Source organism: Bradyrhizobium sp. WYCCWR15520, assembly GCF_056174665.1.
In genome coordinates this window covers 111,951-168,897 of record NZ_JBWBWM010000005.1, presented here as the reverse complement: position 1 = coordinate 168,897, position 56,947 = coordinate 111,951, and the positions used below count along the sequence as shown (strand labels likewise).

General features: G+C 61.2%; 52 protein-coding genes (2 of these 52 only partly in view). 30 read left to right on the top strand and 22 right to left on the bottom strand.

The genetic code is table 11. The features are described from left to right. Window positions 1–211, top strand: the 3' portion of a protein-coding gene (locus tag AC0QUY_RS07545; RefSeq protein ID WP_161851943.1) for a flavin reductase family protein. Its footprint begins 443 nt before the window's first position; the window shows 211 of its 654 coding nt (coding positions 444–654); its start codon lies off the left edge, out of view; the stop codon is at window positions 209–211. Here AC0QUY_RS07545 and AC0QUY_RS07540 read toward each other — a convergent pair. Together AC0QUY_RS07540 and AC0QUY_RS07535 are read right to left on the bottom strand one after the other, a co-directional pair. Further along, the gene (locus AC0QUY_RS07540) at window positions 208–1,401 is read right to left on the bottom strand and encodes a multidrug effflux MFS transporter (protein ID WP_475386362.1); all 1,194 of its coding nucleotides are present in this window, start codon (window positions 1,399–1,401) and stop codon (window positions 208–210) included. The two genes, AC0QUY_RS07545 and AC0QUY_RS07540, sit on opposite strands and share 4 nt — an antisense overlap. Window positions 1,402–1,525: 124 nt before the next feature. After that, entirely contained in the window at window positions 1,526–2,725 is a 1,200-nt protein-coding gene (locus AC0QUY_RS07535) for an acetyl-CoA C-acyltransferase (RefSeq protein ID WP_475386361.1), read from the bottom strand. A 172-nt stretch (window positions 2,726–2,897) separates the two neighbouring features. Here AC0QUY_RS07535 and AC0QUY_RS07530 point away from each other — a divergent pair, with 172 nt between their 5' ends. The 4 genes from AC0QUY_RS07530 to AC0QUY_RS07515 all read left to right on the top strand — a co-directional run bounded on the left by AC0QUY_RS07530 (window position 2,898) and on the right by AC0QUY_RS07515 (window position 7,478). Beyond that, entirely contained in the window at window positions 2,898–3,521 is a 624-nt protein-coding gene (locus tag AC0QUY_RS07530) for a TetR/AcrR family transcriptional regulator (RefSeq protein ID WP_475386360.1), read from the top strand. Between the two features lie 16 nt (window positions 3,522–3,537). Next, window positions 3,538–5,859 carry a molybdopterin-dependent oxidoreductase gene (locus AC0QUY_RS07525; protein WP_475386359.1) on the top strand — a complete coding sequence of 774 codons (2,322 nt, stop codon included), beginning with the start codon at window positions 3,538–3,540 and terminating at the stop codon, window positions 5,857–5,859. Between the two features lie 17 nt (window positions 5,860–5,876). After that, window positions 5,877–6,581 carry an SDR family NAD(P)-dependent oxidoreductase gene (locus AC0QUY_RS07520; RefSeq protein ID WP_475386358.1) on the top strand — a complete coding sequence of 235 codons (705 nt, stop codon included), beginning with the start codon at window positions 5,877–5,879 and terminating at the stop codon, window positions 6,579–6,581. 75 nt (window positions 6,582–6,656) lie between these two features. Continuing rightward, the gene (locus AC0QUY_RS07515; protein WP_475386357.1) at window positions 6,657–7,478 is read left to right on the top strand and encodes an enoyl-CoA hydratase-related protein; all 822 of its coding nucleotides are present in this window, start codon (window positions 6,657–6,659) and stop codon (window positions 7,476–7,478) included. 15 nt (window positions 7,479–7,493) lie between these two features. On the opposite strand, the gene AC0QUY_RS07510 is transcribed toward AC0QUY_RS07515, so the two are convergent. Further along, window positions 7,494–8,144 carry a TetR/AcrR family transcriptional regulator gene (locus AC0QUY_RS07510; RefSeq protein ID WP_475386356.1) on the bottom strand — a complete coding sequence of 217 codons (651 nt, stop codon included), beginning with the start codon at window positions 8,142–8,144 and terminating at the stop codon, window positions 7,494–7,496. Window positions 8,145–8,374: 230 nt separating this feature from the next. Here AC0QUY_RS07510 and AC0QUY_RS07505 point away from each other — a divergent pair, with 230 nt between their 5' ends. From AC0QUY_RS07505 to AC0QUY_RS07495, 3 genes are all read left to right on the top strand, one after another. After that, window positions 8,375–9,238: an alpha/beta fold hydrolase gene (locus AC0QUY_RS07505; protein ID WP_475386457.1), complete on the top strand. Its 864-nt coding sequence runs from the start codon at window positions 8,375–8,377 to the stop codon at window positions 9,236–9,238. Window positions 9,239–9,271: 33 nt separating this feature from the next. Continuing rightward, window positions 9,272–10,273, top strand: a complete 1,002-nt coding sequence (locus tag AC0QUY_RS07500; RefSeq protein WP_475386355.1) for an NADP-dependent oxidoreductase — start codon at window positions 9,272–9,274, stop codon at window positions 10,271–10,273. A gap of 76 nt (window positions 10,274–10,349) precedes the next feature. After that, window positions 10,350–11,129 carry an SDR family oxidoreductase gene (locus AC0QUY_RS07495; protein ID WP_475386354.1) on the top strand — a complete coding sequence of 260 codons (780 nt, stop codon included), beginning with the start codon at window positions 10,350–10,352 and terminating at the stop codon, window positions 11,127–11,129. A 133-nt stretch (window positions 11,130–11,262) separates the two neighbouring features. Here AC0QUY_RS07495 and AC0QUY_RS07490 read toward each other — a convergent pair whose 3' ends face one another. From AC0QUY_RS07490 to acuI, 4 genes are all read right to left on the bottom strand, one after another. Then, window positions 11,263–11,496, bottom strand: coding sequence for a winged helix-turn-helix transcriptional regulator (locus AC0QUY_RS07490; protein ID WP_475386353.1), 234 nt, complete (start codon window positions 11,494–11,496; stop codon window positions 11,263–11,265). A 372-nt stretch (window positions 11,497–11,868) separates the two neighbouring features. After that, a complete protein-coding gene (locus tag AC0QUY_RS07485; protein ID WP_475386352.1) occupies window positions 11,869–12,978 on the bottom strand; it encodes an enoyl-CoA hydratase/isomerase family protein in 1,110 nt (369 codons plus the stop codon). A 74-nt stretch (window positions 12,979–13,052) separates the two neighbouring features. Next, window positions 13,053–13,487, bottom strand: coding sequence for a DUF2147 domain-containing protein (locus AC0QUY_RS07480; RefSeq protein ID WP_475386351.1), 435 nt, complete (start codon window positions 13,485–13,487; stop codon window positions 13,053–13,055). A 101-nt stretch (window positions 13,488–13,588) separates the two neighbouring features. Then, on the bottom strand, window positions 13,589–14,575 hold the full coding sequence (gene acuI / locus AC0QUY_RS07475; RefSeq protein ID WP_475386350.1) for an acrylyl-CoA reductase (NADPH): 987 nt from the start codon (window positions 14,573–14,575) through the stop codon (window positions 13,589–13,591). Window positions 14,576–15,099: 524 nt separating this feature from the next. On the opposite strand from acuI, the gene AC0QUY_RS07470 reads away from it, so the two are divergent. From AC0QUY_RS07470 to AC0QUY_RS07430, 9 genes are all read left to right on the top strand, one after another. Next, entirely contained in the window at window positions 15,100–15,444 is a 345-nt protein-coding gene (locus AC0QUY_RS07470) for a winged helix-turn-helix transcriptional regulator (protein ID WP_475386349.1), read from the top strand. Between the two features lie 416 nt (window positions 15,445–15,860). Continuing rightward, window positions 15,861–17,456 carry a class I adenylate-forming enzyme family protein gene (locus tag AC0QUY_RS07465; RefSeq protein ID WP_475386348.1) on the top strand — a complete coding sequence of 532 codons (1,596 nt, stop codon included), beginning with the start codon at window positions 15,861–15,863 and terminating at the stop codon, window positions 17,454–17,456. Window positions 17,457–17,568: 112 nt separating this feature from the next. After that, the gene (locus tag AC0QUY_RS07460) at window positions 17,569–18,768 is read left to right on the top strand and encodes an ABC transporter substrate-binding protein (RefSeq protein WP_161851956.1); all 1,200 of its coding nucleotides are present in this window, start codon (window positions 17,569–17,571) and stop codon (window positions 18,766–18,768) included. A gap of 70 nt (window positions 18,769–18,838) precedes the next feature. Continuing rightward, window positions 18,839–19,939 carry an NADH:flavin oxidoreductase gene (locus AC0QUY_RS07455; protein WP_161851957.1) on the top strand — a complete coding sequence of 367 codons (1,101 nt, stop codon included), beginning with the start codon at window positions 18,839–18,841 and terminating at the stop codon, window positions 19,937–19,939. Window positions 19,940–20,126: 187 nt separating this feature from the next. Next, window positions 20,127–20,918, top strand: coding sequence for a crotonase/enoyl-CoA hydratase family protein (locus AC0QUY_RS07450; protein ID WP_161851958.1), 792 nt, complete (start codon window positions 20,127–20,129; stop codon window positions 20,916–20,918). A gap of 65 nt (window positions 20,919–20,983) precedes the next feature. Continuing rightward, window positions 20,984–21,775, top strand: coding sequence for an SDR family oxidoreductase (locus tag AC0QUY_RS07445; RefSeq protein ID WP_161851959.1), 792 nt, complete (start codon window positions 20,984–20,986; stop codon window positions 21,773–21,775). A gap of 501 nt (window positions 21,776–22,276) precedes the next feature. Further along, window positions 22,277–23,074 (top strand): enoyl-CoA hydratase/isomerase family protein, encoded by a 798-nt coding sequence (locus tag AC0QUY_RS07440; protein ID WP_161851960.1) that lies wholly within the window; start codon window positions 22,277–22,279, stop codon window positions 23,072–23,074. Between the two features lie 13 nt (window positions 23,075–23,087). Further along, on the top strand, window positions 23,088–24,341 hold the full coding sequence (locus AC0QUY_RS07435) for a CaiB/BaiF CoA transferase family protein (protein ID WP_475386347.1): 1,254 nt from the start codon (window positions 23,088–23,090) through the stop codon (window positions 24,339–24,341). A gap of 123 nt (window positions 24,342–24,464) precedes the next feature. Beyond that, window positions 24,465–24,965, top strand: a complete 501-nt coding sequence (locus AC0QUY_RS07430; protein ID WP_475386346.1) for a winged helix-turn-helix transcriptional regulator — start codon at window positions 24,465–24,467, stop codon at window positions 24,963–24,965. Here AC0QUY_RS07430 and AC0QUY_RS07425 read toward each other — a convergent pair. Genes AC0QUY_RS07425 through AC0QUY_RS07410 form a run of 4 tightly spaced genes read right to left on the bottom strand, consistent with a single transcriptional unit; the run spans window position 24,945 to window position 29,083 of the window. After that, a complete protein-coding gene (locus AC0QUY_RS07425) occupies window positions 24,945–25,799 on the bottom strand; it encodes an FAD binding domain-containing protein (RefSeq protein WP_475386345.1) in 855 nt (284 codons plus the stop codon). The genes AC0QUY_RS07430 and AC0QUY_RS07425 overlap by 21 nt on opposite strands. Then, window positions 25,796–28,168: a xanthine dehydrogenase family protein molybdopterin-binding subunit gene (locus tag AC0QUY_RS07420; RefSeq protein ID WP_475386344.1), complete on the bottom strand. Its 2,373-nt coding sequence runs from the start codon at window positions 28,166–28,168 to the stop codon at window positions 25,796–25,798. The genes AC0QUY_RS07425 and AC0QUY_RS07420 overlap by 4 nt, the downstream gene beginning before the upstream one ends. Continuing rightward, complete coding sequence (locus AC0QUY_RS07415; protein ID WP_475386343.1) at window positions 28,165–28,656, bottom strand: (2Fe-2S)-binding protein; 492 nt, start codon at window positions 28,654–28,656, stop codon at window positions 28,165–28,167. Before AC0QUY_RS07415 ends, AC0QUY_RS07420 begins: the two co-directional genes overlap by 4 nt. 40 nt (window positions 28,657–28,696) lie before the next feature. After that, entirely contained in the window at window positions 28,697–29,083 is a 387-nt protein-coding gene (locus AC0QUY_RS07410; protein WP_475386342.1) for a hypothetical protein, read from the bottom strand. Between the two features lie 166 nt (window positions 29,084–29,249). Here AC0QUY_RS07410 and AC0QUY_RS07405 point away from each other — a divergent pair, with 166 nt between their 5' ends. Further along, window positions 29,250–29,699 carry a winged helix-turn-helix transcriptional regulator gene (locus AC0QUY_RS07405; protein WP_475386341.1) on the top strand — a complete coding sequence of 150 codons (450 nt, stop codon included), beginning with the start codon at window positions 29,250–29,252 and terminating at the stop codon, window positions 29,697–29,699. A gap of 361 nt (window positions 29,700–30,060) precedes the next feature. Next, on the top strand, window positions 30,061–30,387 hold the full coding sequence (grxD, locus tag AC0QUY_RS07400) for a Grx4 family monothiol glutaredoxin (RefSeq protein WP_161851968.1): 327 nt from the start codon (window positions 30,061–30,063) through the stop codon (window positions 30,385–30,387). A 137-nt stretch (window positions 30,388–30,524) separates the two neighbouring features. Here grxD and AC0QUY_RS07395 read toward each other — a convergent pair whose 3' ends face one another. The 5 genes from AC0QUY_RS07395 to AC0QUY_RS07375 all read right to left on the bottom strand — a co-directional run bounded on the left by AC0QUY_RS07395 (window position 30,525) and on the right by AC0QUY_RS07375 (window position 37,859). Then, window positions 30,525–30,737: a hypothetical protein gene (locus AC0QUY_RS07395; protein ID WP_475386340.1), complete on the bottom strand. Its 213-nt coding sequence runs from the start codon at window positions 30,735–30,737 to the stop codon at window positions 30,525–30,527. 15 nt (window positions 30,738–30,752) lie between these two features. Further along, the gene (locus AC0QUY_RS07390; RefSeq protein ID WP_475386339.1) at window positions 30,753–32,177 is read right to left on the bottom strand and encodes a sensor histidine kinase; all 1,425 of its coding nucleotides are present in this window, start codon (window positions 32,175–32,177) and stop codon (window positions 30,753–30,755) included. A 77-nt stretch (window positions 32,178–32,254) separates the two neighbouring features. Further along, the gene (locus tag AC0QUY_RS07385; RefSeq protein WP_475386338.1) at window positions 32,255–32,974 is read right to left on the bottom strand and encodes a response regulator; all 720 of its coding nucleotides are present in this window, start codon (window positions 32,972–32,974) and stop codon (window positions 32,255–32,257) included. Window positions 32,975–33,978: 1,004 nt separating this feature from the next. Next, window positions 33,979–34,986 (bottom strand): hypothetical protein, encoded by a 1,008-nt coding sequence (locus AC0QUY_RS07380; protein ID WP_475386337.1) that lies wholly within the window; start codon window positions 34,984–34,986, stop codon window positions 33,979–33,981. A gap of 11 nt (window positions 34,987–34,997) precedes the next feature. After that, window positions 34,998–37,859, bottom strand: a complete 2,862-nt coding sequence (locus tag AC0QUY_RS07375) for a penicillin-binding protein 1A (RefSeq protein ID WP_475386336.1) — start codon at window positions 37,857–37,859, stop codon at window positions 34,998–35,000. Window positions 37,860–38,260: 401 nt separating this feature from the next. On the opposite strand from AC0QUY_RS07375, the gene AC0QUY_RS07370 reads away from it, so the two are divergent. From AC0QUY_RS07370 to AC0QUY_RS07360, 3 genes are all read left to right on the top strand, one after another. Then, on the top strand, window positions 38,261–38,827 hold the full coding sequence (locus AC0QUY_RS07370) for a hypothetical protein (protein WP_475386335.1): 567 nt from the start codon (window positions 38,261–38,263) through the stop codon (window positions 38,825–38,827). A 163-nt stretch (window positions 38,828–38,990) separates the two neighbouring features. Next, window positions 38,991–41,777: a UPF0182 family membrane protein gene (locus AC0QUY_RS07365; RefSeq protein WP_475386456.1), complete on the top strand. Its 2,787-nt coding sequence runs from the start codon at window positions 38,991–38,993 to the stop codon at window positions 41,775–41,777. A gap of 552 nt (window positions 41,778–42,329) precedes the next feature. Further along, window positions 42,330–42,746, top strand: coding sequence for a hypothetical protein (locus AC0QUY_RS07360; RefSeq protein ID WP_475386334.1), 417 nt, complete (start codon window positions 42,330–42,332; stop codon window positions 42,744–42,746). 734 nt (window positions 42,747–43,480) lie between these two features. On the opposite strand, the gene AC0QUY_RS07355 is transcribed toward AC0QUY_RS07360, so the two are convergent. The 5 genes from AC0QUY_RS07355 to AC0QUY_RS07335 form a co-directional block, all read right to left on the bottom strand. Further along, window positions 43,481–44,344 carry a hypothetical protein gene (locus AC0QUY_RS07355; protein WP_475386333.1) on the bottom strand — a complete coding sequence of 288 codons (864 nt, stop codon included), beginning with the start codon at window positions 44,342–44,344 and terminating at the stop codon, window positions 43,481–43,483. Between the two features lie 734 nt (window positions 44,345–45,078). Then, a complete protein-coding gene (locus tag AC0QUY_RS07350; RefSeq protein ID WP_161851976.1) occupies window positions 45,079–45,345 on the bottom strand; it encodes an HGGxSTG domain-containing protein in 267 nt (88 codons plus the stop codon). After that, window positions 45,342–46,004, bottom strand: a complete 663-nt coding sequence (locus AC0QUY_RS07345; RefSeq protein ID WP_475386455.1) for a hypothetical protein — start codon at window positions 46,002–46,004, stop codon at window positions 45,342–45,344. Before AC0QUY_RS07345 ends, AC0QUY_RS07350 begins: the two co-directional genes overlap by 4 nt. 296 nt (window positions 46,005–46,300) lie before the next feature. Next, entirely contained in the window at window positions 46,301–47,209 is a 909-nt protein-coding gene (locus tag AC0QUY_RS07340) for a PaaI family thioesterase (protein ID WP_475386332.1), read from the bottom strand. A gap of 105 nt (window positions 47,210–47,314) precedes the next feature. After that, entirely contained in the window at window positions 47,315–47,503 is a 189-nt protein-coding gene (locus AC0QUY_RS07335; RefSeq protein WP_475386331.1) for a hypothetical protein, read from the bottom strand. Between the two features lie 501 nt (window positions 47,504–48,004). Between AC0QUY_RS07335 and AC0QUY_RS07330 the strand changes: the two genes are divergently transcribed. Then, complete coding sequence (locus AC0QUY_RS07330; protein ID WP_475386330.1) at window positions 48,005–49,495, top strand: amidohydrolase family protein; 1,491 nt, start codon at window positions 48,005–48,007, stop codon at window positions 49,493–49,495. A gap of 17 nt (window positions 49,496–49,512) precedes the next feature. Beyond that, a complete protein-coding gene (locus tag AC0QUY_RS07325) occupies window positions 49,513–50,445 on the top strand; it encodes a CobW family GTP-binding protein (RefSeq protein ID WP_475386329.1) in 933 nt (310 codons plus the stop codon). Between the two features lie 55 nt (window positions 50,446–50,500). On the opposite strand, the gene AC0QUY_RS07320 is transcribed toward AC0QUY_RS07325, so the two are convergent. Continuing rightward, window positions 50,501–51,280, bottom strand: a complete 780-nt coding sequence (locus AC0QUY_RS07320) for a DNA-binding transcriptional regulator (RefSeq protein WP_475386328.1) — start codon at window positions 51,278–51,280, stop codon at window positions 50,501–50,503. Between the two features lie 135 nt (window positions 51,281–51,415). Between AC0QUY_RS07320 and AC0QUY_RS07315 the strand changes: the two genes are divergently transcribed. The 6 genes in view from AC0QUY_RS07315 to AC0QUY_RS07290 are tightly spaced (at most 56 nt apart) and all read left to right on the top strand, a layout consistent with a single transcriptional unit that may run on beyond the window. Next, a complete protein-coding gene (locus tag AC0QUY_RS07315; RefSeq protein WP_475386327.1) occupies window positions 51,416–52,234 on the top strand; it encodes an HpcH/HpaI aldolase family protein in 819 nt (272 codons plus the stop codon). Then, window positions 52,218–53,150 carry a cupin domain-containing protein gene (locus tag AC0QUY_RS07310; RefSeq protein WP_475386326.1) on the top strand — a complete coding sequence of 311 codons (933 nt, stop codon included), beginning with the start codon at window positions 52,218–52,220 and terminating at the stop codon, window positions 53,148–53,150. The genes AC0QUY_RS07315 and AC0QUY_RS07310 overlap by 17 nt, the downstream gene beginning before the upstream one ends. Before the next feature lie 27 nt (window positions 53,151–53,177). Beyond that, a complete protein-coding gene (locus tag AC0QUY_RS07305; protein WP_475386325.1) occupies window positions 53,178–54,149 on the top strand; it encodes a DUF6282 family protein in 972 nt (323 codons plus the stop codon). Between the two features lie 56 nt (window positions 54,150–54,205). Then, window positions 54,206–55,291, top strand: a complete 1,086-nt coding sequence (locus AC0QUY_RS07300; RefSeq protein ID WP_475386324.1) for an alpha/beta hydrolase — start codon at window positions 54,206–54,208, stop codon at window positions 55,289–55,291. Between the two features lie 43 nt (window positions 55,292–55,334). Beyond that, the gene (locus AC0QUY_RS07295; RefSeq protein ID WP_475386323.1) at window positions 55,335–56,306 is read left to right on the top strand and encodes a Bug family tripartite tricarboxylate transporter substrate binding protein; all 972 of its coding nucleotides are present in this window, start codon (window positions 55,335–55,337) and stop codon (window positions 56,304–56,306) included. 16 nt (window positions 56,307–56,322) lie between these two features. Next, on the top strand, window positions 56,323–56,947 hold the 5' portion of the coding sequence (locus AC0QUY_RS07290; protein WP_475386322.1) for an SDR family NAD(P)-dependent oxidoreductase. 137 nt of this gene lie beyond the right edge of the window; only the first 625 of its 762 coding nucleotides appear in the window; the start codon lies at window positions 56,323–56,325; its stop codon lies beyond the right edge, outside the window.

Below are 56,947 nucleotides of genomic sequence, written 5' to 3'. Positions count from 1 at the left end.
TGAGAAGGTCGAAGGATGGTTCGTACTCGGCGAGGTCGTCGCAGTATACATCGACAAGTCCTTGATCGAGGACGGCGTCTACAACACTGCACTTGCGCGCCCCATACTGCGCGCCGGCCGTGGTGGAGATTACCTCGAAGTCAGGTCGGAAAACATGTTCGAGATGAAGCGCCCGCCTGGCAGCAGCAAGCCGGAATTCCACGGCACCTAATGGGGAGCAGGTGACCTCAGGCCCCACGCGTACAGGCCAAGTGCGAGCAGTGAAAACGCGCTCAACACGACGCCGAGCGCGAACATTGCTTCATGCGACACCGTGGCTGCAAGCCATACGCCGATTGCGGCGTTCATCATCTGCCAGAAACCCAGCAGCGCCGAGGCGGCGCCGGCCTTCTCCCCGAATGGAGAGAGAGCCCGCGCGGTAGCCAGTGGACTGACAACGCCCATGCCGAGGAGAAATACGCACATCGCGCACAGAAACGGCAAGAAAGTCGGGCTGATCATTGAGATGAGCAGTATCGCAACGCTACTGGCGGCCGTCGCCCACAGTCCTGCCCGGATCGGGCGATCGAGCCCGTAGCGTGGCGCCAGTTTCGTCGCCAGCATACCCGCGGCGAATACGATGAAGACAGTGCCGGCGAAGAAGAGGCCGAGCTCGATCGGCGTGAAGTGCATCGCTTCAATGAACAGGCGCGGTGCAGCCGAAAACATAGAGAATAGCCCGCCGATGATCAGGCTCGCGGTTGCAGCTGGGATAACGAAACGACGATCGCCCATCAGGCCAACATAGGTTCTGGCGATGGCGACCGGATTGAGCGGAGTGCGGATCGAATGGTGGGTTTCGCCGAGGACGATGCCGTAGGCAATGGCGCCAGCTGCGGCAAACGCCGCGACAAGAGCGAATTCGGAGCGCCAGCCAAAACTGTGATCCAGTGCGCCGCCAAGCAGAGGCGAGAATCCGGGCGCTGCGGACATCACGATCATGATTAGCGCCATCGCACGCGCCAGTGCTGGCCCGCTGAACATGTCGCGGGCGATCGCGCGAGACAACACTGACGTCGCGCAAGCGCCAGCAGCCTGGACGATGCGGCCAACCAGGAGATTAGGTAGATCATTTGCCAGACCACACCAGACGCTGCCGCCGATGAACACGGCAAATCCGATCAGGACTGGCCAGCGTCTCCCGTAGCGATCCGAAAGCGGTCCGACCAGGAGTTGGCCTATCCCGAACACCGCAAGAAAGACGGTGATGGCGGATGTGACCGCCGCGCTGGTGACATTCAATGAGATCGCAATTTGTGGCAGCGACGGCAGCAAGATGTTGGTCGCGAGCGTTCCCATGGCGGCCAGGACGGAAAGAACTGCGATCGCCGGGCCGCTGGAGATGGGAACGTCCCTCGGCATGCTTTTGGTCGTTTGGCACTGGCCAGCCATGGGAACTTTCGCTGATAGGGATAGGCAGGTCACAAGGCGGCGAGTGACGCGGTTCGCGCCGCTCGCCGAGCCCTTTCTGGTCGGATCGGCCGCGCTACCTGCGGACGACGCGCTCGATCGCGATGGCGGTGGCTTCACCGCCACCGATGCAAAGGGCTGCAACGCCGCGTTTGAGGTTCTGCGCCTCCAGCGCATGCAGCAGCGTCACGATCAGGCGCGCGCCGGTGGCACCGATCGGATGACCGAGCGCGCAGGCGCCGCCATTGACGTTCAGCTTCTCCCGGGGGATGCCGAGATCCTTCTGTGCGGCCATCGCCACCACGGCAAAGGCTTCGTTGATCTCGAACAGATCGACTTCGCCGACGCTCCAACCGACCTTGTCCAGCAGCTTGCGAATGGCCGGGATCGGCGCGGTGGTGAACCATTGCGGTTCCTGGCTGTGGGTGGCGTGGCCCTTGATCTCGGCCAGCACGGGGAGGCCGTCGCGATCCGCGAGCGAGCGCTTTGCAAGAATGAGCGCCGCAGCGCCATCGGCATTGGCGGAGGAGGCGGCCGGCGTGATGGTGCCGTTGGCGCGGAACGCGGCTTTCAGTCCGGGGATCTTGGCGGGATCGACCTTGAGCGGGTGCTCGTCATTGGCGATGATCCGCGGCCCGGTCTTTTCGGTCAGTGTGATCGGCGCGATCTCGGCTTTGAATGCGCCACCCTCGACCGCCTTGCGGGCGCGGGTCAAAGTCTCCATCGCGTAGGCGTCCTGATCCTTCCGGGTGAATTGATAGGCTTCCGCGGTGGCCTCACCGAAATCGCCCATCGAGCGGCCGGTCTCATAGGCGTCCTCCAGCCCGTCCATCATCATGTGATCGATGATCCGGTCATGGCCGGCGCGGTAACCGCCGCGCGCCTTGGCCAGCAGATAGGGCGCATTGCTCATGCTCTCCATGCCGCCGGACAGCACGATTTCGGCCGAGCCTGCATTGATGATGTCGTGGGCCAGCATGGTCGCCTTCATGCCGGAACCGCAGACCTTGTTGATGGTGGTGGCGCCGGTGGCATCCGGCAGTTTGGCGCCGCGGGCGGCCTGGCGTGCCGGCGCCTGGCCTTGTCCGGCCGGCAAGACGTTGCCCATGAAAACCTCATCGATCCGCTCGGGCGCCAGCTTGGCCCGTTCCAGCGCCGCGCCGATCACGTGGGAGCCGAGCTTGTGGGCGCTGAGAGGCGACAACTCGCCCATGAAGCGGCCGAGCGGCGTGCGGGCGGCGGAAAGGATGACGACGGGGTCGGAAGCGGCGGCCATGGCGAACTCTCCTGTTGATAGATGTTGTTATATGACGATAGTCATATAAGATAGCCCGCATTGCAATGAAATGTTGCCGTGAACTTTCAAGGAAGCGCGGTTCCAGAATTGCTTCGAGGGGATGGGGACGGGTTGTGCAGCCGATCGCCTTAGGACCTTGCACGGAGTGGCAATGCGATACGTAGAAGACCACAGGCGTCAAACCCACGATCGGATCGTTGAAAATGCCTCCTACGGTTTGCGCCAAAAGGGCGCGGAAGGGCTCAGTGTTGTCGACTTGATGAAGCTCGCGGGTCTGACCCACGGCGGCTTCTATAACCATTTCGAGTCGCGTGCCGCGCTTGTCAGGGAGGCGATCGCCTTTGCGATGGACCAAACGACTGGGCGATGGAAAAAACTGGCGAACGGGAAGGCCGATGGGGAACGCTTCGAGGCGTTGGTCGCCGATTATCTTAGTCCCCGGCATCGCGACAATCCTAAACACGGTTGCGCGCTTCCAACCCTGGCCGTCGATGTCGCGCGATCGAGCCCGAGCGAGCAGCAGGCCCTGGCTTCCAAACTGGAGAAGATGATCGATGCCCTTGTCGAGTTGCTTCCCGGTGAGCCACCTCGACAGGCCCGCCAAGTCGCGACAGGCGCTATCGCAGCCATGGTGGGATCGATCGTGCTGTCGCGTGCCGTCGGCGCGGGGAAACTTTCCGACCGCATCCTCGATGCCGGACGCAAGACCGCAGGCGGCCGGACTCGGAAGCCCAAGCGAAGAACCAAAAAGGCGAAGCGCTGCGAAAAATCATAAAATAAGGGAGGTCACTATGACGGCCGGCAAGTGGCTCAAGACAGCCTGCAACCTGTGTTACATAAATTGCGGGATCGAAGTCTTGGTGAATGACGGGCGCCTCGAGAAAGTACGGGGCGACCGTTCGAGCCCGAAATCCCAGGGCTACCTGTGCAACAAGGCGACCCGGATTCCATATTATGCGCATCACCGGGATCGGCTCACGACGCCGCTGCGTCGCCGCGCCGACGGCGGCTTCGATGAAATCGAGTGGGACGTGGCGATCGCAGAAATCGCGGAGCGGCTGCGAGACATCGTCGACAGATATGGCGGCAAGAGTATTGCCCTTTACGGCGGCGGCGGGCAGGGCAACCATGCCGGCGGAGCCTACGCCAGTGGATTGTTGCGCGCGCTGGGTTCGCGCAGCGTCTTCAACGCCCTTTCGCAGGAGAAAACCGGTGACTTCTGGGTCAATGGCCACATGTTCGGCAGCCAGACGTGCCACACCGCCGAGGACGTCCATCATTGCGATCTCTTGCTTGTCATCGGTGCAAATCCCTGGATCGCGCACGGCTTCCCCAATGCGCGCGATCATCTCAATCAGATCCGCAAGGATCCCGCGCGTAAGCTGATCGTCATTGATCCCAGGCGAACCGAAACCGCCGACATGGCGGATCTGCATCTCGCGGTTCGTCCCGGTGCCGACGCGTTTCTCCTTGGCGCGCTGCTGGCCACGCTTGTCCGGTCCGACCGGATCGATCACGCGTTCATTCAGGAGCACACGATCGGCTTCGATGAAGTGAGGCAGGCGCTGTTAAACATCCCCGTTGAAGAATGGGCTGCCGCTGCCGATATCTCGATCGCGGACCTGGAGCGTTGCGCCGCGATGATCGTTGCGGCGAAGGCCATGGTAGTGCGGGTCGAGCTTGGTATTCAGCAAGGCATCAACTCGACACTCAACTCCTACCTCGAAAAGCTTCTGATCATGCTTTCCGGCAATTTCGGCCGTAAAGGCACCAACCAATTGCATAGCTGGCTTCAACCGCTATGGGGTAATTCTCCGAACCAGACATTCGCGCCGACCGGCGACGCGATTATTGGGGGCCTGTTGCCGCCCAACATTTTCCCCGAAGCGGTGCTCAAGGACCATCCCGACCGGTTGCGTTGCGCTTGGATCGACAGTTCAAATCCAGCCAACACGGCCGCAAACACCGGGGCCGTGGAACGCGCGCTGCGCTCGCTCGACCTATGCGTTGTGGTCGACGTTGCGATGACCGAAACCGCACGGCTCGCGCACTACGTTCTTCCGGCGTCCTCACAATTCGAGAAAACTGAGTTTACCCTGTTCAACTTCGAATTTCCGACGAACTATTTTCACGTTCGTGCCGGCGTATTGCCGCCGCTCGCTGGCACCTTGCCGGAGCCCGAGATCTACACGCGGCTTGCCATCGCGCTGGGGCTTCTACCGGGTGACAATGTGCTCGCGCCCCTGCGGGAGGCGGCGCGGCGTTCCCGAGCCGAGTTCGCTATCGCCTTTCGTGCTTTCATCGCGGAAAACCCCGGCGCAGTCGCTGCCCTGGTGCTCTACCATACGCTGGGGCAGACGCTTCCGGACGGCACCGCGGCCGCGGCACCCTTGTGGGGGGCGGCGCTGGCTTGCGCGAAGCGATCGCCGCAAGCGGTGCGACGGGCGATCGGCGCATCGGACGAGGTGGCGGATCACCAGCTCGGCGATCTCCTGTTCGACACTATCGTAGCCGCCCGGCAGGGCACAGCCATTACCCGGCACGACTATGACGAGGTCTGGTCATTGATCAGCCATTCGGATCGCAGGGTTCGGCTGGTGGTCCCGCAGATGCTGGAATGGCTGGCACGGCTCGATCCACGAGCAGCGGGCGCGCCAAAGGAGTTTCCGTTCATGTTGGCAGCCGGTGGCCGCCGCATGTTCAATGCCAACCAGATCTTTCGCGATCCCGCGTGGCGTCGCGAGGATCCGGACGGCGCCATGTTGATCAATTCGAGCGATCTGAGCGAGTTGGGCGCAAAGGATGGTGACTGGATCGCCGTCGAGTCGGTGGTCGGGAGGCTCGTCGTCCGCTGCAAGGTCGATGACGCCATGCGGAATGGCCAGCTGGCGCTGCCGCACGGCTACGGTCAGGCATACCCCACGTCGGACGGCGAACGCCTTGTCAACGGGCCGCGCATCAATCTGCTTACCGAGAGCGGCAACCGCGATCCCATTGCGGGCACGCCCTACCACAAGAATGTCGCGGTTCGTCTGGCCCTGGTACCCGTGCACGAGGCTGCCGCCTATCAGTCGCAGTCCGAGCGAATTCATATGAAAGCAGCCGGACAATAGCTCGAAGGGAGCGATAAATGACCGAGAAACCAATCGCGATCGTGACCGGGGTAGGGCCGGGCACGGGAGCTGCCATCGTCAGGCGGTTCTCTGCGGGCGGATTCCGTATCATAGCGCTTGCCCGCTCAGCGGAGCTCATCAATCGCCTTGCGCAAGAGCTTCGCGATGTGCACGCGGTGACCTGCGACGTCTCAGACGAGAGCCAGGTGCGGACCGTGGTCACTGACGTAAAGCGCCGTTTTGGAGCGGCCGCGGTTCTCATCCACAACGCGGTCGGAGGAGGCTGGGGAAGCTTTCGCGAAATCGATCCGAAGATGCTGAAGGGCAATTTCGAGGTCAATGTGATGGGCTTGTTGTATCTTGCCCGCGAAGTGGCTCCTGACATGATCGAGAGAGGTAAGGGCGCAATCCTGGTGACCGGCAACACGTCTTCGATCCGGGGGAAGGCCAATTTCGCCGGCTTTGCTCCGACAAAGGCGGCGCAGCGTATATTGGCCGAGTCGATCGCGCGTGACATGGGGCCTCTCGGCGTCCACGTCGCCTATGTCCTCATTGACGCTGTGATCGATACGCCCCGGATGCGTGCGCGGATGAGCGACAGACCGGATGAATTCTTCATCAAGCCTGCCGCCATCGCCGACGAACTGTACCATCTCTACGGTCAGGACCGATCGGCATGGTCATTCCTCACGGAACTGCGGCCATTCCGCGAAAATTGGTGACCCTGGCCAGCAAAAGTTAATGCGCCTACGCGTGGCGAAGAGCTCTCCAGACGCAAGACTTGAAAGGTCAAAACCATGACTGATGGGTCAATCTCGATTGATACCGGGACGGACGAACTACTGTGTGCAATCCGGGATCGCGTCGCCGTGATCACCTTGAACCGACCGAAAGCACGAAATTCGCTTTCCGACCATCTCACGCCAGCGCTGCGCCGGATGATCAAGCGCAACGGTGATGATCCGGACGTCGGTGCACTGCTGATTACCGGTGCAGGCAGCGCTTTCTGTTCGGGCGGCGACGTCAAGGGGATGGGCGGCAACTCTGCCGCATCGGCCATGTCATTCAGTGACAAGGTTGCGCGATTGCAGGAACGTCAACGAACCCTGACCGGCGTACTCGTCTCGGTGCGTAAACCAACCATCGCGGCCTTGCCGGGACCGGCTGCTGGCGCTGGGCTTGCGATCGCGCTCGCCTGCGACATTCGTATCGCGGCCGAGTCCACCATCATGACGACTGGTTACGCCAGGATTGCGCTCACGGGCGATTACGGCATTTCGTGGCTGTTGACCCGGCTGGCCGGGACGGCGCGTGCCCGCGAACTGATGTTTTTGTCCGAACGGATCGATGCACGCCGCTGCGAAGCGCTGGGGCTGGTAAATCGCGTGGTGCCTGATGTCAACCTGCAGAGCGAAGCATTCGGGATCGCGAGGACGTTGGCGAACGGTCCGGGGAGTGCGTTTGCCTCCATCAAGGATAATCTCGACCTTGCTTTGTCGGCCGACTTCCTGACGTCATTGGACCACGAGGCCGAGAAGATGGTCCTCGCAGCGAGCACCGCGCAGCATGCCGAAGCCGTGCGGGCCTTTATCGAGAAACGCGCTCCTAATTTCAGGTGAGACCAAGCGCTGAAGTCACCCCTCGGCCGATTTGTTTTCCGGGGATGGTCCGGCAATATCCGCCACCACGGCAGCAATCAGAGATTCCGCCAGAGAGTCATCCGCAATCACCCGAGACAGGATGACAGCCCCAACCATCTCGGAGAGGATGGCAGCGGGATCTCTGCTGCCGGTGGCCCTTGGGGCCGCGGACGACAGCTTCGCAATCTGATCGAGATAGAATTGGATCGCCGTGATGAAGACGGCGCGGAGCGCGGGATCGTCGCGCCGCGCGGCGTCGGCGGCCAACGCCGGCAGAATGCACCCGGAACCTGGATCGTCGCAATGGGCCGCTGACACATAGCGTTCGATGAGTGCGCGAAACGGATCCTCGGGCTGTTGGGCCAGTCCATCCTTCAGCACTGCCTTGGTGTCCGCGATCGCATATTCGCTGGCCTTGACCGCCAGATCATCCTTTGAAGTAAAGTTGCGATAGAAGCCGCCATGAGTCAGCCCGGCGGCTTTCATGATGTCGGCAACACCGACCCCGTCGAAACCGTGCGTGCGCAGCAGGCGCGCCGCGGTCTCGATGATTTGCTCGCGATTCTCCAGCGCCTTTTCACGCGACACCCTCATGGTTTTCTCGCTCCGCAGGTCGCAGGACCCGCGTGCGCCGATCCCGACCACGGCCGCGCCTTCTCAGATTCGGAAAAACTCCACTTGACTTTTGTCATGATGGTCATCATCTATCATGAAAGATGATGGTCGTCATCTAAAAAGTGAGCGGTTTTTGCAGTCGCAATTTGGGTTGGGATAATCAGCACATGTACTGGCGCGCAAAAAGGGATCCGTATCATCCGGCCGATTTTACCTCCCTTCCCGGGATTTTTGGTCCGAGCCGGACAATGGAGAAAGCCATGACTAGTTCTGTCACTAATCTCGGGCGGGGGGTGCGCTACATAGATGCACCCACTCTCTCGATAAATGTCGGCGGCACCCGTTTCGCCTACCGCGACCTCGGTCCACGCAGCGGCGTGCCAATCATTTTTCTCAATCATTGGGGCGCGGTTCTGGACAATTTCGATCCGCGGATTGTCGACGGCCTCGCCAGCAAGCATCGCGTGATCGCGACCAATTACCGGGGGATCGGTGGGTCGGGCGGAACAGCGCCCGTGACGGTCGATGAAATGGCGCGGGATGCGATTGCCCTGATCCGCGCGCTGGGCTTCGAAAAAGTCGATCTGGTCGGCTTTTCCCTCGGCGGATTTGTGGCGCAGGATATCACGCTGAAGGCACCGGAGCTGGTGCGAAAGCTCATTTTGACCGGCACGGGGCCGGCGGGCGGCACAGGTATCGACAAGGTGTGGCCGGTATCCTGGCCTTTGATGATCAAAGGCTTTCTGACGCTGCGGGATCCAAAATTCTACCTGTTTTTCACGTCCACGGCCAATGGCCGCCAAGCGGCGGCAGCCTTCCTGAAACGGCTGAAAGAGCGCAAGGCAGGCCGGGACAAGGGGCCTACGCCCAGCGCTTTCTTGCGGCAAGTCAAGGCGATCACTGCTTGGGGCCGACAGGCGCCTCAAGATCTCGGAAGCATTCGGATCCCGGTGCTGATCGCGAATGGCGACAGCGACATCATGGTGCCGACCGCAAACAGCATCGACATGGCGCGCCGTATCCCGGGCGCAGAACTGGTCATCTACGAAGATGCCGGGCATGGCGGGATTTTTCAGAACCACGCCGTTTTTGTGCCGAAGGCCCTGTCCTTCCTCGGCGCCTGACGCCGCGACATATTTCAGATTGGAGAAGACGCCATGAAGGCATTCGTTGTCGACAAGTACAAAAAGAAGGGCGCTCTGCGTTTGGCCGAAGTACCGGAGCCGGAGGTGCGGGACGACGATGTCCTGGTCCGAGTTCATGCAACTGCCGTGAACCTTCTGGACTCCAAGGTCAGGGACGGAGAATTCAAGCTCATACTGCCGTATCGTCCGCCTTTCGTTCTGGGCCACGATGTTGCCGGGGTCGTCACCAAGGTTGGCGCCAAGGTCCAGCGGTTCAAGGCGGGCGACGAGGTCTATGCACGGCCGCGCGATCATCGGATCGGAACATTCGCGGAATTCATCGCCATCAATCAAGCCGACGTGGCGCCAAAGCCTAAAAACATCAACATGGAACAAGCAGCCTCCATTCCGCTGGTGGGGCTGACGGCCTGGCAGGCCCTGGTGGAGGTGAGCAAGCTGAAGCCCGGCCAGAAGGTCTTCATTCAGGCCGGCTCCGGCGGTGTGGGGAGTTTTGGCATCCAGCTCGCCAAGCACCTCGGTGCGACAGTCGCGACGACGACGAGCGCGAAAAATGTCGAGCTGGTCAAGAGCCTCGGCGCAGATGTGGTCATCGACTACAAGACGCAGGATTTCGAGAAGGTACTGTCGGGCTACGACGTGGTCCTGCACAGCCAGGACGCCAGGACGCTCGAAAAATCCCTGCGTGTGTTGAAAGCGGGTGGCCTCCTCGTCTCGATCTCAGGGCCGCCGGACCCCGAATTCGCCAAGGCAGCAGGGTTGAACCTGTTCCTGAAACTGGTGACGCGCCTGCTGAGCCGTGGTGCGCGCAAGAAAGCCAGAAGCCTTGGCGTGCGCTATTCATTCCTGTTCATGCGTGCGCAGGGGCAGCAGTTGAGCGAAATCACATCCCTGATCGAATACGGCGTGATCCGTCCGGTCGTGGATAAGGTTTTCCCGTTTGAGAAGACCGGCGATGCGCTGGCCTATGTCGAGACCGGGCGCGCAAAGGGCAAGGTCGTCGTTGCAGTGAAATAATAGGTCCCCTAATGACGCGGCCCGAGTTGTGATGCCACGACGCTGACCGGCCGCCAAACGCATCCGAGGAAGCAACATGACTCAACCCAACCGCGACACCCAAACTACCGTACAGGACGTTGCACTCATTGTCGGCGGCGGCCCGGGCATCAGCTCCAGTTGCGCCAGGCTGTTCGCGGAAAACGGCATGCGTGTATGCGTCGCAGCCAGGAATCCTGAAAAAGCAGTCCTTGAGACCCTCGAGAAGACGCATGGCGTGCGTCGATTCGCCTGCGATGCAACCGAACCGGCAGCCGTGGCACAGCTTTTCGAGAATGTCGTTCAAGACGTCGGGACGCCGAGGCTTGTCGTGCATAACATCGACGGCCGGGTTCCCGGCATTTTCCGCAAGAGCGTTATCGAAGCCGATCCCGTGATGGCGCTCGAGACGCTTCGAAACTCGGCGTTCAGCGCGTTTCTGGTGGGTCAACAGGCCGCCCGGCTCATGCTCGGAAACGAACCCGACACCAATGGCGCAAGAGGAACTATTATCTTCACGAACGCCAGCGCGGCGCTCAAAGGCTTCCCATCAAGCGGCGCATTTGCCATGGCATGTCATGCCAAGTCCGGGTTAGCGCAAAGCATGGCAAGAGAACTGATGCCACAGGGGATCCACGTGGCGAATGTGCCGATCGATGCTGCGGTCGGCTGGACTCAGGAGGACGGGACCCGCGCGCACCGGCTGGCGGGAACGACTGTCGACGACAATATGGCTGACCCTGTCCATATCGCGAAAACCTATCTTCAGCTTCATAGGCAGCATCGGTCGACCTGGGCGTTCGAAGTCGTGCTCCGGCCGTGGGTCGAGAAGTGGTGATTAACACTGGCGGCGGCGCGCAACTACGCCTGAGCAAGGCTTTCGAGTTTGCGATGCTCGCCGACGTCCATCACCGTGCAGCCAAGGCGCGCGGGCGTGTCGGCGAACCGAAATGTCGGCCTTGGCTGCGCTTTCAGGTGTGAGCGCACGCGTTTGACGGCCGAACGTCAGGTGTTTGGTGCTGCAGAGCAGTGCCTTCGATCGAATCTCCGTAGTGTTGGCCCCACTTCCGAAGCGAGAGTAGAATGGGGCCGAGGCTCTGACCGAAGGGAGAGATTTCATATTCCACCTTCGGCGGAATCTGCGGATACGCGTGGCGCATGATGACGCCATCGGCCTCCAATTCGCGCAGCTGAAGCGTCAACATTCTCTGCGTGGCGTTTCGGCCACAGGCCGGTCCAGGCGCTGACGACATGGTGAGGTGGCCACTGACCAAGTTCGATCAACGGATTTCGGTTTCCTTGCTGCATGGGGAAAGCGCGACGAGGTACAAGGGTGGTGCCTCTCTCCTGGCACCTCAGCACCGCATGTCTTCGCGTTTAAAGTCCATCAGTTCGTGGTTGCGGCCGTTGAATCTTCCTCACCCATCCGGATCCGTGAGCGGCCGAAAGGGCGCTCAGCGATTAGGGAGTGGAGTTGAAGAGCGGCGTAGACGAGGGGCAGGAATGGTCTTCGAACATGACGTTCATTCCTCAGGGAGAAGGCAGGATCGTCCCGGATGTCCCGCCCTGTCCCGCATTCAGTTCGCCTGGCCCAGATAGTGGCCAAGTCGAAGTTCGAAGTCTTCGCGTCCGTGTTCGCCGACAAGCTTCGCCAATCTCGGGCGGCGGGCCTGGAAGCCGGGCCATGCAAGTGACTGGCTGTATTCCGCATAGGAGGCCAGGAGGTCCGAGTCGGCCGGCAACGTCGCGCGATTGACCTGGGCCTTCGCGCCTGCCAGCGATTGTTTGTCGAAGCCGGACAAGCGGGCCGCCAGCGCCTCCACGAACGGGTCGAGTTCGTTATCCCGTAGCGCACGAGTCACCATCCCAAACCGCTCGGCATCGTCAGCGGCGTAGTCTTGGCTGCTCAGGATGACCTCCAGCGCGCGATCTCGCCCGACGAGCCGCGGTAGCCTTTCGCTCCCGCCCCCGCCAGGCACGATGCCTACTCCCACCTCGGGTTGGCCGAATAGCGCTTTCTCGGCACTCGCGTAGCGCAGGTCGCATGCGAGCGAAAATTCGTTTCCGCCGCCCCGTGTCCTGCCCCGGATGCTGGCAATGCTGATGACCGGTGACTTGCTCAGCCGCAGCACCAGATCGACCCAGGTCGGCAGCGGTGGATCGCTCGGCTCGACTGGGAAATCCCGGGCCTTGCTCAGATCGAAATGATTGATGAAGTACCCTTCGAGCTCGCTCCTGAACACGATGACCTTGACCTCGGGGTCGCGATCCATGTCCTTGACCACCGAATGCAGGGCCGAGACCATCTCTGGCACCACCAGATTGAACGGCGGGTTGGCGATCGTGACCTGCCAGAGCTGCGGGGTGCGCTTGTCCAGCTTGACCAGGGGCGACCGGGGGGGCGTGCCGGCGCCGGTGTTCACCCTGGGCGTCTCTTGAGCGAAAGCGGATGCCGGCAGGGCGGCGGGAAGCGTTGCTGCGAGCGCGGTGGTGGCCGAGGCCGCAGCCGACGCAACGAATTCCCGGCGAGACATGCTCTGATTCGAATCCCGGATCTTCGAATCCAGAAGATTGAGCCCGGAAGCGTGGACCTCGATCAGAACATCGTCATCCCGCAGTGCCGGCTCCGGCATCTCGCCAAGCCGCAGAGCGCTCTTCTTGTGTCGATCGACGATGAATGCCTTCATGATGTTTCCTTTTCCATGGGTTTCTCTGCATCGAGTAGTTTTCCTGCCGAGCTTCGCTCCTTTATTCCTGGCGTTCAAATCTGCGAACGACCCAGCATTGACACGCCAATGTAGCCGCGCATGTTGAGCTTCTCGCCGCCGTCGGTCAGCTGGATTTTGCTGCTGTAGACCTTACCATTGTCCGGATCGAGGATTTTGCCGGCGGTATATTCGGCGCCTTCCTTCTTCAGGCCGCTCAGGATCACCAAGCCGATTACCGGCACATCCTTGAGCGCGCCTTCGCATTTTTCACATTTCGGATTTCGGTCTTCGGACGGCGCGCGGAACACCTTTTCAATCTTGCCCTGCAGGGTGCCATTCGATTCCGTAACGCGGATAAGTGGTCTCGGTTTGCCGCTCACGTCATCGACATTTCTCCATAAGCCGACAGGTGAGGCATTATCCGCCCAGGCCCCGGAGGACATGAGTGCAGCAGCCAAGGTGAGCGCGAGAACGCCTGATTGTTTCAAAGTACACTTTCCGACGCTCCTAGGGGTGGGATTTATTGTTGTCTTGTTGCCGCGTGGTCTGATTTTCATCGAGGTGTCCGCCAACAGCCCGCTCGCAACAATTACGCATTCACGTCGACGACGGTGCGGCCCTGAACCTTCCCCGCGAACATTTGGCGCACGACATCGGGAACCTCCGCAAGGCCGACCACCTGCATCGTTCGGGCGAGCTTGTTCAGGTCCAGGTCGCGAGCCAAACGCGACCATGCCTCGATTCGCGCCTCCTGCCGGGCATTCACCGAGTCGATTCCAGCAAGTGTGACGTTGCGCAGGATGAACGGCAGAACCGTTCCGGGAAGATCGACACCCTGGGCCAGGCCGCAGGCCGTCACCACGCCGCGGTACTGCGTCTGCGCCAATACGTTCACCAGCGTATGACTGCCGACGGAGTCGACTGCTCCCGCCCAACGCTCGCGCGCGATAGGAGCTCCGGGCTCCGAAAGCGTCCGACGATCGATGACATCGGCCGCACCGAGGCTCCGCAGATAATCGGATTCTTCAAGACGTCCAGTTGATGCAACGACGCGATAACCGAGGTCGGCGAGGAGGGCGATCGCGATCGAGCCGACGCCGCCATTAGCGCCGGTTACGAGGATGTCGCCACGCTGCGGTGTGATTCCGCCATGTTCGAGGGCCAGCACCGACAGCATCGCGGTGTAACCGGCCGTGCCGATCGCCATGGCATCCTTCGTGGAAAAGGGAGCAGGGATCTTCACGAGCCACTCGCCTTTGATCCGCGCTTTCTGGGCGTAACCGCCATGGTGGGTCTGGCTCAGTCCCCAGCTGTTGGCGACAACGCGGTCTCCTACGGCGATGCCGGGATAGGAGGATGCCTCGACCGTTCCAGCAAGGTCGATACCGGGAATGAGGGGAAACTGCCGAATGACCTCCGCGCGCCCGCTAATGGCCAGCGCATCCTTGTAGTTCACGGTCGAATAGTCGACGGCGACCGTAACGTCGCCAGGCATGAGATCTTGCTCGTTCATTTCGACCACGCTGGTCGTAATCTTTCCGTCTGTCTTTGCTGCCAGCAGTGCCTTGAACGTCATCGTCATATCCTAGGTCGGTGTTGCGTTGTCCACGGACCTAGGGTCGCGCCTCCTTTTCGCAAGAAGGCACAATTAAAGCGGCTACTATCATTTATGGACGTACCGACGCATGCCAAAGCGCGGAGTCAGGCCTTGGCCGATATGACAGCGGGCCTGACATGACGACGGATCGTCCCGAAGCCTGGGCAGGCTACCGGCCATGCCGAGGCTTATCCCCGTGCAGCCGCTCCGGCGCGCGCCGTCAGTGAGTTCGTTGCCGAAATCACGCCGCTGTCTTGCAGGAGGCTGCGAGCATCTATTGTATTATGATCGTCATGTGATATAAATTCTGACGTCGGTTCAAATGGCATCTACGGCAACATCCAAAGACGTCAACCGAGCGAGTATGACCGGAGTTTAGGGTCCGCCCACCCGAATTTCGTGCCTGCATGCCGCAGAACGCATAATTATTGCAGATGCGACCATTTTTGGAGGTGTCTATGCGTCCAAGACGGTTTGACGCGAAAAGCGGATGCGCGGTCGGGGTGACACTGTCCGTCATTGGCGGCATGTGGAAGCCACTGATCCTGTTCCACCTCTTCGCGGGCAAGAAGCGGTTCATGGAACTATCACGAGCCATCCCTAACGCCACGCAGAGGATATTGACCCTACAATTGCGCGAGCTGGAGGCAGATGGCGTGATCGTGCGCCGTGCCTATCCGCAGATTCCTCCGAAGGTGGAATATGAAATCTCGGCCTTCGGCCAGAGCCTCGAGCCCGTACTGCTTTCGCTTCGGGGTTGGGGCAAGCAATATGGAGGTTCAATTGAAGGCGTCTCTCAGCCACACCACGCGCCTGAAAATCGTCAGCTAAACGCATGCGCCCTGTAAGGGTTGAATGAGTGATCGCGGACCCTGTCCTGCATACACATCGCCTGCGTCGGCCGACGTGAGACGTCTCACGCTCGCGCCACTTCCATCGCCGGCTCGGGTTCTTCCCGTCGAACGCTGACGCGCTTTATCATGAGCGGAAAGCTGTCGCTTCAGGGTGGTACGGCTCTGCCGTTTTCGCAGGCGTGTGCCACAAGCGAGCCTTATCCCACGGATTTATCCGAACGACTTACTCGTGACGTCGAATTCCAAATAGGAATTATGGACGTGCGACGGACGTAGCGTGTCTTTCAAAACGATAGGCGGTCACCCGGCTTGACAGTTCTATTTTAGAACTATTTAATCGAAGGGGCGGGCCTGACCGTTTGTTGGGGGGCCGCGCAGCGCTCCGGAAAGAGGGCGCGAGGGAGGATGGCATGAGGAGCGTGGACGAACTCACTGCGGCCGAATTGCTCGATGGCCTGCCTTCAAGAGTGCACGAGGTCTACGCGCCGTTCGTGCGGGACATCCCGGATCATCCGGCCTTCGTTGAAGGGGGGCGTTCGTGGAGCTACCGGCAATTCTCGGAGGCTGTCGACGCCGTAGCCAAGGATCTTTCCGATTTGGGGATCAGGCCGGGCGATCGCGTGATGATTGCGAGCGAGAACAGCGTGGCCCTGGGGGCGATGCTATTCGCGGCGAGCAAGCTCGCTGCTTGGGGCATTGCGGTTAATCCTCGCCTCTCGGCCAGAGAGATCGACCTGATCGGGACACACAGCGGCGCACGACGCGTACTGTTCAACTCGGCGCTTTCGAAGGAAGCAGCCGATCACGCCAGCCGCGTCGGCGCCAAAATAGACGCTGTTGGACCGTTCGGTGGAATCGGTATTGGTCCACTCAATGCGGATGCGCAAGCGGAGCCCGTCGAGAAGGATGGCGCCCGCCAGGTCGCGGGCCTCCTGTACACCTCGGGCACGACCGGTGCTCCGAAGGGAGTCATGCTGAGCCACCGCAATCTGCTCTTTACCGCAAGGACTTCGGGAATTCTTCGCCAAAGCGGTCCAGCCGACCGCATCTACGGCGTGCTGCCGATGTCCCACATCGTCGGGTATTCGATCCTGCTGATCGCCACGCTGATGCACGGCGGCACATTGTATGTTGTGGCCAAGGCCGATCCCGCCGCGCTGGCCCATGCCATAGCCGAGGAGGGGATTACGAGCCTGTTCGGTGTTCCCGCCACATATCAGCGTCTGCTCGAACACAAGGCGGTCAAGGGCATCCAACGACTCGAGCGAGGCAAGCTGCGGATCATGGCCGTCGCTGGCGCTCCGCTCGACCTCGATCTGAAGAAGCGGATCGAGGACGAATTCGGAATCCCGCTATTGAACAATTACGGCATAACCGAATGTTCGCCGGGCCTATCGGGTGTCCGTTCAGAACACCCTGTCTCGGACGAGTCGGTCGGCCCCTTTCTTCCCGGTATCGAGCATCGGATCGTGGACAGGCAGGGCAAGAACGTTGCGACGGGTGAGGTCGGCGAACTGCACGTCCGAGGCCCCAACGTGATGCTCGGCTACTATCGCGCTCCCGACCTGACGGCGGCGGCGATCGATGACCAGGGATGGTTCAACACAGGGGATCTCGCTCGGGTGAACGGCGAGGGCCATCTCTACATCGCTGGCCGAACCAAAGAACTTATCATCCGCTCCGGCTTCAACGTTTACCCCGCCGAGGTGGAGGCGGTGCTGAACGCACACGACCAGGTCGTCCAATCAGCTGTGGTAGGACGACCGATTGATGGCAACGAGGAGGTCGTCGCGTTCGTGCAGCTTCTCCCCGGCGCCAGCGTCAACGCCGAAGAGCTGAAGTCATACACGGCCCAACAGCTCACTTCGTACAAGCGGCCGACTGAATTGATCCTGCTCGATGCTCTGCCCTCAGCCTCCACCGGCAAGATACTCAAACACAAGCTGCGAGAGATGGCGATCGAACGGGCGGCCGGGAAGGTGTCCGATGCCGCAGCCGCGGGCTGAGTGATGCACTGCAAGGGATGGGCGAAGCCGCACCAGGGGTCGGTGCCGAGGCCGTACGGAAATTCAACGATTGATGAGCGGCGCAACCCGTCGCCGCACAAGGGAGAAGTCGATGTTCAGGAAGTCCATACTAGCAGCCGCGATCGGCGTGACGATTGTCGGCGCGCACGCGCGTGCGGACATGCCCGGCGTCACGAGCGCCGAAGTGAAGGTGGGGGCTACGTTCCCGTTTAGCGGTCCCGCGTCGCCGCTCAGCAATACCGGGAAGGGTCTGATTGCCTACATCAATTCGATCAACGAGCGCGGTGGCATCAACGGCCGCAAGATCAATCTCATCACCTACGACGATGCTTACAGCCCGCCCAAGACGGTGGAGCAGACCAGGAAGCTTGTCGAGAGCGATGAAGTGGCCTTCCTGTTCGGCCCGCTCGGTACTCCCGGTATCGGCGCCACCATCAAGTACGTCAACGCGAAGAAAGTGCCTCATCTATTCGTGGTAAGCGGCGTCACCAAATTCACGAATTTCGCTGAATTTCCGATGACCACCACTGGGTTGCCTAGCTATGATACGGAAGGGCGGATCTACGCGAAATACATCACCCAGGCCCGGCCAGACGCAAAGATAGCGATCCTGTATCAGAACGACGATTTGGGTAAGGACTTCCTCAATGCATTCAAAGGTTATCTGAAAGAGGACTTCGACAAGAAAGTTGTATCGTCCTCCTATGAAGTGACCGAGCCGACGATCGATTCCCACGTGGTGAAGTTGAAATCGTCTGGTGCGGAGGCGTTCCTGGTTGCCGGCACACCGAAGTTCGCGGCTCAGGCCATCAAGAAGGCCGATGAGGTCGGTTGGAAGCCGCTGTTCCTGATCAACTTCGTTTCGAGCTCGGTCTCTTCGACCATCGTCCCCGCGGGACCGGAAAAGGCGGTGGGCATCGTTGCGGCAACGATCACCAAGGATCCGAACGACAAGAAGTGGGCCGACGACCGCGGCATCAAATGGTACCGTGAGCATTTCGCGAAATACCTGCCGGGTGCGGACATTGGTGATGCCAATTATCTGTTCGGTACGCAGCAGGGACAGATCCTTGAGCAGGTGCTCAAGCAGTGCGGTGACGATCTCTCGCGCGAGAACATCGTCAAGCAATCGCGGAGCATACGCGGGCTGTCGCTTCCCACTCTCATACCGGGTGTTACGATCAACACAGGCCCGGAAAGCAGTATGGCGTACACGCAGTTGCAGCTGCAGCGCTGGAACGGTACGACGTGGGAGCAATTCGGTAACGTACTCAGCGCCGATGGAAAGTGAAGTGTGCTTTCTGAAGATGCATGCGGGTGATCTGAGCCCGCAACGCCACTAACTGAATCATGGAGCATGAATGTCCAGCGACGTACTTTTCCGGCCTTTCAAGCTGAAAGGGCTGAACTTGCCGAACCGGGTGGTGATGGCGCCGATGACGCGCTCATTCTCTCCGGGCGGAATTCCGACCGAAGACGTCGCGCGATACTACCGCCGCCGTGCCGAAGGAGCGGTCGGGTTCATCATATCGGAGGGTACGGGCGTGGATCGTCCGGCATCCCTGAACGATCCGAATGTTCCCCGCTTTCATGGCGAGAAGGAGCTGGCAGGGTGGCGGCGTGTGGTCGACGAGGTGCACGCCGCCGGCGGCCTGATGGCGCCGCAGCTATGGCATGTCGGAGCCGTTCGCACGCGCGCCCAGAATTGGTCTCCTCCCGGCGCCTACGACAGTCCGTCCGGCCTGTCGCGACCGGAGAAGAAGTTCGGCGAGCCGATGAGCGAGGAGGACATTGCAGACGCCATTCGCGCTTTCGCCGACGCGGCGCTTGCGGCGAAGCGTCTGGGGTTCGATGCCGTCGAATTGCACGGCGCGCACGGCTATCTGATCGATCAGTTCTTCTGGGAAGGTACCAATCGCCGAGAGGATACGTATGGGGGCAAGGACCTGCCCGGCCGGGCCCGGTTTGCCGCTGATATCGTCCACGCGGTGCGCAAGTCAGTAGGAACGGATTTTCCGATATTGCTCCGGATCAGCCAGTGGAAGCAGCAGGACTTTGAGGTAAAGCTGGCCGACACGCCTCGCGCATTGGAAGCCTGGCTCAAACCTTTGGTCGACGCGGGAATCGACATTCTGCATTGCTCTCAACGGCGCTTCTGGGAGCCGGAGTTTGATGGCTCCGATTTGAATTTCGCCGGATGGGCGAAGAAAGTAACGGGAGTGCCGACGATTTCGGTCGGGTCGGTCGGTCTGACCGGCGAATTCATCGCCGCATACGGCGGCGAGAGTTCCCGTCCGGCGTCCCTCGACGAGTTGATCCGCCGCCTCGATCGCGAAGAGTTCGATCTCGTCGCGGTGGGCCGGGCGCTGCTTCAGGATCCGCAGTGGCTACTGAAGGTGCGTGACGGCCGGACGGAAGAACTGATGGCTTTCGAACGAACTGCGTTCGCTGAACTGAGCTAAGCGAGCGACGAAAGGGTTTCACGGCAGGGCGATCGCCACTGAATAACGGTTATCAGAATGTTTTGTAACCAGTGTTTCGGCGACTGTTCAAAGCTGGCTGGCAAGCAATAATCGGCTGCACGCCAGTCGACGGAGGAAGCCTGCGTGTCGTTGCGCAGTCGCCTGGAAGCCGTTCGGAGACTTGCAAATGAACGAGACGAAAACCCAGGTTGGCCAGATCCGGACCGAGGTGCACGGGCACGTCTTCAAGATCATCATCGACAATGTGGCGAAGAAGAACTCCTTCAGCCCGCAGATGATGGCGCAGATGTCGGATGCGATGACGCTTCTCGACCGAACGGACGATTACTGGGTCGGGGTGCTCTGTGCCGAAGGCCCGGATTTCACGGCCGGGCTGGACATGCCGAAATTCTTCGGACCCAAGGCCGAGAATACCGAGATCAAGCCCGGCAACATCGATGCGTTCGCGCTCAAAAGCCGGTGCCGCAAGCCGATCGTGACGGCAGTGCAGGGGATCTGTTTCACGATCGGTATCGAGATGATGCTGGCTGGCGATATCGTTGTGGCGGCCGATGACGCCCGGTTCTGCCAGATGGAATCCAAGCGCGGGATCGCGCCACTTGGTGGCGCGCACTTCCGGTATTTGACGCGGGCAGGATGGGGAGATGCGATGTATCACCTGTTCTTGTGCGACGAGTTCAACGCAGCGCGGGCTTACAAGATCGGATTTGTCCAGGAGGTCGTTGCTCCTGGCCAACAGATTGCCCGCGCAATGGAGATTGCGGATCTGATCGCCAGGAACGCTCCGATCGGAATTCAGGTAACCAAGGAAGCCGCGCTGAAATACATCGAGGCCGGTGAAAAAGCTGCGATCGATTACATCCCGAAGATCAAGGATCGCGTCTTCAGCAGCGAAGACATGAAAGAAGGTATCCAGTCTTTCGTGGAACGGCGCTCGGCAGTATTCCGCGGGAAATAGAGATCCCGCGAAACGCCCGCGTAACGGCGCAGTAGAACTTCGCCCACCAGCTTGAGGATTTGACTATGGGAAGCATCAAGAAGGCATTCGATCTCACCGGCAAGAATGCCCTTGTTACGGGCGGCTCCCGCGGCCTTGGGCTCCAGATCGCCGAGGCGCTAGGTGAGCAGGGGGCACGTGTCGTGATTTCGTCTCGCAAGGCGCCAGACCTGGAAAATGCCCAGGCGCATCTTGCCGGTCTCGGTATCAAGGCGGAGTGGATCGCAGCGGATAATTCCAGGGACGAAGACGTCAAGCGGCTCACTGACGAAGCGATCAAGAAGCTCGGCCGGGTGGACATTCTGGTGAATAACGCCGGCGCCACCTGGGGCGCGCCGACCGAAGATCACCCGATCGAAGCGTGGGACAAGGTGATGAATCTGAATATCCGCTCGCTGTTCCTGCTCAGCCAACAGGTTGCAAAGCACTCGATGATTCCCAACAAGTATGGCCGCATTATCAACCTTGCTTCGATCGCGGGCCTGTTCGGAAGTTCCGGAGATATGCAGATGGTTGCCTACAATACAAGCAAGGGCGCCGTGGTTAATTTCACGCGGGCCCTGGCGGGTAGTTGGGGACGCTACGGAATTACGGCCAATGCTCTGGCGCCCGGCTTCTTTCCGTCGAGGATGACGAAGGGCACGATCGAGGCTGTCGGGGTCGAAAAGCTCGCCGCCGGCGCGCCGCTCCGCCGCATCGGCGACGAGGACGATCTGAAAGGCGCCGCGGTTCTCTTCGCCAGCGACGCCGGCAAGCACATCACCGGTCAGATCCTTGCCGTCGATGGCGGTCTGACTTCGGTGATATCGTCTTCCTGAGCTTCTCTGTCCAGCCGCTTTCGATTTGGTGGTGATATGCGCCATTTTGCGGAATTCATATATGATGATAATCATCTAAAAGGTGGCTGTTTCTTAGGTCAGCTCGGAGCAAGCAATGCGTTACCCGAAAGACCATGGGCTGCAGACGCGCAGGCGGATCGTCAGATGCGCGACAGGCCGCCGCCGGCGCAATTGCGACTATGGTCGGTTCGATCGTGCTCGCGCGTGCGGCCGGTGACAAGCGGCTGTCTGACGACCTTTTGGAAGCCGGTCGGCAGGCCGTGCGCAATCAGACCGCAAGCACCACGGCGGAATCCTCTCCAGCGGACCGAATCTGAGTTCCTCTTTCCGAGTCCATCAGCCTCCAGGGCAGCTTCGGCATATCGAGCGTCAAACCATTTGATGCAAACTATGACTTGCAAAATGCAAGCCGTGGTGTAGCCTGCATTTCGCAAATCAAATGATGCGGTCGCAAGAGCCGCCGGCAAACAGGAGGCAGCTTTGTCCGAGGATGCGTTGGTGACGCGCGAACAGCGCGGCAATATTTCCGTTTTGACAATGGTTTATCGGCCGTACAACCTGCTCGGCCCCAAGCTCCTTAACGCGATCGTGGAGCAGGTGGAGGCCGCGCAAAGGGCAGGCAGCCGCGCCATCGTCATCCGCAGCGGACTGCGGCATTTCTCCGCCGGCGCAGATCTGGATATCTTCGAGAAACGTGTGGAGGCAGGCAGCGCAGATCAGGGCGGTGAAAATCGGCGACTGAACGGCGTCGAATTTCTGCGCTTCATGGAGCTTCTGCCAATTCCGTTGATCGCCAGTGTTCACGGCGTTTGCCTAGGTGGCGGTCTCGAGCTCGCGCTATCGTGCGATTACATCATAGCGGCCTCTTCGGCGAAGATCGGATCGGTCGAGGCGACACTTGGTCTGCATCCCTTACTGGGAGGAATCCAGCGGCAGGTGCAGCGTATCGGCGCGCAGCGCGCCAAGGAAATGTCAATGCTGGCTCGGCGCTACGATGCGCCAACGCTGGAGAAGTGGGGATTGATCAATCTCACTGTCCCGGAGGAGTCGTTGGAGACGGCGACCATGGCCATCGCGGAGGAGTTCGCGCAAGGCCCGACGGTGGCGCATGCCGCGACCAAGGAACTCGCGCATATCGCCGTTAATCAGGGCGTGGTGGCTGCGGACGAGGCGATGTCACGAGTACAGGCGCCGATCTGGGCGTCGGAAGACCTCAAGACCGGTCTTGCATCATTCCGCAAGAACGGCCCGGGTCTCGCAAAGTTCGCGGGGCGCTGACATGAGTGGCCCCTTGAGTGGAATCCGGGTCGTCGATTTTTCCCGTGTGCTGGCTGGTCCGCTGTGCGCCCGGACCTTGCAGGACCTCGGCGCTGAGGTGATCAAGATCGAGCCACCAAGCCCCGACGTTTCTCGCTTTGCTTTTCCATCGACCGACGGGATGTCAGGCTATTACGCCCAGCAAAATGCCGGCAAACGCAACGTCAGTATCAATCTCAACATCCCGGGCGCTTACGAGTTGGCGCTGGAACTCTGCGACACCGCCGATATCCTGGTCGAAAATTTCCGGGCGGGCACGCTGGGTTTCTTCGGGCTGGATTACGCAACGCTGTCGAAACGCAATCCACGGCTGATCTACGCGTCGATCACCGGCTATGGGCAGGGTGGTCCGTGGCGGAGCAGGATGGCCTATGCGCCAACCGTGCAGGCCGAGGCCGGCTTTACCGAAAACAGCGTCCGCCACTATGGCAGCGCGCTGACGGAGCCGCGTACCGATAGTCTGTCGCATGCCGACGTCTACGCTGGATTGCAGGCCGTGATCGCGATACTTGCGGCTCTCAACAGCCGCCAGAGGACCGGACGGGGCCAGTATATCGACATCGCAATGGCGGCGACGTTGCTCGCGGTCAACGAACGCGCGCACGTCGATCTTTCCGATGATGACATCGGGGCGGAGCCTGCGGTGCTCGGCGCCACTGATTGTTCCTTCTTTACAGGACCGCAAGGCGAAAATTTCACGGTCGCGACCAGCATTATTGGCAGCCGGACCTTTCCGTCGTGGCTGCGCGCCATGCGCCGGGTCGATCTGATGGATGATCCGCGGTTCTCAAGCGCTGCCGCGCGCCGCCTGAATTTCGGCGTGCTGCATCAGATCATCCAGTCCTGGATCCTGACCTTTCCGGATATGGCGACCCTCGACGCCCAGTTCGACGAAGCCAAAATCGCCATGGGCGAGATCCGTTCTATCAAGGAGCTCACAGCATCGGAATGGAGCGATTACTGGGGCGCCGTCCAACGCGTCCCTGACCGCAGCGGCGGCGAATATCGGTTGCCGGGCCGGCCGTGGCATTTTTCGGCAGAAGAGCTGACACCAATTGGCACACCTGCCTTTCAGGGCGAGCATAACTTCGCGGTCTTCAGCGAACTCGGCCTCAGCGAGGCGGAATTGAAACTCTTAAGCGAAGCGGGCGCGCTCGTTTCGCATCCGCGTGCGCTGGAGCCCGAGATCGTCGCCAAGCCGGAAGCCAAGCCGGGACAGGCGGCCTGATCAGAAACGCCGAAGGGCGTACTGGACATACACGAATCCTGCTCAATATGGTATGAGCTGAGTTCGGGTGAAAGAGCTATGTCCAGTGTGAAGCGAAGCCGTCTTGCAAACAAGGAATGTTCCATGGCGCGCGCCATGGAAGTTGTCGGCGACCGCTGGTCCATCCTGATCCTGCGCGAGGCCTATTACGGCGTGAAACGCTTCGATGAGTTCGAATACTATATCGGGATCGCTCCCAATATCTTGAGCACCCGGCTGAAGAAATTGATCGATGCCGGCGTCATGACGCGGGTGCCGTTGCCCGAACACGCCGGGCGATACGAATACGTTCTGACCGAGAAAGGACGCGATTTCTTTCCGGCCTATCTCGCGCTTAAGAAATGGGGTGACGACTGGCTGGCGGAGCCCGCAGGGCCGCAGGTCGTGTTCCGCGAACGCGCCGCCGGACGACCGATCGAATATCCGGCGTTGCGGACGAGCGGCGGCAAGCCGTTGCGGCTCGAGGATGTCGAGATTGTTGCCGGCGCAGGTGCTGTTCCGTTTAATCGTAAGCGATTTGGTGGCGATGCCGCCGATCGTGCGGCCGGCGCGAAGGCTCACGCTTCACGACGAAAGCGCAAATAGCGCGCGCCTGGTCTCGACCCGGATCAGATTCGCGCGGTATTCCGCCGAAGCGTAGCGGTCGGAGAGGCACTCGGTGGTCTCACTGAGCAATTTTGCCGCCTGGTCGATGTTGTCCGGCGAGAGCGTCTTGCCGATCAGGAAATCGGAAGCGTGTTGGCCGGCGAACGCGTGGTTCGCTGCACCGGTGACGCCGATGGAAATCTCGTCAACCGCATCCTGCTGCAGTCGCACGCCAACCGCGATTCCTACGACGGCAAAACCGCTCGCGGGATGTCGGATCTTTCGGTAGATGAAACGCATGCCGGGCTTCGGCCGCGGAATACGGATGCTGGCGAGAATCTCGTCCGGTGCCAGCGCGGTCGAAAAGATATCGACGAAGAAATCCCGTGCCGCCACCCTTCTCAGGCCATTCGGGCCTGCGATCTCGATCTCTGCCTGCAGCGCCACCACTATCGCCGGCCAGTCAGCCGCGGGATCGGCGTTCGCGAGCGAGCCGCCGATCGTGCCGCGGTTACGCACCTGTGGATCGGCAATCAAGCTGGCTGCCTGGCGAAAGATAGGTAATTCCCTGTACAGCGGCTCAGAAGCAAACAGTTCGGCGTGGGTGGCCAGTGCGCCGATCCTGATGCCGGTTTCGCTGATCTCGATTCCCTTGAGCTCGGCGATGCCGCCAATATCGACCAGGAGTTCGGGCGATGCCAGCCGCAGCTTCAGCGCCGGCAACAAGGTATGGCCACCGGCAAGGAGCTTTGTTCCGTCAGGATCGTCGCGCAACAGATCGATCGCCTGGGCGAGCGAAGACGCGCGAACATAATCGAAGGCTGCGGGGATCATTGGGACGCTCCCGTGCGTGCTTGTTGCACCGCCGCCCAGACACGTGGCGGCGTCAGCGGCATGTCCAGGTGCTTGATACCGAATGGTGACAGGGCATCAAGCACGGCATGAACCATACAAGGCGGGGCGGCAATCGAACCGCTCTCGCCGATACCCTTGACGCCGATCGGATTGGTCGGCGACAGCGTTTGCTGGAACAGCGATCGGATATTCGGCACATGCTCGGCGCGCGGAACGGCATAGTCGAGCAGCGAGCCGGTCAGAAGTTGCCCATTGTCGGGATCGTAGCTGACCTCTTCATAGAGCGCTTGTGCGATGCCCTGCACGACGCCGCCATGGATCTGGCCGGCCGCGAGACGGGGATTGATCAGCGTGCCAACGTCGTCAACCGCGACATAGTCGAGGATATCGACAATCCCGGTCTCCGGATCGACTTCGACATAAGCGAGGTGGACGCCTGACGGCGAACCCATGCCGGTCGGGTCGTAAAACACCGTCTCATCAAGGCCCGGCGCGACGCCATCCGGCAGTTTATGCCCGACATAGGCCATGCGGGCCACCTTCGGGAAGGTTACCGGCGCGATATCGGTACCGGGCACGCTGAACGCGCCGGCCGAATAGGAAACGTCCTTCTCGTCCACTTCCAGCATGCCCGCCGCGATCTTCTTCGCCTTGGCGACAATGCGTTGGGAGGACACGTGCACGCTGGATCCACCGACCGCCATCGAACGGGAATTGAAGGTGCCGTGGCCAGCCTGTACCTGACGCGTGTCGCCCTGTACGATGTCGATGTCTTCAATCGGAATCTGCAACACGTCGGCAGCGATCTGCGACAACGACGTGATATGGCCTTGTCCCTGGCTCATCGAGCCCGAATAGATCGTGGCTCGTCCGCTGGAATCGATGCTGACCCGCGCGCTTTCCCAGCCGCCCCGGTCGAATCCGCTCACAGCCAACCGGCGTGATGGTGCCATGCCGCACATATGCGTATAGGCGGCGACGCCAATGCCGCGATAGATGCCGCTTCCGCGCAAGGCTTGGCATTCGCTGCGGCGGCCTTCATAGTCGAAAGCCGCGAGCGCCTTGTCGAGCAGTCCCTGGTAGTTGCCGCTGTCGTACATCACGCCCGTGCTGCCGTAGGGCCGATAGGGAAATTCCGCCGGTTGAACGAAATTCTTCCGCCGCACTTCGACCTGGTCGAGCTCGAGGTGGCGTGCCACCGCATCGATCGCGCGCTCGGCAATATACGCGCCTTCGGGCCGGCCATAGCCGCGATAGGCATCAACCGGCACGGTGTTGGTCAACACGACGCGGGAAATAGCCTCATAGTTGTCTATCTTGTAAGTGCCGGTGCCAAAGTTGATGGTATTCACGGTCGGACCGCCGCTCGCCATGTTCGACAGGTAGGCGCCGACGTTGCCGAAGGTGTCGACCTTCAGGCCGAGGATTTTGCCGTCGTTCCTGAACGCAACCTCGATGTTTTCTGTATGAGCGCGGCCATGGCTGGTCGATTGATGGCTCTCGGAGCGGCTCTCCCACCACTTGACCGGTGCGTCAAGTTCGCGCGCGAGATAGGGGCAGAGCAGGTCTTCCGGATACAGATGCATCTTGGCGCCAAAGCCGCCTCCGATATCAGGTGCGGCCACCCGCAATTGATGCTCGGGAATGCCGACCGTCTCGGCGATCCAGCGCCGGTGCATGTGGGGAACCTGGCTGCCGATATAAACCGTCAAGGTGCCGTCCGGTTCTGGCGAGGCAACGATCGCGCGCGTTTCCATGCAGGTGGGGATCAGGCGGTTGTTGACGACGCGCAGGCCGATGACATGATCGGCCTCGCGGGCGGCGTTCTGGTAGTCGCCGCCGCGCACCTTGTAGATCGTGGTGATATTGCCCGGAACGTTGTCATGGAGCTTCGGTGCGCCCTCCCGGATCGCGACTTCCTCATCGATCACGGCGGGCAGCACGTCGTACTCGACTTCGATCATGCCGACGGCGTCATAGGCTTCAGCCAGCGTTTCCGCCACGACGAGTGCCACGCACTCGCCGACAAAGCGAACGCAATCGGTCGCGACCACCGGACGGAACGGTACCTTGCTGCCGGGAATGACCCAGTTCGGCACGATCGGGCCGATCTTGCCGGCGAGCGCCTTGCCGGACAAAACAAGGCGAACACCCGGTGCGACTTTGGCTGCCGACAGATCGACGCTTCTGATCTTGGCGTGGGCGTGCGGCGATCGCAGTACTGCCATATGCAGCATGCCCGGCAACCTGACATCATCGACGTATCGGCCCTTGCCGGCGAGAAACTTGAGATCCTCGCGTCGCCTGAGCGGCTGGCCGATATGGCGGATCGCAGTCGTATCGTTCATGGCTGGTCGCCTTTCGATGCCAGGCTTTCGACTGCGCGGACGATGTTGTGATAGCCGGTGCAGCGGCAGATGTTGCCGGCAAGGCCGTGGCGGATGTCATGCTCGCTCGGATTGGGCTGATCCCTCAATAGCTGGCGCACGCTCATCACCATGCCCGGCGTGCAGAAGCCGCATTGCAGAGCGTGATGCTCATGGAACGCCGCCTGAACCGGGCTGAGTTCGGCCCTTGTGTCGGTCAGGCCCTCGATCGTTGTGATCGACGCACCGTCTGCCATTACGGCCAGCACGGTGCAGGCCTTGATTGCCTGTCCGTCGATCTCCACAGTGCAGGCGCCGCACTGCGAAGTATCGCAACCGACATGCGTTCCGGTGAGGCCAAGGTCTTCCCTGATCAGGTGGACCAGCAATTTTCGCGCTTCCACCGTGACGGTCTTGCGCGTGCCGTTGATCTCCAAGGTTACCACATGACGATCGTCGGGTTCGGGCATGCATTGCTCCTGATTACAGCACGTTGTCTGCCGTACTTCTTTATGAGAGCCGGATGTCGGCAATATCGATCGCGACCACAACACCTTCGGTGATCGCGGTGCCATCGGCTCTTCGATGATAAGCGCGCCGCTTGGTCGCGATCCTGACGCCGTCAAAATCCCGATACTCGGACATGTAGTGCGCCATCGGAATCCTGCCGGTGACGACCGCGCCGTAGTCGACGCGTGAGATCAGGCCGTCACCATCGACGTGAAACACCTGTTCGGCACAATGCGTCGCGACTGCGTCCGGAAACGTCACCTTGAGCCGACGCCGCCTTTCGCTTGGCTGGTCCCACGGCTCGATCTCTTCCGTTTTGAATCCCGGCAACTGGAAGAGGAACGGCGTTCGCTCATATCCATTGTCCTCCCATTGTGCATTGACCAACTCTAATAATAAGAGTGACTGGAAGGCAAGTGAATTCTTGCATGAAATTCCCGGTCTGGCCTTGGATAGCGGGCCAGGCGAGTTTACTCTGGTAATAAGAGTTATTCGGAGGTCCACGCAGATGCGCTCGAAGAGTTTTGAGGGAATGGCTTGTTCGATCGCCGGGGTGCTCGATGCCGTCGGTGATCGCTGGGCTGTTCTGATCTTGCGCGACCTGTCGCTGGGTTTGAGCAAATACGAGGATTTGAGAAAGTCGACTGGTGTGACCCATGCCACCTTGTCCGACCGGCTCAAGCATCTCGAGGAAAATGAACTGATCGAGCGCCGGCAGTATCAATCGGGTCCCGATCGCTACGAGTATCTCCTGACCCGAAAGGGCAGGGACGTCATCCTCGTCATTCAGGCGCTTGCCCAGGTCGGGGATAAATGGGGAATTACCGGGGACGCCGGCCCCCCTCTCAAATTCATCAACAAGAACAGCGGACGCCAGGTGAAGCTGGCGCTCGTGGACGAGAAGTCAGGCGAGGTGGTCCGCATGAGGGATGTTCGGCCTCAGGCCGGTCCCGGCGCCGACGATCTGGTGAGGTGGCGACTGACCAAGTTCGATCAACGATGATTTCTTTCCCGCTGCATGGGGAAAGCGCGACGAGGTATGAGGGTGCCTCTCCCGGCTACAGCCTTCAGGACGGGAACTTAAGTCAATTCTATTTTGGAATTGAAATTCTCGAGAACGGGTCGTTATTGCGATTGAAACTCCCCAGGCAAGCGGTATCGTTTCCGCTGACTTGGATCTCGGGCCGGCTGCATTGCAGCTGGCCCTTTTTGTGAGCCGGCATAGCCGTCGACTGACAGGAAATTGTGCAAACCTCCCTCTGGAATTCCAGCCGGCGGTTAATTAAGTTCTAAAATCGTACTTATAAATTTCTCGCTCGGGCGGTAATTATTATCGCTCTTGCCGACCAACGGAGGGGAAGAACATGAGCGTTGCAGACTTCATTCGCAGCGAAGTGAACGCAAACGAGATTCTTCTGTTCATGAAGGGCACACCGACGGCGCCGGCTTGTGGATTTTCTGCGCAAGTCGTCCGGATACTCGACCATCTCGGCGTTCCGTTCAGATCGCATGATATCTACCAGTCCGAAGAGCTGCGCCAAGGTATCAAGGATTACTCGGATTGGCCGACGATTCCGCAACTGTACGTCCACGGCGAATTCGTAGGCGGCTGTGACATCGTGACGGAGATGTTCCGATCTGGCGAATTGCAGGCCCTTCTCCTGAAGCAGCCGCAAGCAGAGCAGTCCTGAGCGCACGCTGCCGCAACATCGAGATCCCCGGTTGTTCCTGTAGGCCATGTTAACGACTGCGAAGCGCTGCGGCGGTGCTACAGATCCGAGAAGGGGCGGTCTGTCAATGCGGCATTGGTTCGCCAGGGCTGAGCTACTCACACCCTCTCCAAGACACGGGGGGCCGCCAGCATCGCATTCAGCGCCGCCTCAAGCGAAACGAGGCCCATGCCGGTTCTAAAAGCCATCACTTTCGGCCTTAGCATGACCACTGGCAGCGTATTCGACTGCGCCGTGTCGAAGAAAAACGACAAGGACAGATTGTCGGGCGAGATCAGGACAGCGCACAGGCTGCCAGCGAAGATGCACACGCGCACCGCCGAGTTTCAAGCGATGCCGCGCGGAGCCGGTTCGAGATCGTTGATAACGTCCTTCGCTGCTGCGGCCGTGATCGGTCGGCTGGCCGGAGGCGGCGCGCCCTCCTGCGCCGGCAGGCTGATGACCGCGTGCAATCCCTTCGGCCCGTTGGTCAAGACAATGTCTCCGCCGTGGTGGCGCACAATGGTCCGGGCAATGGAAAGGCCGAGGCCTACGCCTCCCGTTTCGCGGTTTCGCGAATTCTCCATCCGGAAAAATGGCGTAAAAACCTGCTCCCGGGCGCTGTCGGGAATGCCGGGTCCATCATCCGAGACGATGATTTCGATATTATCTGCGCGCCTCTCCACGCTGACGCGCGCCCGCTCGCCATAACGGATGGCATTCTCAATGAGGTTACGGCACGCGCGGCGGAGTGCGTCTGGCCGGCAGCTGTAGCCGATTTTCTGTCCGTTCGAAAAAGAGATGTCATGACCGAGTTCGGCAAGATCGTCGCAGAGACTTTCCACGAGCGCCGAGAGGTCCACGGTTCGCGTCATCTCCGCGGTTGCGTCTTCGCGGGCGAATGCGAGGGTAGCCTCCGTCATCGTCTGGATTTCGGTAATGGTGGAAAGCATTTTCTCGCGGATGTCCTCGTCGTGCACGAATTCTGTACGCAAACGAAGCGAGGTCAGGGGTGTGCGCAGATCATGACCAATGGCGGCCAGCATTTTGGTGCGGTCGTCGACGAAACGGTGCAGGCGCGCTTGCATGCGATTGAATGCCTCGGCGGTGCGTCGGATATCGTCGGGGCCGGTTTCCGGCAGCGGCACGATCTCCTGGCCACGGCCAAGGGCCTCGGCTGCTACGGCGAGGCGGCGCAAGGGTCGCGCAATGCCGCGCGCGGCAAACACGGCAATGATCGACAAAGACAACGCCGAAAGGCCGAGCGCCAGGGTGGATTTGGAGGTCCAGAAGCCGTCTTGTGCGGGTTTGGCAAATGCAGTGTTCAGCCACGCTCCGTTCGCCAACTGAACGGCCAGACCCATGCCGGTGGCGTCATCGAGATAAAGAAACTTCGCCGGCCGAGAGAGCGGCCAGGCTTCCGGCTTCAGGTCGATCCACTGTGAGGAGGTGGCGCTGCTGCTCTTGGCTGTGTTTCGGGTGAAGTCCGGTCTCACCTCGGCGGGCACATTGTGGCCAGGAAAGGATACGCGCGGCAATGGCTGCGCCAGGCGCTCCCATGCCTCCTCTCGCCATGCCGAGGCATCCTTCAGGCCGTTGGTCGATATCCAATATCTCGCCGAACTGGTGTTGCTGGCGTTAAGGATGTCGGTCTGCAGCGACTGAGGGGTCGCCTCCAGGACCCGGGTGAGCGAGGCACACCGGCTGAATATCTCGCCCTTGGCGGCCTTCCGCATCGACTGCCCGTGCTCATCCCAGGAAATGAAGAACACGATTGCTTGCGACAGCACGAGGGATAGCAGCGTGAAGCAGATGAAACGGGCTGCAAGACTGCGCGTCCACAAGCTCATCATGGCTGCCCGATCTCTGCGACGAGGCTGTATCCACCACCCCAGTGAGTCTTGATCAAGGCTGGTACTTTCGGGTCGGCCTCGATCTTCTTCCGCAAGCGGCTGACCTGATTGTCGATGCTGCGGTCGAACGGATCGGCATCTCGGCCGACTGTCAGGTCAAGGAGCTGATTGCGGCTGAGTACCAGGCCCGGATGATCGAGAAATGCACACAAGAGACGAAACTCTGCCGTGCTGAGCGGCACGGCAACGCCGTCGTTTCCCAGCAATTCGCGCCGGTTGACGTCAAAAGTCCACCGGTCGAAACGTACGATCTTGCTCGCGAGCCGGCCCTTTTGCGGCGGCAGGCTTTGCACTCGCCGAAGCACCGCCTTGATGCGGGCGAGGAGTTCACGGGGATTGAATGGCTTCGTCACGTAGTCGTCGGCGCCGACTTCCAGACCGACGATACGGTCGGTCTCCTCCGCCATGGCAGTCAACAGGATAACGGGAAGCTCCGTGGTGCTGCGCAGATGGCGGCAGAGCGACAATCCGTCTTCGCCTGGCATCATGATGTCAAGAACCACCAGGTCGGGCGCACTTCGTTCGAGCAGACGGCGCAGTGCCACAGCGCTCTCCGCGAGGCTGATGCGGTAGCCATGCTGCATCAAGTATTTGCCGACCAGGTCGCGGATGTCACGATGATCGTCTACGACGGCGATGTGCGGTGCCGAGTCCATCCGATTGCTCCGTTCGGCATCATACTGAAGTCCAGCACCCAACCCATCGGAAAAGTGTAACAGAATGTATCGGCTGGGTACGATCGACTGAAATCAAATCCTTGCGGCATGGCTGCCCTGACAGGAACGTGGCGTTAAATCGGGAAAGGTGCCGGCCTGTTCCGTGAGGAACCGCCGCCCATGTGCAAGGATCTTCGATCTCAGTCGAAACATCTTAGCCACAAGCTGTCGCAGAACCTTGTCCCGGCGGGCCGTATCTGTCGCAAATTGTCGCAAACTCGCATGTCCGTCAGGATCTGATGCGATCGGGAAGCCGCATTGAACGCAACGTGATTGAAGAACGGCAGATGGGAGGAGGCGCCAGGCAAAAACGGCCAACTTGTCGCGAACTATGCAATGCAGCATCCCTGAGACAGATCGCGACAATTCCCGGCAGTTGTCGGCAAAGTTCTGCGACAACCGGGCCGCATCGTGCGCATGTTCAACCGAGCAGGAGCGCTGCATGTGTGCGATGGACGCCGTTTCTCACGGGGCAGTTCTGGAAATCTCGAGCGGCTCATCAGTCGGGAACGATGATGGCGACACCACACAGGGACGGCTTCTTCGCAGAGCCGCATTTCGGATAGCCTGCCTGCTCGTTCTCGTATTGCGAAATACTTCGTCCTCGGCCACGCCCGTTGATTTGACGCAGGGTGCGAGCCGCATGGCCATTTCGCGTCTCGTGACGGATGGCGACTGTTTGACGCCTGAGCCGCATCTCAGGTTCGCATGCGGAGCGCCGGTTCGAAGGCGGAAGCGATCGCGCGCGATCGATGATCGCGCGCGGCGGCGGCCAATCTTTGCGGAATCTCTAGCAGCTTGCACGCTTCACCCAACGCCTGAATCTGCCTTCGCTCAGCGATCGCGTCCCTTGTGAACAGGGCGGCGCTGTCGCGTAAGCATGTGGAAACGGCGTAACACTTTTGGCGGTGACAGAGCCACCTGCGTCGCCGCACACGATCTGCTCATTCCCGTTCCATCAATTCAGCGATCGCCTTGATGCGGCTTCTAGCGTATTTCGGCAGGCCGGCGCTCAGCGAATCGCCGCTGTTGAAGGAGCTGTTGCCCATGAGCAGTTGCGCGGGCACGAGGTTTCGCAGCATGGGTGTTCTGCTGTATTCCCTTTGCTTGTTCAGCACGTCGTCCCTGACCGCAATCAGGATGTAGACCGTCGCGATGGCGGCTTCCCGCTCGGCCGGATGCTGTTGCACAACCGCAAGCAGCTTGCCGAACTGGATGACCTGGTTGACCCAAAAGATGTTCTGCTCGAGCCCGCCGGTGACTATGGATTCGAGCCCTGTCAGGTTCGGCAGCTCGGCGAGCTGCGGCTGCGCGACCAACATGATCTCACTCTGGAACTCGATGAAATCCGGAATCGGCTTTTTGCTCTCCTCGCGCAGCTTGTTGGCAAGCTGAATGCCCGCCGGTATTTTCCCTTCGAACATGTAGCGGGACTGCACGCAGACCGCCTTCGCGTCCTCGCACCAGCGGCGATCCGGTGCACGGTTGTGCGCGGCGCCCGCGTCCTTGTTGGGAACAGCATCGCGCGCCGTGATCGGCCGGTGCTTGACTGCCGGATCGATCTGCTCGAGGAACGCAACATTGGCATACCGCGACAGATCCAATGCCGCTGCCGGTCTTGGAAGTCGAAACCGCGCCTCCGCCTGGTAGACCGAGAGCTTCAGCTTCGTTTGTTGCTTGAGCGTGGGCTCAACGAAGCTCGGGAAGAGCGAGAGGAAGCGCCGCTGAACCGGACGTGAGTGGGCCCAATCGTCGAAAGGAATGAGCCCGGTCGAGGAATCGGCGAGCTTGTCGTTGCGTTGGTCGGTGAAGATGACCGTGCGCGGCTTGATCTGTGCGGTCGGAACGCTGGCGACTGCGGGCACGTCCTCCAGCTGGAATTCCTGCGCGGCCGCGCCCGTGCAAGTGGCCACGCGGGCGGCGATGAGGATAGCGGCAGCGTGGAGTCTCATGGCGTCAATGCTCAATTCAGCCGCCGCCAGAAATAATCGGGATCGACCCGCAGCGGCGGTCGCGGGAGACGGTCCTCGTCATCGGGATATCCGCGCCAGGAGGGAAATTCGCGCGGACCAAGACGCCAGCCGGGGAATGGAAAGGGCGGCCGGTTATCGCCGTAAAGGCGGTTGTCGTGGGACCACTGCTGGAATGGCCCACTGTCTTCGTCATAACCGCCACGATAGGCGTAGCGTTCGGCACGCGACACGATCCGAAATTGCGTATCATTGATTCTCCCCGCCGGATCCCTCTTGAGGTGCTCGGTGAAAGCGCGTCCGGAGCCGGCCGGTGCAGGATCGCCGGTATAGGGATCGATCGACAGAGCAGCGAGCTGACGCATGGCTTCGCGCGAAGGGCCGTTCAATGCGGTTTTGGGAGCGTGCAGCTCCCAGGCTGCCTGCACGATCGGCTCGAACATCGGCAGAGCCACTTTTCCGCCGGTCTGGCCGCGCCCAAGGGTGCGGCGCCCGCCGTCGCTGTTGTCGTAGCCGACCCAGATGGCGATGGTAACGTCATTTGTGAAACCGACGAACCAGGCGTCGACCGAATTATCAGTGGTACCAGTCTTGCCTCCGACAAAGGGCGAGAGATGCTTCACCACGCGCGCGGTTCCGCGCGCGAGCACGCCCTGCAGTATTGATTTCAACTGGTAAAACGATGCGCGGTCGGCGGAGCCGATCCAGTCCACCGCACCCGGATCGTGCTGGTAGATTGGGCGGCCGTCCTGTTCGATCGTTTCGATCGCATGGGGCCGGGGCCGTGCGCCTTCATTGGCGATCGCTGCATAGAACGCCGCAAGGTCGATGAGCCGAACCGTTTGGGCACCGAGCACGAACGGGTAGTAGCGCATGCAGTCCTTGTAGAGCTGCGCTTCCATTGCGAGCTCGCAGACTCTATCGAGGCCTCGCTCGGCGCTTTCGTCGAGGCCGGTCGCGAGCAGTTGCGCGGTGGCGAGATTCCGGGAGTTTTCCAGCGCACGCCGCAGCGTAATGGCGCCCGAAGCGCCGCCGTCGTAGTTCTTCGGCGACCAGAAACCGCGTTGGCGCGCGTAGCCCGTCGCGCCGATCGGTGCCAGCGTAATGGGTTCGTCCATCACCAGCGTGTTGGGTTGCAATCCCTTCTGAAGGGCGGCGAGGTAGGTCAGCGGCTTCAAGGTCGAGCCGGGTTGCCGCAGGCTCTGGACGACGCGGTTGAGCTGGCTTGCCGGATACGAAAAGCCCCCCGCCATCGCGAGAATGCGGCCGGTTTCGTTCCCGAGTACGAGCGCCGCTCCCTGCACGGTCGGTCGAATGCGCAGATCGGCACGCGGCGCTTGCTTACCCTTGGCTTCTCGCACCTGCACATAGACTACGTCGTACGGCTTGAGACCGCGCCCGATCGCGGCGCTCCAGGTGTTCAGCGGCAGGATGCTTCCGTCGGTCAGACCGACGTTGATCGCATGGCCGCGCTTTCCACGCGTATTCTCCAGGACGACCGCCGATTGCCAGTGAACGTCATAGAGTGGTAGCCGCGTCGTCTTCAACGCCACGAGCCAAGCCGGCTCCGTGGTCTTCAAGTCAGCCGCTCTCAGACGGACAGCATCGGAAATGTTCGCCTCGGGTCCCTCAAATTTGTAGCGATTGGTGTTCAGCTCGTACCGCGCCAAGCCCTCCTGCAGTGTTGCTTCGACTATGCGCTGCAAGGCCGAGTTGACCGTCGAGTGCACCGTGTAGGAGGAACTGGTGAGAGTATCGAGGCCGGCGACCACCTTTGCCTCGCGGGCAATGTAATCGACGAGATGAAAGGCGAAGTCCCGTCGCGTCGGCCGGTACTCGACGAACTGCGGCAATACTGCTTGCGCCGCGGCTGCGTCGATCATGGCGTCGTCCTGCATGCGGCCCAGCACGTAGGCAAGGCGCTCGCGCGCGCGCTCAGGGTGGTGGTCGGGATTGAAGTAGTTCGGACCCTTGGCGAGCCCGGCGAGCAGCGCGCCCTCGACTGCGAAGAGCGCGTTGGCTGGTTTGCCGAAATAGCTGCGCGCCGCCATCTCGATGCCCCAGGCTCCACGACCGAGATAAATCGAGTTGAGATAGAGCTCGAGGATTTCCGCCTTGGTCAGGGAGCGCTCCATCCGCGAGGCAACGATCATTTCGCGCAGTTTTCTTTCGTAAGTGATGTCGTTGCCCACCAGCAGGTTCTTGACGACCTGCTGAGTAATGGTCGAGCCGCCCTGCGGCCGGCCCGGCTGCGTGAAGTTGCCGAGGAAGGCGCGGACCAGTCCGCGCTCGTCAATGCCGATGTGCTGGAAGAAGCGCTTGTCCTCCGCGGCGATGAATGCGTTGCGCACCGCTTCCGGGATATCTGCAAGCTTGACCCAGATGCGGCGATTGTTCGGCGCGTAAATCTCGGCAACACGCTCGCTCTTGTTATCGAGGATTACGCTGGTGCCAGGAAGCCTGAGGTGCTTGATCTGCGCGGCGTCGGGCAGATCCTTGACTGCGCTGTTGTAGAAAGCGATGACCTGGCCAAGATCGACCGGAGATCCTTCCACTTTTTCGCCTTTGCAGAACTGTCTGTAGGCCACATGGAGGTCGGCCAGCTTCAGTCCTTTGAGTGCCTTGATGCTGCTCAACGCTTCTTTGTCATCCATGGCAGTGGCAATCAGGTCGTCCAGGTTGAGGTCCTCGATGTCGAAAGCCTTGCGCATGTGGGCGCAGCCGGCACCCAAAAGCTGCGCCACCTCGAAGCGGTCGCGCGCCGCATCGAACTCCGTCTTGACCTCATCCGGACGGGTAGTGACCTGGCTGAAGGCAAGCGCCGTGGCGAAGATCTTGATGAGAATCGAGTCCATGACCTGCCGACGGTCGCAAACCGCCTCCGTAAGGTCCCGTTTTTGTAGAACAATATTAAACAAGGCTGTTATGGGGAAAAAGTTCCCGCTGGCTCGCTTTGGCCGCGGTGGGATGCCGGTCAGTCGGGGGGAAGACAGTGGGACCCTCTGGCACCCCCTGTGCACGGCGATGGCCACGTCGGGATCAGGCCTTCGAGCTACCTCGACAGCATCCGGTCGGCTCAAGGCCTGGCAGCCGATTACATCGCCAACGAAGAGATCATCGAAGAGATCATCTACGGCTGAGCGCAAACATGGGATGGCGCGCCCCGCCGCTTCTCCGGCCGTTCAGCACCGCTCCCGGCCGCGGAACCAACGCTGCGGCCAATGCGTTCTAAAAGCACAGCATTGGCAGCGCACTCATGAATGCCCCTTTTCCCGTCGTGCTTGCCGCGGCGCTCTTCAGCGCTACCATCGCGACGATGGATGCGGATGCTGCTCCTCGAAAAAAGAAGACCGCGGTCCCCCCAGCAGCTAGCGTCGCTCAGCCACCAACGGACAGGTTTTTGGCCTGCGACGTCCGGGTGCGAGACTATCTTCGCGAAGGCGGAGCCGCGATACGGGTCACCAAGATCGAAGTGGATGATGCCCGACTTCAGTTGAACATTCATCATGAGTATGGAGAGGCAGGAAAGTCGCCTCGAAAACACCTCCGCGGGGACAGCGAAGAAGAAATGCGCAAAAATCTGCGCGGAATATTGGATGAGTTCGCGGCAGCGGCGAAGGCCGCAGCGGCTGGTCGCGCTTGGTATGTGATCGCTGCTCGCAAGGTCATGCCGGACCTCCGCGACGGTTCGGGCGAGAACGCGAGTCCGTGGACGGCTGTTGTCCTCGCGGATTTCGAGGGAAAATGCAGACCCATCACGTTCTATCAGTCTGTCGATCGGAACAAGCTCAATCCTGAACTTAGCAAGAAATTGGAGGAGTGAAGTTTTACGCTTGAAGTGATTTGCAGTCGTGGCGACGGCGCCTGGACGCCATGAGGCGCGGTGAGGATGCTTAACTGCCGTCGCCGGGTGGGGGGCCGCTGTGACGCGCAATCCCGTCATGAATCAAGCGACAAACATTCTTCATTTCTGCTATCATCAAACCATGACGATCGGGATTGCCGGACCCGAACGGAAGGCACCAAGGCAAAGCGCCGTGGTCGGGTTCATCATTGCGGCCGTCTTCTCCGGGATTTGCCTGATCCTGCTCTGGCTCGCGAGCGACTTCCTGGTCGACTGGCTGTGGTTTTCTGCGATCGGCTATCCTCAGGTTTTTTGGACGACGATCGGCGCCAAAGCCGTCATCCTCTTTGCAGTCTGGACCGGAACTGCGGCCGTCCTTTGGCTGAACGGATGGCTCGCGGTCCGCTTTGCCCGACGGCAGCCGCCGCAATCTGTCGCGGCCTTCGTGCGGAATCTTTCGGGCAATGTGCCGCCGCCCGACCTGCTCGCGATCGTGCGCGACCGGCTGCCGTGGCCCCGCGTCATCGCGGGCGGTGCCGGTTTGCTCGCTCTGCTGGTTGCCGCCTTGGAAGTCGGCAATTGGGGCGTCATCCTGCAGTTTTTCTATCACGTTCCCTACGGCGCAGACGATCCGCTCTTCAACAAGGATATCAGTTTCTACCTCTTCGTGCTGCCGGCCTATATCCTCGTCAAAAACTGGATGATGCTCACACTCGTTCTGAGCGCGCTCTTCGCCGCAGCGATCTACTGGGTGCACGGCGACATCGAATACGACATCCATCATCGATCGATGTCGCCGACAGCAATCGCCCACGGCTCGGCGTTGCTTGCTCTCCTCTTCGTCGTGAAGGCCTGGTCGTATGTTCTCGACCGTTATCTGCTGCTCTATGGCGACAACGGCGTCGTCGTCGGCGCCAGTTACACCGACGTGCATGTGGGGCTGCCGGGCCTGTGGCTAATGATCGGGCTGTCGATCAGCGCGGCGGTTGCTGCGTTGGCAAACCTCCGGGTGAGGACCTACCGGCTTCCTGCCGCCGCGGTCATGCTTGTCGTCATCGGCTCTTTCGTGCTGTCCGGCATAGCTCCCGTGCTGTTCCGGCAGTTCTTCGTCAAACCAAGCGAGTTGGAGCTGGAGAAGCCCTACATTGAACGCAACATCGCGCTCACCCGGCAGGCATACAATCTCGATCAGATCGCAGCCAAGCCGTTTGCTGCCGAACAGAAGCTTACCTCCAAGACGCTCGACGCCAACAAGGCGACAATCGAGAATATCAGGCTGTGGGACTGGCAGCCCTTGTCAGACACCTACGCGCAGCTGCAGGAGATCCGCACCTACTACAAATTCCATCATCTTGACGTTGATCGCTATTGGCTCGATGGCTCCTACCAAAGCGTAATGATCTCGGCCCGCGAACTGCGGCCCTCCTTGCTGCCGCCGAATGCCCAGACCTGGGTCAACCGCCACGTGCTGTTTACTCACGGCACCGGTGCGGTGATGAGCCCGGTCACTCGCAAGAGCAGCGAAGGGCTGCCATTCTTTTATTTGCGCGACATACCCCCAGTTGCGGACGGAGGCCCCCAGATCCGCGAACCGCGCATCTACTACGGCGAAGAGCACGACAGTTACGTCATCGTCAAAGGGAGCACACCTGAGTTCGACTATCCAAAGGGAAAGGACAATGTCTACGCGGCCTATGACGGCACCGGTGGCGTTCCGATCGGATCGATGGTGTGGAGAGGCCTGTTTGCTTATTACTTCAACGACCCGAACCTGCTGCTCTCAAGCTACATCACCGCCGACAGCCGGATCATGATCCGCCGCAATATCCAGCAACGGGTAGGAACGATCGCTCCCTTCCTCAGGCTCGATCACGATCCTTATCTGGTCATCAGCGATGGGCGGATGTTCTGGATGCAGGACGCCTATACGGTGAGTTCCTATTTCCCCTATGCACAGCCGGTGCAAGAGCTGGGCCTCAACTACATCCGCAATTCAGTGAAGGTTATCGTCGATGCCTATAACGGAACCGTCGACTTTTATCTGATGGACACCGGTGACCCGGTCGCCGCAACCTTCCAGCGCATCTTTCCGAGCTTGTTCAAGCCGTTCGCGGCTATGCCGGCGGACCTGCAGAGGCACATTCGCTATCCGGAGGATCTGTTCCTGATTCAGGCGCGGCTCTATCAGACTTACCACATGGAGGCGGCCGACGTTTTCTATAACCGCGAGGATCTCTGGCAGTTCCCGCGCCAGCCGGGCGGCGGCGGCGTTGCAACGATGGCCCCCTACTACATCATCATGCGGCTGCCCGGTGAGCCGCAGGCCGAGTTCTTCCTCATGCTTCCGATGGTGCCTAGCCGCCGCGACAACATGATCGCGTGGCTCGCCGCGCGCTGCGATGCGCCCGACTACGGCAAGCTGATCGTCTACGAGTTTCCCAAGGAGAAGCTCGTCTACGGGCCGTTCCAGATCGAGGCGCGGATCAATCAAAGTACCGAGATATCGCAACAGATCACTCTTTGGAATCAGATGGGCTCGCGGGTGATACGCGGTGCGAACTTGCTTGTGATCCCGATCGAGAACTCGATCCTCTATGTAACGCCGCTCTATCTGCGAGCGGAACACGGACACCTGCCGGAACTGAAACGCGTGATCGCAGCCTACGGCGAACACGTGGTGATGAAGGAGACACTCGCCGAGGCCTTGGCCGCGCTGTTCATGGAGCCCGGCGCTGCGCCGGCAGTTTCAACCACGACAGAGGAGAGGCCCGCTACAGGCCCGGCGGCAAGTCAGGCACGTGAGGCGCTTGATCGCTACAATCAAGCAGTAGAGCGATTGAAGTCCGGAGATTGGAAAGGCTTCGGCACGCAGTTCGATGCAATGCGCGAGCTTCTTGAGGAAATGAACCGACGCTCCACCAGCCACTAGGGCCCCGAATCTTCAGTCCAGCGCTGCCTCTGACCGGCGGCGGCTTGTACAAGCCCGGCCGCGAAGTCGGGATCGGAAGTTGTTTTTGTCATTTTGAGCAATGCTGCCGCTGCCTCACGTGCATGGAAGTAATTAGACATGGATACTCACGTCTTACTCTTCCGTTTTCCTGATGCAGCATAAACAAAACGCCGAGTTTCCGTTCCGCGGCGGAAGTACAAAATGCACAAAGCGCTTTGGTCCATGACGGACCTGTCGGCTGAATGATCGAAAAAGGAGCTCCTCGGGCGCAGGCAGGGAACCCAACGGCCCACGTAAAAAAGCTTGCTGTGGCTCGCGCGCCACAGGATTGAGGCGAAAAATTCCCTAAACGTTGTAATTGCGACTCAACGGGGAAGATATTTTGGCATGTTTGCGGCGCGGCCCAAGCCAAGAAGGTTTCCTGCAACTTTTGTTGCGGTGACAGCACTTGTGATTGCCACGCTGAGGCTAAGCGTCCCTTCGTCCGCAATTGGGAGCGACTTTGAGGAATGTGCGGAGTGGAGCCGAAGGATGTTTTTGGGCGCCGAGCGCGTCGCGCGGATTATGGATTGCGGCGCCCGCTTTGCCGGCCGCCAAAAGATGGGCGGAGGTTATGCCTACTACGATCTATTCCAGTACCGCAGCTTCGATATCGCTGGTCCGAACCCGACCGCGAACGAGCGCGCACGGATTTATGCGGAGTATAAGCGCTTTCTTGATGTGCAACGTCGCGAAGCAGCTTTGGCCGAACTTCAACAGCCGGTCGCCGAAGAGCCTCGCATCCTCGCATTGTCAACGCCCAACCCGCGCCGTCCAAAGCGGTCGAGGCCGGAGTCGTGCATGATAGAAGGCTCGTTGTCGTGTACTTGGGTGAAGTTGGCGTCTACCGTTAGAAACGCGTTTGCTTCGAGCGGCTCCAGGCCTGTAGCTCCAGCGAACTCGCGCTAGCGATCGCCACTTCCGACCACCCAACACCTTCCCTTTGGTCGGGCCGGGCAGCATCGTTCTCGCAGCCAAAGTCACGGCTTTCGCTCGGCCAACTTGCCGCAGCGACGCGGTCTCCGATCGGCCACGATCGCAATTGCTCCCTCTTTTCGAACCTCTCGACAGATCCGCCGCGACTTCTTCTGCGCCCTCGTCGAATCGATTATCACGCAAGCATTCTAGCTTCACGAACTCGCGGATGCGACTGGACGTTGCATTCCCGTCAGTTGTCGCCGCAATCCACCGGGGGCTCCTAAGATGCACGCCCCTAAAATTCTTTTCCATTTTATACAGCTATTTCAATGATATACGAGTCGTGAGCTTTTATTTTGAGACTTTGCGCGCTGCTGCGAAACCCAATCACTTCATCTCTTCCAGCAGCTTCCGCGCTTCACCCAACAACGCCTGAATCTGCTTTCGCTCGGCGATCGCATCCCCGGGAATTACGGTGACAGTGCATAAAACTCTTACCCGGCGTTTGAGTGCACTGTCACCGTAATCGCATCTCGGCTTGAAACCGAAGCGTCGAACCGGCCCAAGCGTAGGCGAACGGCTGCAGGCGGCCTATGAGAAGGTGGTGGCGAAGAGGGCCAAAGGCTGACGTCAGCGAGGCGCAGCCCGCGATTGCCTGACGAACGTCGCGGGACAAGCAGCCTCACGCATACGCAAAAGCGGCAACTGTCCCCTTCATTGGAAAGCTATTGAGCCGCCGTCACTCGCAACGATTTCCTCAGAGCCCGTTTGGGGCTCGCTTCCGGATCCGCGATCGGGCGGCGGTAGGTCGCGACGCGGCGCAGCCAGCCGACCTCGAAGACACGGTTGGATGGAAGGTTGCGAACCCTCTGCTGCAGGACGAACTGCGCCGCATCGGCGAATTCGGCGCGCACGGCCTTCGGATCGCTGGTATCACCGTTCATCTTGAGCAGCACCTGCTTGAGACCCCAACCCTGCCGCCGCCCGGTCTCCCTGTCCATGGCGGCTTCGTTCGGGTTGGTGCCCTCGCCCTTGAAGTTGATGTAGTCGATCAGCGGATAAAAATTCTCGGAGGCGCGAATGACGCGCGTGAACTGGATGACGATATGTTCGCGCTCCGTGCCGTCGGGCGTCGTCTTGAGGATCTTCTCCATCGCACCTTGCGCCCGCGCCACCATGAATTGCGTCTGCTCCGGCACGGTGTCGAGCAGAAACTGCCTCAACTCCTTCATCTGCGGTGAGTTGGCGTTCTTCCTGAACTCGGCCCGGCTTGTCCAAGGGTTGGCCGGAATTTGCGTCTGGTCCAGCCAGGCGGGCAAATGCACGTTCTTCCTGCGCATGAATTCGAGCAGGGCCGGAAAGCTCTCCTCGAAAGGCAGCCATTTGCCGACAGGAAACCAGATGAAATGACCGATGCCCAGGGAAGCGAATTCCTCGTTCGCACTCCATGCCGTGATCGCATCACTTTTTCCGCCCGTTTCATTCAGCCAGATCTTCTGGCCGATCTTCTTCGCCAGATCGCCCGGCAAGACGAGCTGTGGTACAGGTAAATCCTTGGCCTCGTGGCTCGATTTCCGTGCTTCCGGCATTTGAACGGCAGCTTCCGGCGCTGGCTTCTGCACCTCAGGCTGTCGCAGGACTGTTTCGGGTTCCGACTTCTGCGTGTGGGATGCTTGCGCGACGCCAGGCTCACCCTGCTCTTTTTCGTTATCAGCGACGCGTGTCGTGGCCGGCGCGGCTATTTCCGCCAATGCCGTTTGCGTCGCCATGCCAGCGACGATGACACACGAGAGCAGCAATGAGCCGCAAGCAAGCACCTTCGCGCTGTACCGTCCGGGTTTAGCTTGCCGTGCCGTTCTCCTGCCGCTACCCGCACGCCAGCGGCCAATGAAATCACCGCCCATGTCCATGTTTCCGAAGGCTAGCCTGACGGGAAGGGTCGTGCGTGCGAACAACACGATGCGTATGGCGAAATCGTGGGGTCATAGTGGCGGCCCGGTGCCGGCGGACAATCCTGCGCATCGCGCCGACGACGGGGGCGAGAAAGCGGTCCCTGAGAACATCCCGAGAATGCTGATGCGCGTTCGACCGACACCTCCCGCAGATCGGGGCATTACGGTGACAGTGCATAAAACTCTTACCCGGAGTTTGAGTGCACGGAATTACGGTGACAGTGCATGAAATTTTCACTCCAGTTGAGTGCACTGTCACCGTAATTGGCCAATGCTTGAACGGCAGGTATGGCTAGCTAGAAATCGAATGCTGTCGGTGCAAGACAAGGGCAAGCTTGCCAACGCGTGGCGCACCCTTCTGCGAAAGCCAATCACTTCATCCCCTCCAGCAGCTTCCGTGCTTCACCCAACAACGCCTGAATCTGCCTTCGCTCGGCGATTGCATCCCTGGTGAACAGGCCGTGCTTGCGCGCATTCTGGTTTGCCCTTGGCGCGCCGGATCCCGGTGCTGCGCCGTGCATGCGGCAGCGCTTCCTGCCATACACCGCCGGCGAGCGGCACGCGCCGCCGGAACGGGTTTTGGCGCCGCAACGTGGGCTCGCCAGCATCGCGCCGGTGTTTCTGATGTGATCGCTCATGCCTGGGCTTCCGGCTTGGCATCAGCAGGAGCGCGCTTTCGCCTGGAGCCCGACCCTTTCGGCGCTTTCCGCGCCGCGGGTGCCGGGTTTTTTTCGGAAACGATCACGCTGGCATGCTGCGTAACGTTGCCGACAATGGCCTTGCCGCCGTCCCCCACCGACACGTTCTGCACGGTGATGGCGGGCTCGCCATGGCTCCGGTAGCGGTTAAGCGCCTCGATCTGGGCGGGAAAGGTGCGGGCGAGCCTGCCCAAGGCGCGCGCGGCGCTGTCGTGCTGGGCGAGATCGTCCGCATTCGCAAGGTGATGGGCGCACCGCATCGCCATCACATGAACCGAAACCATCTGCGCCACCAGCATGGCCTCGACGGAATCCCGGGGCTTGATGCTCGTCACCATCGAAATCATGAAAGAGAGGTTGACCTCGTCAGGACGCTCGCCGCTCACGCTGGCCTTTACCAGTTGCCTGATAATGCCATGCATCGCTTCGCGGCTGGCGACCCCCAGTGCGTTGGCCATGAGCTGTTCGCCGATTTCAGGGTCAGGATGGTCGATGGAGAAGCCGTGCGACAAAAGCTTGATCCGCGGGGCTGCGGCAGCGTTGGTCTGGCCGGTTGCGGCGATCGACGTTGGCACAGTGATATCAGGAGCGGTGTTCATGTCGAGATTCCCTAGGGCACGCGCGGGCCGAGCGCGCGGTTCGGCCACGCACAGGCGGTCGTTCGCCGCGGTGATCCCTGCAATTTCAGTTGTGGGTAAGGATTTTCGGCCGCAATCGTACCGACGCGCCCGCTATTGCGGGGCGACGGGCGTTTACAGGATTGCGGGATGATGAAGAAATGCCGCTGATTTGCCCGACGCGTCAAGTTGCTTTTTCGGATGGCGGCGGCCGCCTGCTACTTTGCATGGGGTTGTTTTCGATATTTTGGGATCGCGCATGTCGGAAGCACAGCTTCCTAATCCTTCTCCGCCGACCGTCTCAGCTTGAAATGCCCGAACGCCGTCGCGATCGGCTTCGCCGCATCGTCCTGCCACGCCTGTGCCTGGAACGCGACGATGCGCTGGCCCTGTCGGACGATCGAGACATTCGCAAAGCTGTCCAGCGCGCGTCCCGAACGCAGATAGTTGATGGTCAGGCCGATCGGCTTTGGCGGCGTTGCAATGCCGAGTTCGCGTGCCACACCAATAATCGCCGTCGTCTCCAGGAAGGCGCCGGTTATGCCGCCGTGGATGGCGGGCAGGACCGGATTGCCGATGATCTTTGGTGAGAACGGCATGTGCAGCACGCCGTCCTCAGTGAGGCGGATGCCGAGGCAGCGGGCGAACGGGCTTTTGGCGAATGGACCGGAAGCATCTCTGGGGCAATCGAGGACAGGCACCTCATGCGCTTCCCTGTCCTGCAGCATGTTGGTGCGGTTGGCGCCGACCATGAAGCACGCGGCGGCGGTCGCGACAGGATCCTGCTCGGTCTCCTGATAGGCGGTCGAGCGCACGAAGGCGATCGAACGCGTGACGTGATAGCAGATCGAATGCGCCTTGATGTCGAGACCGGGTTTTGCGGGCTTCTGGTAATCGATGCGCAGGTCGAGCGTCGCGATCGCGCGGCTGCCGTCAAGTGCCAGCTGCACGGCCATGCCGCAGCTCTCGTCGAGCATGGCGGTGACCACGCCTCCGTGGATCACGCCGGTTTCCGTGTCGCCGGCGAAGACGGTTTGGTAGGGCAGGCTGGACCAGGCCTCGCCGCGCTCGGCGCGATCGATGCGAAGTCCGCTGGCGCGGCCATAGGTAGACCGGCGTTCCGCGATCGCTTTCGCGAGTTGCTCGAACGGCAGCGGCTGCCCGTCATAGGTGGGGATTTCAGACATGCCGGTGGTTTAGCATGCCGTCGCGGAGAATGTGCAGCAATAGCGCCGCGGAACTGCCGGCGGTCCGCATTGCGTTCCCACGTGCGGGAGTGCAGGTTGGGTGCGCTAAGGCCGCAAAACCTCTTGAATGCGATCATCGCCTTTCGGCGTATCGCGCCGGCTTACTGTCGACTGATCCTGGGGCGGCCGCGACGCTCTTTCGATGCATTCAATGTCTTCTCGTAATTTCTTCAGCTCGTAATAGGCTTTGATGAAGTTGAAATCTGCTGAAGCCGCAGTGGGACGTTTGCTCATATCAATCACTCCGCTCTTTGCAAGAGCCAACAACAAGAACCAATAAATTCGTCGCGCGTGCTCGAAAAAGCAGCGTGCGGACTCGTAGAGGTTAGGCCCCAAGGCCCTCGACGAGTCCGCACCGACCGCGCCGCTTTAACTCCCCCGCAGGCACACTTGCCGATGTTGGCCGCCGAGTCTGTAGCGCCGCGAACACAGCAACACTGAACTCGCCGATGTGGTAACGGAGTTACAGCTTTTTCCCGCTGCTGGACCGCTAACCTCAAATCTTCCCGTCCGCCTTCCTGGCGAAGCGATGCCGCTGTCGGCGATCGATCTGCAGAGGATACCTTCGCGATGAAATGCGGGATGCGGGAACAATACGCATGATGCGCCAGCGTCAGCGGAGGTGGTCGTCGGTCCGAAAATCTGGCTCTATTGGGATCGAGACGGCCCGTATTTTGCCTGCGGAGCTGTTGCCGGCCCTGCCGGACGGGGGTCTTTGCATACGGGAGTGGCGATATGGGTGGTTTGGTGATCAGTGGCGGCCGGGTGGTGGATCCCGCCAGCGGGATGGACGCCATTGGCGATGTGGCGGTGCTGGATGGCCAGATCTCCGCTGTCGGCACCGGGCTCGGCAGCGCCGAACGGGTGATCGACGCGACCGGGCTGGTGGTGGCGCCCGGCTTCATCGACCTGCACGCGCACGGCCAGTCGATCCCGGCCGACCGCATGCAGGCGTTCGACGGGGTGACGACGACGCTCGACCTCGAGGCCGGCGTATTGCCGGTCGCATCCTGGTATCGGCGCCAGGCCGATAAAGGACGCGTGCTGAACTACGGCGCCGCCGCCAACTGGGCGTTCGCGCGCATCGGCGCGATGACCGGCTCCAATACGGAAAGCTCGCTGGAGGCGTTCGGCAATGCCATGCGCGATCGCCGCTGGATCGACAACGTGGCCAGCGACACCGAGGTGGCCGGCATCCTCGAGCGCCTTGCCAACGGACTGAACGAGGGCGGCATCGGCATCGGCATTCTCAACGCCTATGCTCCGGGCGCTGGCGTCCAGGAATTGACCGCGGTGTGCCAACTGGCGGCAGCGCATGATGTGGCGACCTTCACCCACGTTGCCTACATGTCCCGCATCGACCCGGAAAGCGCCGCCGAGGCCTATATCCGCCTGATCGGCTATGCCGGCGCCACCGGCGCGCACATGCATATCTGCCACTTCAACTCTTCCAGCAAGACGGACGTGGAGCGTTGCGCCGTGCTGGTGGCCAAGGCGCAGGCGCAGGGCCTGCCGATCACGGTGGAGGCCTATCCTTATGGCACCGGTTCGACGGTGCTGGCGGCGGCGTTCTTCAGCGACCCCGAATTCGTGGAGCGCAACGGCACCGGCTACGATTCGGTGCAGCGGGTGACCGACGGGCGGCGCTTCCGCGACCGCAAGGAATTGCTGGCGGCGCAGGCGGAGGAGCCCTCCACGCTGGTGCTGTGGCACATCTTGGATACGGAGAACAATCCGCACCATCGCGACCTCCTGGACATATCGGTGCTGTATCCCGGCGGTGCGATCGCGTCCGACGCGATGCCGTGGACGCTGTCGGACGGCAGCGTTTACACCGGCGATGCCTGGCCGCTGCCTGATGACGCCACCTCGCATCCGCGGTCGGCGGGGTGCTTCACCCGTTTCATCCGCGAGTGGGTGCGCGAGCGCCGGGCGGTGTCGCTGCTGGAAGGCATCCGCAAATGCGCCCTGATCCCGGCGGAGATCCTTTCCCGCAGCACGCCCGCCATGCGCGCCAAGGGAAGGCTGCAGGCGGGCGCGGATGCCGACATTGTCGTGTTCGATTTCGAAACGCTGACCGACCGGGCGACCTTCTCGGCGATGAACCGCCCGTCGGAGGGCGTGCGGCATCTGGTGGTCAGCGGCCAGCCGCTGATTTCAGACGGCGTGCTGGACGTGGCGGCAAGGCCCGGGCGGCCGGTGCGCCGGCCCGTTGCCCAAGCCTGATTGTACGGAGGCTGATTGTGCCGGTCCCAGTCCTGCTGATCACCGGCTTCCTCGGGGCGGGCAAGACCACGGTCGTGAACCACCTGCTGGCGAATGCGGCGGGGCGGCGGATCGCCGCCGTGGTCAACGATTTCGGCGCTGTTAACATCGATGCGGAGCTGATCGCGGGCGCCAGCGACGGGGTGGTCAGCCTGAGCAACGGCTGCATCTGCTGTTCGCTGGAAGGCGATCTCTTGCGCACGCTCGCCGCCCTGTTGCGGCGTGATCCGCCGCCGGAATTCATCGTGATCGAAACCAGCGGGATCGCCGATCCCTCCGATATCGTGCGCAACCTGATGGATCCCCTGATCTGGCGCGAGGCGCCGCTGGAAACGGTACTGTGCGTGGTGGACGCGACGACGCCGCCGGGGAAATTGAACGACGACGCGCTGTTGCGGTCACAGCTCCGGGCGGCAGACGTGGTGGCGCTCAGCAAGGTAGACCTGGCAGACGCGGCGCGTCGCGCGCAACTGCGCGAGGCGATCCGCGCATTGCATCCGGCGGCAGTGGTGGTCGATGCCCTGCATGGCGAAGTCCCGGCAGCGCTGCTGTTCCCTGTTGACGTCGACCGCGCGCCGACGCCGCGTGAGGTAGGGCCGCGACGACCGGCGATTGACCGGTTCGAAACGCTGAGCTGGACATCGGAACAACTGGTATCGCTGCCGCGGTTGCAGCACGCGATCGGTCGGCTGGCGCCGAAGCTCGTTCGGGCGAAGGGGGTATTCGAGACGGTGGAGCAGCCGGGGCGGTTGATGGTGTTTCAGCTCGCCGGCGGGCGCGCGACGTTGGCGCCGGGCGGGGAACCGGCCGCCGGGGTGCCGCGGACACGGATCGTATTCATCGCCGAGATCGGGATTCTCTCGAAGTCCGAGATCGACACGATCATGGAAGCGTGCATCGAAGCTGTGTGAGTGACGGCATGTTGCCCGATGACTGATTGATCGCGGCGGCCCACTCCTGCCACCGCTACTCCTGCAACGACGAAACACTTGTGGCGATGTTGTCGGCAAGCGCCTTCACCAGAGGCACGTAGCGCTGGACGATGTCGGTGCGGTCGAGCGCGGAGGTGAAGTAGGTCATGCCGACGGTGGCGAGCACGCGGCTGTTGATGATGATGGGAGCAGCGATCGTGTTCGACGAGCGCGGTTCGACCATCGGGTCGCGCTCGGCAAAACCTTGCTTGCGGATCGCGGTCAGCATCGCCAGTGCGCGTTTGCGCTCGGTCGCGAGTTTGTCTTCCGCCTCCTGCGACCGCGCCAGCATGTCGAGCAGCATCGAGCGCTCGCTGATGGAACAGAACGCCAGATAGGCGCGCCCCAGCGCCCGCCCGAGCAGGCTGAGATGCGTGTTGAGCGTGCCGTGAAACGGCGAGACCGGGCTGTCGGGAATCGTGCTGAAGCGGACCACGACCGAACTCCTGTCGAGCACGGCGATGGCGATCGGCCAGTGATATTGCCGCGTGAAGGCGATCGCCCATGGGCGCGCGGCCTCCACCACCAGCGGATCGCCGTGAAAGCCGTTGCTCAGCGATTTGACGCGCGAAGCAACCGCGTAACCGCCCTGGCGCCGATCATTCGCGGCATAGCCCATCGCGCATAGCGACTTCATCAATCGCACCACCGTCGATTTCGGCAAGCCGGTCGCTCTGTGCAGGCGGTCGATCGAGGTGACGCGGTGGCGGTTGAGCTCCTCCAGCAGCAGGAGCGAGCGCGAGGCGGCTTCAACCGTGTCGGACTTGAGCGGCATCAGGGATTTCCACCTGGTGGAACGCGGCGGAATAGCTATGGCCGACCGGCGTCCTCCCTGCAATGGTTTTCGCCAAGCGCCACGCTGGCCTGCCCACTGAAGGCAGCCCGTGCAGATGGCCGGGGAGGAACAACCGTGTCCGGAGATATCGTCAGGCCGCATTTTTCGTCGTTCCGCCGCCGGCTCGTGGCGCGGCAGGCTGTCATCGGTTCGTTCATCAAGACGCCGACCACGCATGCGATCGAGATTTTTGGCGCGCTCGGTTATGATTTTGTCGTGATCGACGAGGAGCACGCGCCGATTGATCGCGCGATGACCGATGTCATGCTGCTGGCCGCGCGCGCCAGCAATCTCGCCGGCATCGTTCGGGTGTCGTCGGACGATCCGGCCAAGATCCTGTCCTGCCTGGACTGCGGCGCGGCCGGTGTGCTGGTGCCCCACGTAGCTACCGTCGAGAAGGCGCGCGGGGTTGCCGCCGCCGCGCGATACCGCGGCGGACGGCGCGGTTATTCCGGCTCGTCCCGCGCCGGTGCCTATGGCGGCACGCCGATGTGGTCTCTCGTCGACGAACAGGATGCATCGGTCTGCGCGATCGCGATGATCGAGGACCCGGAAGCGCTGGACCAGATCGACGCCATCGCCGCCGTCGAAGGAATCCACGGCTTCTTCATCGGCCGCGGCGATCTCACCGTCGCCCTCGGCGCCAAATCGTCGGCCGACGCGTCCGTGAAGGGCGCGGTCATCAGGATCATCGCCGCGGCGAAGAAGGCCGTCAAGCCGGTCTGCGTGATGGTCGCAAGCGCGGCGGAAGCCAGGGAGTTCGCCGAGCTCGGCGCCAGCGCCTTCATCATCTCGTCGGATCAAGGCCAGATGCGCCGGGCCGCGGCGCAAACGCTGACCGATTTCAACACCCTCGTCAAAACCACGGATGGTTCGCATGTATCACAGCTCTGATCCACGCGCTGCGCTCGCCGCCTCGCCCGTCGGCACAAAGCCCGCCGCCACCCAATTTGCAGGCGCCGAATACGCAAAGTTCTACGAAACGCCGCCGGCCGAGAATCAAAATGGCGCACGCATCTGGTATGCCCGCGGCCAGAACTTCATCATCGCCTACAGCGAGGCCGATGAGGGCGCGGTGCTAAGCCGAACCAGCCAGCCCGACGAATATGTCGTGCTGCTTCCCGATCCCGGTGCGGGCGCCGAGATCGTGTGGGGTAACGAACGCAAGGTCATTGGCGGCCACTCCATCAGCTTTGTGCCGGCGGGCGCAAGCTCCGTCACGTTGCGCGGCGCTGCCAAGGTGGTGCGCATGGTGACGACGCGATCGGAGGATCTCGCTAAGCGCTGCTCGAACGCCGCTTCCTATGCGACGCCGCATCCCAATCTGCCGCCGTTCGAGCCGTGGCCGGAGGCCGCAGGAGGGGCGAAGATCCGGACCTATAGCCTCGACGTCGCGGCGACGCCGGGCCGGTTCGGCCGGATCTTCCGCTGCTCGACCTTCATGGTGAATTTCCTCGAGCCGAAGAACGGTCCGCGCGATCCAAGCAAGATGTCGCCGCATCACCATGACGATTTCGAGCAATGCTCGCTGGCGCTGGCCGGCACCTTCATTCATCACCTGCGCTGGCCATGGACGACTGACATGGCGCAGTGGCGCGCAGACGATCATGAAAGCTGCGGATCGCCCTCCATCGCCGTGATTCCACCGCCCTCCATTCACACCTCGCAGGCCGTCGATCCCAAGCTCAACATTCTCGTCGACATCTTCTGCCCGCCGCGGCTGGATTTTTCGGCCAAGCCAGGCTGGGTGCTGAACGAGGACGATTATCCGATGCCAGCGCAGGCCGCTGCCGGCAAATCCGCTGCCTGACACGTTCAACTAGAGAGGGCCCTGACCATGGCCGACACGCAAGCGTCCTATCCGACCACCGTACCGCTGCCGCCGCTGTCGCGGGCGACGGAAGTCGCCGAGCTTCTGGTCGGGGCGATCGACCTGCACTGCCACAGCGGTCCGGCCGCCATGCCGCGCATTCTCGATCATCACGAGGAACTGCTCGATGCAGCGGAGGCGAAATTCCGCGCCGTGCTGTTCAAGGATCATTTCTATGCCGGCATGCCGCATGCGATCCTGCTGGAGAAGCTGTTCCCCGAGACCAATGTAAAACTGTTCTCGGGCATCGTGCTGAACAATGCGTCGGGCGGCATCAACCCGCACGCCGTCGATCATACGATCAAGCTCGGTGGCAAGATCGTCTGGATGCCGACGCTGTCGGCAGCGAACCATATCAAGGCGATGGCGGCCGGAAACAAGACCTTTCCGAAGACCTCGCAGAAGATGCTCGATCCGATCCCGCTTTCGGCGCTCGACGCCAATGGCAAGCTCACGGACGATACGAAAAAGGTGATCGATCTCATCGCCGAGGCGGACATCATTTTGGCTGGCGGTCACCTGCCGGCCAGCGAACTACACGTTCTGTTCGACGAGGCGGCGCAGCGCGGCGTCAAGAAGATGATGGTGAACCATCCGACCTACATCGTCGGCTGCGGTGATGCTGATATCCGCCAACTCGTCGCCATCGGCGTCAAGATGGAACATTCGATCTGCATGTTCATCGAGGGCAAATCCCTGAAGTACAGCCCGGATGATCTCGCGCACCTGATCGAAGTGGCCGGTGTCGACAACACGATTCTGTCGTCCGACCTCGGGCTGCAGGGATCGCAGCGGCCGGTCGATGGTTTCCGCAGCATCACGCAGATCCTGCTCGATCTGCAGATGCCGCGGCCGGCGATCAAAAAACTCATCAGCGACAACGCCGCGCGGTTCCTGAATCTTCCGGTGATGCAGTCGGCTGCGCAAGACGCCGCCTAGCGAGGACAAGCGCAAAGACCGCGAATAGCGGCGCGCGCCAAGGGGAGGAGGCCATCATGGGTCGGGGAGATCGCGACGGCGCCGCACCGATGGTCCGCATCATGTCGCGGATCATGGCATCGGGGGGCGCATTACTGTTCGCTGCAGCAAGCCATACGGCCGTCGCCGAGGAGAACCGAAAGCCACCGATCGTCCTGGAATCGATCGGCGCGTATGAAGTGGGCGGCAAGGTCATCACAAAACCCGGTGATCCCAGCCAGACGCTCTCCTGCGACCATGGCTACGTCGAATACTTCATCCCGGCGAAACGGCGCAGCGTCGGCCTGATCATGTGGCATAGCTCCAGCACCAAGGTGTGGGAGAACCGATGGGACGGCGGCGAGGGTTACAAGAGCATATTCCTGCGCAGGGGGTATCCCGTTTACCTCTGGGACGGCCCGCGCGTCGGTCGCGCGAACTGGAGCTGCGAGCCGATCACCTACACGCCGGATTACTTCGATCAACGCAACTTTGCCGCCTGGCGCTTTGGCGTGAACTATCTCAGCTGGCATCCGGGCCTGCAGTTTCCGACGGCAGACAAGGAAGCCTGGAACCAGGCGACGCGGGCGCGTTACGACGAGTTCGACACGCTCGAGAATGCCTTGTTGCAGGCGGAGGCCGGCGGCCAGGCCATCGACAAGATCGGTCCCGTCGTCGCGCTCACCAATTCCGCGGGTGGCTGGCGCGCACTGCTGTCGGCGCTCAAGGCCAGGAGCGACAACATGAAGGGTATCGTCGCCTATGAAACCCCGGGCTTCGTCTTTCCGGAAGGTGAGGGGCCCGAGCCGAAGCCGGATGCGCCGTTCGGTCCCAATTCCGTGCCGCTGGCCGAATTCAAGAAGCTGACGAAGTTTCCGATCCAGATGGTGTTCGGCGACTACACCGATACGCGCCCTATCTGGGCGACGTCGATCAAGGTGGCGCGGACCTTCTGCGATATCGTCAATCGCCATGGCGGGGACTGCGAGGTTCTGCTGCTCCCCGATGCGGGCCTGCGCGGCAACACGCATATCGCCTTTGCCGATCTCAATAACGAAGCCGTCGCGGACGAACTGTCCAAATGGCTGGGCCGCAAGGGCCTCGACAGGTTTGCCGGAGAATAAGTGCTTGCGTGAACGCGACACGAGCACACAGCTTGGAGGAAACATGCGCCTGCTAGCTTTCGGCCTTCTCGGCCTTGCACTTGCCATTGCGCCATCTCACCGCGCCGTCGCGCAGGAATGGCCGAACCGTCCGGTCACCATGATCGTCCCGTTCCCGGCCGGTGCCGCTGTCGATACGCTGGCACGCGCCGTTGCGCACGCGCTGAGCGAGGATTTCGGCAAGCAGTTCATCGTCGACAATCGCGCCGGAGCTGGCGGCAATCTCGGTGGGACCGCGGTCGCCAAGGCGACTGCCGACGGCTACACATGGCTGTTCGGCACGCCGGCGCCGATCGCGCTCAACAAGCTGATGTACAAGGGGCTGGCTTACGACTCCGAGCGGGATTTCATGCCGGTCATCCTCGTCGCCAAATCTCCGATGATGATCACGGCGACATCAGGCTTTCCGGCGAAGACGCTCCCCGAGCTGATCGCCTATGCCAGGCAGAATCCCGGCAAGGTCAATGTCGGCCATCCCGGCAACGGCACTCTCGGACACATTACCTCGGCGTTGATCCAGCAGTTTGCCGGCGTGGAGATGGCGCATGTGCCGTATCGCGGCTCGGCGCCGCTGATCACGGACCTGCTGTCGGGACAGGTCGACGTCGCCATGGATTTCATGCCGACCTATCTGCCGCTGGTGGCCGATCGCAAGATCCGTGCGCTTGCGGTGACGACGAGCCAGCGCGTGGCGCAATTGCCCGATGTGCCGACCGTGCAGGAAGCGGGATTCAAGAACTTCGAGGCGACCGCATGGTACGCAATCGTGGCTCCGACCGGCACGCCGCCCGACATTGTGGGAAAGGTGAACAAGGCGGTGAACGCCTTCCTCAGGAGCGACAAGGGCAAGGCAATCCTCGAACAAAACTCGCTGCAAGGCGTCGGAGGTTCGTCGGAAGACCTTAAGGCGTTTATCGACGGCGAACGCGACAAATGGCGTCCCGTAATCGAGACGGCAAAGATCGCGATGCAGTGAAACGAGATCGCTGCACATGACGGGCATTGAAATTCCTGCGCTGTCGATTCCGAGGGTAGCGCTCGTCACCGGCGGCAATAGTGGTATCGGAAGGGCCACCGCGGCGCGCCTTGCTGCCATGGGGTCTGCTGTCGTGGTCGGCTACAACAGTCGCCGCGCGCAGGCCGAAGAAGTGATCGGTGGGCTGCAAGGCGAGGGGCATCTCGCCATGCGCATCGCGATCGACGATCCGGTTTCCATCGCGGAGGCCGCGGCAGCCGTGGACAAGCGGTACGGATGGCTCGACGTGCTGGTCAATTGCGGCGGCGCCACGACACCAGTACCTGCCAATGATCTCCAGGGACTAACGGACGAGATCTTCGACAAGACCGTTGCGCTCAACCTGCGCGGTCCGTTCGCGATGGTTCGCGCCTTCCGCCCCATGCTGGAGCGCGGCAGCGAAGCCGTCATCGTGAACATTTCGTCCATCGCGGCGCGAACAGGGCTGGGGAGCAGCCTGGCTTATCTCGCCGCAAAGGCGGGCGTCGACGCGCTCACGATCGCGCTGGCAAAGGTGTTGGCGCCGCGCATCCGCGTGTTCTCCGTCTCGCCGGCCGGCGTGGATACGGATTTTGTCGCCGGCCGTACCCGCGAACAGTTGC

What these genes read in the sequence shown, in the direction of transcription:
- AC0QUY_RS07460 (WP_161851956.1), top strand. Translation starts at nt 17,569, where the DNA reads ATGTTCAGGAAGTCCATACTAGCAGCCGCGATCGGCGTGACGATTGTC.
- grxD (WP_161851968.1), top strand. Translation starts at nt 30,061, where the DNA reads ATGAGCGTTGCAGACTTCATTCGCAGCGAAGTGAACGCAAACGAGATT.
- acuI (WP_475386350.1), bottom strand. Translation starts at nt 14,575, where the DNA reads ATGACGTTCAAGGCACTGCTGGCAGCAAAGACAGACGGAAAGATTACG.
- AC0QUY_RS07495 (WP_475386354.1), top strand. Translation starts at nt 10,350, where the DNA reads ATGACTCAACCCAACCGCGACACCCAAACTACCGTACAGGACGTTGCA.
- AC0QUY_RS07355 (WP_475386333.1), bottom strand. Translation starts at nt 44,344, where the DNA reads ATGCCGGAAGCACGGAAATCGAGCCACGAGGCCAAGGATTTACCTGTA.
- AC0QUY_RS07380 (WP_475386337.1), bottom strand. Translation starts at nt 34,986, where the DNA reads ATGAGACTCCACGCTGCCGCTATCCTCATCGCCGCCCGCGTGGCCACT.
- AC0QUY_RS07485 (WP_475386352.1), bottom strand. Translation starts at nt 12,978, where the DNA reads ATGAAGGCATTCATCGTCGATCGACACAAGAAGAGCGCTCTGCGGCTT.
- AC0QUY_RS07350 (WP_161851976.1), bottom strand. Translation starts at nt 45,345, where the DNA reads ATGAGCGATCACATCAGAAACACCGGCGCGATGCTGGCGAGCCCACGT.
- AC0QUY_RS07515 (WP_475386357.1), top strand. Translation starts at nt 6,657, where the DNA reads ATGACTGATGGGTCAATCTCGATTGATACCGGGACGGACGAACTACTG.
- AC0QUY_RS07300 (WP_475386324.1), top strand. Translation starts at nt 54,206, where the DNA reads ATGGGTCGGGGAGATCGCGACGGCGCCGCACCGATGGTCCGCATCATG.
- AC0QUY_RS07530 (WP_475386360.1), top strand. Translation starts at nt 2,898, where the DNA reads ATGCGATACGTAGAAGACCACAGGCGTCAAACCCACGATCGGATCGTT.
- AC0QUY_RS07520 (WP_475386358.1), top strand. Translation starts at nt 5,877, where the DNA reads ATGACCGAGAAACCAATCGCGATCGTGACCGGGGTAGGGCCGGGCACG.
- AC0QUY_RS07330 (WP_475386330.1), top strand. Translation starts at nt 48,005, where the DNA reads ATGGGTGGTTTGGTGATCAGTGGCGGCCGGGTGGTGGATCCCGCCAGC.
- AC0QUY_RS07415 (WP_475386343.1), bottom strand. Translation starts at nt 28,656, where the DNA reads ATGCCCGAACCCGACGATCGTCATGTGGTAACCTTGGAGATCAACGGC.
- AC0QUY_RS07500 (WP_475386355.1), top strand. Translation starts at nt 9,272, where the DNA reads ATGAAGGCATTCGTTGTCGACAAGTACAAAAAGAAGGGCGCTCTGCGT.
- AC0QUY_RS07345 (WP_475386455.1), bottom strand. Translation starts at nt 46,004, where the DNA reads ATGAACACCGCTCCTGATATCACTGTGCCAACGTCGATCGCCGCAACC.
- AC0QUY_RS07420 (WP_475386344.1), bottom strand. Translation starts at nt 28,168, where the DNA reads ATGAACGATACGACTGCGATCCGCCATATCGGCCAGCCGCTCAGGCGA.
- AC0QUY_RS07465 (WP_475386348.1), top strand. Translation starts at nt 15,861, where the DNA reads ATGAGGAGCGTGGACGAACTCACTGCGGCCGAATTGCTCGATGGCCTG.
- AC0QUY_RS07370 (WP_475386335.1), top strand. Translation starts at nt 38,261, where the DNA reads ATGAATGCCCCTTTTCCCGTCGTGCTTGCCGCGGCGCTCTTCAGCGCT.
- AC0QUY_RS07525 (WP_475386359.1), top strand. Translation starts at nt 3,538, where the DNA reads ATGACGGCCGGCAAGTGGCTCAAGACAGCCTGCAACCTGTGTTACATA.
- AC0QUY_RS07490 (WP_475386353.1), bottom strand. Translation starts at nt 11,496, where the DNA reads ATGTTGACGCTTCAGCTGCGCGAATTGGAGGCCGATGGCGTCATCATG.
- AC0QUY_RS07305 (WP_475386325.1), top strand. Translation starts at nt 53,178, where the DNA reads ATGGCCGACACGCAAGCGTCCTATCCGACCACCGTACCGCTGCCGCCG.
- AC0QUY_RS07360 (WP_475386334.1), top strand. Translation starts at nt 42,330, where the DNA reads ATGTTTTTGGGCGCCGAGCGCGTCGCGCGGATTATGGATTGCGGCGCC.
- AC0QUY_RS07385 (WP_475386338.1), bottom strand. Translation starts at nt 32,974, where the DNA reads ATGGACTCGGCACCGCACATCGCCGTCGTAGACGATCATCGTGACATC.
- AC0QUY_RS07455 (WP_161851957.1), top strand. Translation starts at nt 18,839, where the DNA reads ATGTCCAGCGACGTACTTTTCCGGCCTTTCAAGCTGAAAGGGCTGAAC.
- AC0QUY_RS07295 (WP_475386323.1), top strand. Translation starts at nt 55,335, where the DNA reads ATGCGCCTGCTAGCTTTCGGCCTTCTCGGCCTTGCACTTGCCATTGCG.
- AC0QUY_RS07340 (WP_475386332.1), bottom strand. Translation starts at nt 47,209, where the DNA reads ATGTCTGAAATCCCCACCTATGACGGGCAGCCGCTGCCGTTCGAGCAA.
- AC0QUY_RS07450 (WP_161851958.1), top strand. Translation starts at nt 20,127, where the DNA reads ATGAACGAGACGAAAACCCAGGTTGGCCAGATCCGGACCGAGGTGCAC.
- AC0QUY_RS07505 (WP_475386457.1), top strand. Translation starts at nt 8,375, where the DNA reads ATGACTAGTTCTGTCACTAATCTCGGGCGGGGGGTGCGCTACATAGAT.
- AC0QUY_RS07540 (WP_475386362.1), bottom strand. Translation starts at nt 1,401, where the DNA reads ATGCCGAGGGACGTTCCCATCTCCAGCGGCCCGGCGATCGCAGTTCTT.
- AC0QUY_RS07335 (WP_475386331.1), bottom strand. Translation starts at nt 47,503, where the DNA reads ATGAGCAAACGTCCCACTGCGGCTTCAGCAGATTTCAACTTCATCAAA.
- AC0QUY_RS07535 (WP_475386361.1), bottom strand. Translation starts at nt 2,725, where the DNA reads ATGGCCGCCGCTTCCGACCCCGTCGTCATCCTTTCCGCCGCCCGCACG.
- AC0QUY_RS07365 (WP_475386456.1), top strand. Translation starts at nt 38,991, where the DNA reads ATGACGATCGGGATTGCCGGACCCGAACGGAAGGCACCAAGGCAAAGC.
- AC0QUY_RS07375 (WP_475386336.1), bottom strand. Translation starts at nt 37,859, where the DNA reads ATGGACTCGATTCTCATCAAGATCTTCGCCACGGCGCTTGCCTTCAGC.
- AC0QUY_RS07320 (WP_475386328.1), bottom strand. Translation starts at nt 51,280, where the DNA reads ATGCCGCTCAAGTCCGACACGGTTGAAGCCGCCTCGCGCTCGCTCCTG.
- AC0QUY_RS07310 (WP_475386326.1), top strand. Translation starts at nt 52,218, where the DNA reads ATGTATCACAGCTCTGATCCACGCGCTGCGCTCGCCGCCTCGCCCGTC.
- AC0QUY_RS07445 (WP_161851959.1), top strand. Translation starts at nt 20,984, where the DNA reads ATGGGAAGCATCAAGAAGGCATTCGATCTCACCGGCAAGAATGCCCTT.
- AC0QUY_RS07430 (WP_475386346.1), top strand. Translation starts at nt 24,465, where the DNA reads ATGGCGCGCGCCATGGAAGTTGTCGGCGACCGCTGGTCCATCCTGATC.
- AC0QUY_RS07425 (WP_475386345.1), bottom strand. Translation starts at nt 25,799, where the DNA reads ATGATCCCCGCAGCCTTCGATTATGTTCGCGCGTCTTCGCTCGCCCAG.